The following is a 54,822-nucleotide window of genomic DNA, read 5'->3' as shown; positions in this document are numbered from 1 at the left end:
ACATCCGCCTGTGCGGCATAACGATTGATCGATTCGGTCAGATATTTCGACCACACATGCGGGTCGCGCACCAGGGCGCCACGCAGTGTGAGCAGATTGTGCAAGGTGTGCGTCGCGTTCTCCGCCATACACAGTGCGCGCCGGTCGGGAAAATAGAAATTCATCTCCGACGGCGCCTCGGTGCCCGGCGTCATCTGGAATTCGATGCGCACACCGTCGACGATCTCCGTCTGCCCGGTGTGGGTGATGTCGGTCGTGGGTGTGATGAGGGTCGGGGTTCCGGTCGAGGTCGTCGGCCCCAATCCGGCGCCGACCGCCCCCTTCGGCCCCCGCCCCAGGGCGGCGCCGTACATGTAGGCGGCGCGGCGGGCCATGGCGGTGCCGGCGTAGACGTTCTCCTCGACGGCATGTCCGACGAATCCCGCGGGCGCGAGAACCGGGCAGCGGCCCGCCGCGACATCCTCCGGCGTGGTCACGCCTTTGACGCCGCCGAAATGATCGATATGCGAATGCGAATAGATCACCCCGGTCACCGGCCGGTCACCGCGATGCGTGCGATACAGCGCGAGTCCCGCGGCGGCGGTTTCCCGGGAGATCAGCGGATCGATCACGATCACGCCGGTATCGCCCTCGACCACGGTCATATTCGACAGATCGAGCCCGCGAATCTGATAAATCCCCTCGGTCACCTCGAACAACCCTTGTATGGCACACAATTTCGACTGCCGCCACAGGCTGGGATGCACGGTGGGCGGGCATTCCGCGTCGAGGAAGGCGTAACCGTCGCTGTCCCACACCACATCGCCGGCCGCATTCTCGATCACACCGGGTTCCAGCGCCGCGATGAATCCGCGTCGCGCGTCCGCGAAATCCTGATCGTCCCCGAAGGGCAGGGCCCGGGTCGCCTCCTCGTTCTGTGTCCGCACACTCCCGGAAACGTCGCCCTGGCCGGTCATAGCACGCACCCCAATCTGCACGAAGGCTGGTTGTGTCGACTCGCCTGCGACATTCCCAGCTCGCTGGGGTGACGACCTCACCCGAGACGGGTGAAGTAGGAACGGCTCGTCCGGCGGATCATCGGCTCGACGGCATCCGGCGCTGCCGGTCGGCGATGCCCGTGTCATCGACGAGCCACAGGAGGAGACCATGGATCGGGCCGCAAAACCTTCCCTGCTGTCCCGCATCTCGCCGCGGCAGTGGGTGGCGATCGTGCTGGCGGTCCTGGCCGTCATCTTCGTCGCGCAGAATCATCATCGCGTCGACATCAACATCCTCACCGTGACCATCCGGTCGCCGCTGTGGCTGGTGCTGCTGATCATGTTCGTCGTCGGCTGGATCGTGGGCCTGTTCACCCGGCGCGGCCGCCGCTGACCCGGTCACAGTCCGCCGATTCCCTTTCCCAGGACGACGGCGCCCATCACCAGCAGCACGATCGCCATCACGACGTGGTTGTTCGCCTGTAACCACCGCCGGGCGCGATCGAGCGGTTCCCGCAGTCGTTCGGCGGCCACCAGATAGCCGATCACCACCACCAGCACACTGGCGGCCGCGATCACCGTGAACACCAGCACGGCGATCACCTGCGGGCCACCGCCGATCCCACTCGTGCCGATGGCCACCCCGGCCGAGACACAGAGCAGCAGATTCTTCGGATTCACCGCCGACAGCAGCGCGCCCAGGCCGACCGCGCCCACCGCGCTCAGCGTGTCGATCGCCCGCATCCATCCGGGTACGCCGGTGTCCGACCGCGACCGCCACTGCATCGCGGCCAGTCCCAGCAGCACGATGCCCAGCACGATCTTCACCCACGCGGTCACCGTCGAGGATTGCGTGTCCTGCGAATCCGACAGTGTTCCGGAGAGCACCACGAAAATCGCTGTGACGACCACGATTCCGAGCACCCAGCCGATCGCGAAGCCGGTTCCGGCGCGGGCGGCGTTCGCCGAGAGGATGATCAGAATGGCGGCGACGATCGGTATCGGTGAGATCGCGACACCGACCGCCAGGGGCAGCAGATCGCCGAGGACAGCACCCATGTCCGCATCACATCTGCGGGCGCCAGGTGGCGACGGCCCAGATCGAGATATCGGCGGCGAAACCCTGCCGCACGGGGTGGCTGTGGGCCGACGCCCGGCGCTGCCACGAGGTTGTCATCTCCGACTCCTTCCGAGCAGGGGTTCGGTGACGACTGTGCCGCGGGTGAGGCCCGCCCACCTCACCCGAATCGGATGAAGTGACGGCGGGCGGGATACCGGTCTCAGTGCCCGGTGGCGACGGCGCCGCCGCCCTTGTGCTTGTCGCGCCCGGCGAGATGGTCGATACCGAGCTTCTCGGCGAACAGATGGCGTTGCACGATCCAGCCCGCCGCCGACAGCGCGATCCAGGCCAGCGCCGAAAAGATCTGCTGCCACGTGGAATCCGGCGCCCGCAGGAACGACAGGTGATCGTTCATACGCCCGATGCCGCTCAGCATCATGCTCGCACCGCCGATCGAGGTCAGCCACAGCAGAGCGCGGGCCCGGTAGCGGTCGGCGAGGAAGCCACCGGCCACGGCGACCGCCAGGATCACGATCATGCTGAGCGCCCAGTTCTTGTCACCCGGTTGCAGCACCGACGCCAATTTGGCGCCGACCATAGCGCCGGTCAGCCCGCCGATGACAAAGGCCGCGAAGCGGAAGATCAGCGAGGTCACCACCCACGAGGAGAGCGCCCCGATCGCTCCGAACAGCAGCAGCCACAGGAACGACGACGTGAACAGATCCGCGATCAGCCAGCCGACGCCGAATCCGATCGCCAGGATCCCCAGGTGAACCGACCTGATTCCGTAGAAGCACAGCAGGGCTCCCACGAGCGCAACCACGATGCCGTTCATCACGACCCCTTCCGACCGTGAACCGCATGTGCGACGGTGCCGCGGTTTCACAGTAACCGCCCAGTTACCGCCGAGGGCGGGGAATGCGCGAGGCAGTTGCGGCATCCGCGAGCGGCGCCGATGCTATGCGGTTACACCAGGCGCTCCCGGCCGTAGGTCGCGAATTCGGCCTCCCATGCCTTCTTGTCCGCCGCCGTCATGGGTTCGTATTCGGGTTTGCCGCGGCCGATCCACCGATAGACGGTCTCGTCGGTGCGCCACGCCTGCTCCTGTAGCTGACGTTTGAGCACCTTGTTGGAGCCGGTGACCGGCAGATTCGCCGACACCCGAAGCAGTCGCGGCGTACCCTTCGTGCCGAGATCCCGTTGCGCGGTGAGGAATTCGGCGAATTCGCGCACATCGAACGACGCCGGGTCGGCGACCTCCACAGCGGCCATCACCTGGTCACCGGATCGCGGGTCCGGGACACCGAACGCGGCCGCGGCGATGACCGCGGGGTGGCGGCGCAGTACCTGTTCGACCATCAGGACGGAGGTGTTCTCCCCGTCGACGCGAATCCAATCGCCCTTGCGGCCTGCGAAATACAGGAAACCGTCGGTATCGATGTAGCCGAGATCTCCGGTCCAGTACCAGCCGTTGCGAATGCGTTCGGCATCGGCGGCGTCGTTCTTGTAGTAGCCCTCGAAGGCCAGCGCGCCGGCCTTGTCGATCATCTCGCCGATCGCCTCGTCGGGATTGCGGACCCGGCCGAATTCGTCGAGTTCGGCGCGCACACATTCGCGCAACGTATCCGGATTCACCACCGCGACACCGGCGTGTGCGGGACGGCCGAGGGCCGCGGGTGGGGCGTTCGGGTCCAGCGCCGCCAGGGTCGCACCCTCACTGGAACCGTAGCCCTCGAACAATTCGGCGCCGAAGCGGCGCCGGAATTCCCCCTGATCGGCCACCGACGCCTCGGTGCCGAAACCGCGTACCAGGTCGTTGTCACCGTCGTGTGGTGTTTCGGGTGTGGCGAGCAGATATCCCAGCGCCTTGCCGACATAGGTGAAGAAGGTCGCGCCGAAATAGCGGATATCCGGAAGGAATTGGGAGGCTGAGAATTTCGGTGTCAGGCATACCGTCGCGCCGACCGTCAGCGCCGGCGCCCACAACGCCATGATGGCATTGCCGTGGAACAGCGGCATACAGCAGTAGTCGACATCGTCGCGCACATGACCGTATTTGTCCCGCGCCGCGTACGCGACCATCGCCAGGCGGCGCTGACTGCATCTCACCGCCTTCGAGGTTCCGGTGGTGCCGGAGGTGAACAGCAACAGCATCAGCGCGTCCGGGCCGCCCGCGGCCGCCGGTTCGACCCGATGGGAATCGACGAGCGCGGCATAGCCGGGGTCGTCGACCAGCAGGTACCGGTCGTCGGGAAGGTCGAGATCCAGGTCGCGCAGGCGCGCCATCCCGGCCGCGTCGGTGACGATCAGCTGGCAGTCGACATATCGGATGTCCGCCGCCAGCTGAGCGTCACCGCGGGTGGGATTCAGGCCGGCGACCGTGGCCCCTGCCAGGGCCGCCGCCCCCAGCCAGAAGACGAAGTCGGGAACATTGTCCAGCAGGACCCCGATATGGAAGGGCCCGTCGCGGCGCAGCGAGTGCGCCAGATCCGCGCGGGCGGCCGATTCCCGGACCACCGCGTCCCAGGTCCAATCCCGGTCGCGGGTGCGCAGTCCGAGCCGCTCGTCACCGAGCCGGTCGAGCAGCAGGGTCGCGACATCCGCCCGGCGCACGTCCACGGTCGCAGGGGATGGTTCGGTCATTTCCGTATCGCCTTCCATCAGCCGAGTCTGGCCGTTCTCACGCCTTCGAGTGGACGAGTTCGACGTATTCACCGGGCAGTTCGTCGACACTCAATTTGCGGATCTCCACCGGTCCGGAGTGGTAGGAGTCCTCGCCGACGATCCGGCCCTCCGGGTCGACGGGCCACAACAGCAGCTGCCGGAAGACGACCAGATAGTCGGCCGCGGTGTCGTCGACGGGGAGGCCGATCTGTGCGGCATATGCGCCCGGATAGATCTGTTTCAGGAAGCCCTCGGTCACTACACAGCGATCGTCGACGACCAATCGGTCGAGGGCGTATTCGAGGATATTGCTGCGGCTCGCGACGAAATCCGAATAGTAGGTGTGCACGCCGTCCCATCCCTTCGGCCCGACATCCTGTCCGGCGTTCCAGAAGTGGTAGGCCGGTTCGGATACCAGCGTCCGCATGAGGCCGTCCAGATCCGGCTTCGCTTCGGCCTTCATATGTTCGATGACGATCTCGAGCACCTGCCGGTGCCGTGCGTTCGTGGTGGTGGCCAGCCGCTCTTCCAGCGGCGCCCAGGTGCGGTTCGGATCGATGACTGCCATGTCGAAACTCCTTCTGTCGCTGCGGATCATGACCGAGTCGAGTGATCCGGATCACCCGCCGCGTGTCGCCGGAAGGGCCGGATTCATCCGACACCCGTCGGATCGGCTCGCCCGGCCGCTCCCGGATCCGCGGCGAGTTCGGCCGAGGACAGCGCGATGCGACGCACCATCAGGGCGAGGGTGGCCATGAAGCGGTCGAGCGCCTCGTCGACGTCCCAGCCCATCACCGCCTCGACCTGCGCGATGCGCGCGGCCACGGTGCTGTGATGCAGATGCAGTTCCGCCGCGGTGCGCCGCAGCGATCCGAAGACGCAGAACGCCTCGAGCGTGTCGACGGCGAGCGCACCGGCCTCGGTGGCGGCGAATTCGTTGACTCGCAATACATCCGAGGTGCCCAGCAGTCGCTGCACGGGCAGCTCGCCGAGGAGGGCCAGGGATCCGAGGCGCTCGTAGGCGACCACCCGGCGCCCGTGCCAGGTCGAGGAGGCGAAACGCAACGCCCGCCGCGCCTGGTCCCACGACGTGGCGGCCGCGTAGGCCGGCAGCCGCTCCCCCATCCCCACCCACGGCCCGCCCGCACCTCGGCGCGATGCCGGAAATTCTTGCACCACAGCGGAATTCAGCACGTCCGACAGCTCCCGGCAGGTTTCCCGGTCCTGGATCAGCACCGCGGTGCTCGCGCCGATCACGGCCGAACGCACCAGCCGGCCCCGGGCCCCGATGATCCGGACCGCGTCCGCCGCACCGGGTCCCGACACCGCGATCACCCGCATCGGCTGCCCCGGATCGATCCCGAGCAGGCGCATGGCCCGCACCCGATCCTCGCGCCGTTGCTTCTCCGACAGCACCACCTCGAGCAGGGCGGGGTCGTCCAGACCCGTCGGCCCGGCCGCCGAACCGCGCACCGCCACCACCCGCAGACTGTGCCGCAGGCGATCCACCAGGACGGCATCGAGTGCGTGCGCGGCGCCGGCCCGCTCGAGCCACACCGCCGGTTCACCGCTCGCCTCCGGCGGCGGCATCATCGCCGGCAACGGGCGGCCGGCCGCGTCGTAGCGGATCGTCGTGCCGGACGGCCAGCTCGCGGCCGCCGGGCATTCGGCCAGCAAGGCCGCGGCCCGGACCACCGCATCCGCGTTGGTGTCGGATTCGTCGAAACCGTCGAAGTATCGGATCAGCCGCAACACGGCGTCCGGGTCCACACCGAGTTCGCGCAGTCGCGGCGCCTCGGCACCCGGCTCATCCATTCGCCCACCTCCGCTCCGGCGAGATATCCGCTCAGAATGGCAAGAGTGTGACCACTCTCCGGACGATTCCGGCGAATTCTCCCGCTGGGTGGGCGGTCAGGCGATGGCGCCGTTGGCGAAGATCACCTGTCCGTTGATCCAGCGACCCGGACCGGCCAGGAAGGCGACTGCTTCGGCGATGTCGTCGGGGGTGCCGAGCCGTTCCAGCGGGGACTGCGCGGCGAGGCGGTCGACGGCCTCCTGATCTTTGCCGTCGAGGAACAGGGGCGTGGCCGTGGGGCCCGGCGCGACCGCGTTCACGGTGATGTCGCGGCCCCGCAGTTCGCGGGCCAGGATCAGAGTCATCGCCTCGACCGCCCCCTTGCTCGCCGCATAGGCGGCGTAACCGGGAGGCGCCAAGCGGGTCACCGAGGTGGAGAACGTGATGACGGCGCCGCCCGAACGCACCCGCCGCGCGGCCTGCTGGGCGACGACGAAGGTACCGCGAATGTTGGTGCGGTGCATGCGATCCAGTGCGTCGAGATCGAAGTCGGCGATCGGTCCCAGCGTCATGATCCCGGCCGTGGCGACGACGACGTCGATCCCGCCGAAGGCGGCCTCCACCGCGTCGAACGCGGCAGCCATCGCGTGTTCGTCGGCCACGTCGCCGCCCACCGCCAGGGCTCGACCGCCGCGTCCTTCGAGTTCGGCCACGAGCTCGTCGGCCGCGGTCTTATTTGCGGCGTAGTGGACGCCGACGGCCATCCCGTCGGCCGCGAGACGCCGGGCGACGGCGCGACCGATGCCGCCCGACGCTCCCGTCACCAGTGCGACGCGCGTGTCTTCATCCATGATGCACTCCCTCGGATTTATGAACTGACAGTCCATATAATCAGATTGTGAACGCTGCGTCCATATGTCACGCTGTAGGAGTTCGGAAACGGAGGTCGAAATGCCCGAACAGGACGAGGCGGGGCGGAAGCGACGAGGCCGCGGCCGCCGTCCGGCTGCCGAAGTGCGCGCCGAAGCGCTCGACGCCGCCGGCGCGCTGCTCCTCGAATCGGGGATGGGCGCGTTCACCATCGAGGCGGTCGCCGAGAAGGCCGGCGTCAGCAAGACGACGCTGTACAAATGGTGGCCGTCGAAGGGCGCGCTCGCGCTCGACGGATACTTCCATGCCGTCGAATCCGCGCTCACCTTCCCGGATACCGGCGATATCGAAGCCGATCTGACCGCCCAGCTCCGCTCGTTCGTTCACGTCCTCACCCGCACGCGCGCCGGACGGGTGATCGCCGAACTCATCGGTCAGGCCCAAACCGATCCGGACCTGTCCGCCGCCCTGCTCGAACGCTATTCGGGACCGCGCCGCCGACTGGCCGTGGAGGCCATACGCCGCGCGCAGCAGCGCGGGCAACTGCGCGCCGATATCGATCCGGAGAGCGTCGTGGACCAACTGTGGGGCGCCTGCTACCACCGCCTGCTGCTACCGAATCTGCCGCTCGGCGAGCATTTCGCCACCACCCTGGTCACCAACGTGCTGTACGGCACGGCCGCACCGTCGGACGGCCGAAAACCCGTCCGGGAGGACTGAATACACTCACCACATCCGCGAGCCGATCGATCGATGGGAGTACCGTGCCGTTTCCCCCGCCCGAGCCGTGCGCGTACGGGATCCGCACAGTCGGCGACGAGCACGACAATCCCTGTCGGAGGACGGCCGAACGGCCTTGTCTCCCGGCGTCCTGCCTGCGGGATGCGACGACGGCGAACGAAGCCGCGCGGCGGGCGATCACCGGATCCAGGGTGCGGGGGTCGGGAGCGTGAAGGCGGCGTGGGGGCGGATCACGCTCGAATCGTTTGCGGTGGTCGCGACCCTGGTCGGCGCCGCCGGAGTGGCACTGCACTTCAATCGAACCGAGTCCCGCTGGCTGATTCTGGCGGCGTCGGGTGCGCCGTATCTGATGTGTGCCGCGCTGGTCGGGGTGGCACTGTTCGCTGCCGCGAAGCGGTGGGCCGGGGTCGCGGTGGCCATTGCCGTTGTGGGCGTGGCGATCTGGACGCAGGCTCCGCTGTATGTCGGCCGCTCCCCCGGCGATCACGGCACACCGGTGACGGTGATGCAGGCCAATCTGCTCTTCGACGGCGCGGATCCGCACGCGCTGATCGAGCAGGTGCGCGAACGCAAGGTCGGCATTCTGACCGTCGAGGAACTGACTCCGGCCGCGGTGCACGCCCTCGAGGGCGTGGGCCTGGACCGGTTGCTGCCGCATCGATATCTGTCACCCGGGCGCACCGCCACCGGTACCGGAATCTGGAGCGCCTATCCACTCTCGGACACTGTCGAATACGACGGATTCGTCCTGAACCAGCTCTCCGCGACCGCCACCGTCCCGGGGGTCGGACCGGTCAGCGTCTATGCCTTCCATCCGGTGCCCCCGATCTCCGGAATACACCTGTGGGCCGACGAATTGTCCCGGCTACGAGCCATTCTCGACCGTTCGCCCGCGGATCGGCCGGTGATCGTCGGCGGCGATTTCAACGCGACCTTCGACCATGCCCAATTCCGCGCGATGCTCTCCGACCGGTTCCACGACGCCGTCGAACAGGAGGGCGCCGGCCACCTCGTCACATATCCGACCGACAAGCGCTGGCCACCACTGGTCGGCATCGACCACATCCTGGTCGCCGACGGCCACGCGGACACCGTCGACACGATCCGCCTGCCCGGTGCCGATCACAAGGCGCTGATCGCGCAACTGCGCCTCACCCGCCCGCAGTAGCCCCCGAGTAGCCCGGCTCGATTGTCGGTACCCGCCGCTATCGTCGCCCCATGCACCCCGCCACCGCGGTCGTCGCGGACATCGTCGCAGCGATCACCCCGCTGGACCCCCTCGAGCAGGAGCACATCCGGGAGACACTGTCCTGGCTCGCCGCCACCGACGACATCTTCCGCCGGGAACCCCCGGCCACACCGCCACAACACCTGGTCTCATATGTGGTGGTCGTCGATCCGGATGCCCGCGCCGTACTGCTCGGCGCCCACCGCAAGTCCGGACTACGCCTGCCCATGGGCGGTCACGTGGATCCGGGGGAAGACCCTCTGCACGCCGCGCGACGAGAAGCCGCCGAAGAACTCGGAACGGACGCCGATTTCACCGTCGTCGGCGAACGTCCCCTGTTCCTCACCAGCACCCGAACAGTCGGCGCTCACCCCCACCGCGACGTCTCGCTCTGGTACGTGATCCGCGGCCACCGCGACCACCCCTTCACCCTCGACCCGCGCGAATTCGCAGGCGGCCGCTGGTGGGAGATCGATCGCGACACCATCCCCGAATCCGACCCGCACATAGGCCGATTCCTCACCAAACTGCGCACCGCGCTGTCCGCGTAGCGGCCGCAACACCTCTGGGCGCTGGGGTTTCCCCGGTCCGGCGACCAGGGAGCAGGGTTTGCACTCCTCGAGTGAGGGGTGCAACCGGGGCGAAGGTCACGCGGTGACGGATGTAGCCGCGCCCCGGCTGGGTGTCGGCCCGATCTGCGGCCGGATGCCCATTCAGCCCAGATATGGCTTGGTGCGGTGCTCCGCGTCGCGGCGACAGTTCTCTTCGATTGCGGTCTACATCCGTTCAGGGGCAGCGATTCCCAAAAGCCCGAGCCCGTGAGCGAGCGTCGCGGCAGTCAGCTGACACAACGCCAGGCGGTTGCCTCGCACAGGTTCGGGCACGCTCAGGACGGGGCAGTTGTCGTAGAAGGTGGTGAAGTCGCGCGCCAGCTCGTACAGATATCCGCACAACCGGTGTGGCTCGAGTAATTCGGCGACCTCACGGACGGTCGAGCTATAGGTATCGAGTTCCAAGGCGAGCGCACGTTCGGCCGGTTCAAGAACCAGGTCGATATCGACAACCGGTGCAGGCTCGCCCGCCTTGCGGAGGATCGAACGGATCCGCGTATGCGCGTATTGCAGATATACGGAGGTGTTTCCGTTGAATGCGATCATGCGGTCGAGGTCGAAGGTGTAGTCCTTGACCCGCGAAGTCGACAGATCGGCATACTTCACTGCACCGATCCCGGCCTGTTCGGCGATGTTGTCCAGCTCTGCCGGGTCCAGGTCGGGGTCTTTGTCAGCGACAACTTCACGGGCCTTCGTGAAAGCGTCGTCGAGTAGGTCCATCAATCGCACGGTTCCACCGGCGCGGGTCTTGAACGGCCTGCCGTCGGGGCCGAGGACCGTGCCGTAGGCGATGTGCTCCGCGTCGACTTTGTCGGTGAGCCAGCCTGCGCGCCTCGCGGTTTCGAAGGTCAGTTGGAAGTGCAGGGCTTGGCGGGAGTCGGTCACATACAGCAGCCGTTGCGCCCCCAACTCGTTGATCCGGTAGTGGATCGTAGCGAGATCGGTTGTGTCGTAACCGTATCCACCGTCGCTTTTGCGCACCATCAATGGCACGGGCCGGCCGTCCGGACCGTTCACTTCCTCGGAGAAAACGACCAGCGCGCCATCGCTCTCGACCGCGATCCCCTTGCCGACCAGCTCGTCGATGGTGTCCGCCAGCATCGAGTTGTAGAACGATTCCCCCACCGAATCCTCGGCAGTCAGCAGCACCCCGAGCCGACTGTAGATGTCGGCGAAAGCTTGTTCCGACTCGGAGACGATCTCACGCCACCGAGCCAGCGTCGCCGGGTCACCGGCCTGCAACGCCACCACCCGTGCCCGCGACCTGTCCGCGAACGCCGAGTCGGCGTCGAACTCCTTACGCGCAGCCTTGTACAACCCGTCCAACGCGGACACCGACGATCCGTCCCGCTCAGCGAGGTCCTCGTGCCGCCAGCGCGCATTCGGGTGTTCGTCCAAGTATTGGATCAGCATCCCGAACTGAGTTCCCCAGTCGCCCAAGTGATTCTGACGAACCACCTTCGCCCCCAGGAACTCCAGCACGCGGGCCAAGCTGTCGCCGATGATCGTCGTCCGCAGATGCCCGACGTGCATCTCCTTGGCGATGTTGGGCGCCGAGTAATCGATCACCGTCCGACGACCATCCTCCGACGCCGCCACCCCGAGGCGGTCATCGACCAGTCGTGCCGCGACCTGCCGCCACACCGCCCTATCGGAAACCCCGATATTCAGAAAACCAGGGCCGGACAGCTCCACCGAAACTACCGGCGCTCCAACGGATTCCAGGTTCTCGGCGAATTCAGTCGCCAGTTCGACCGGCTTGGTCTTCAATCGCTTGGCCAGAGAAAGAGCAACGTTGGATTGGAAATCGGCGTGTGCGGATCGTCGGACTACCGGGTCGGCGCCTGCCGCATCGGGTCGGACCACGCTGACCGCACGAGACACGGCATCAGCGACAAGGTCGATCAACGGCAGAACCCCGGTGTGGGCCACGGGAAGAATCCTCCTGAATAGTAGGGATGGGCCAGTATCCCAGGCCGGCAAGGGGCAGGCCTGTTGGCATCTCAGATCTCTTGCGGTCGATCCGTCGGTTTGCGGATGTGTGTGCCGTCGATGTCGCTGATGAATCCTTCGGCCATGAGTTCGCCCAACCCCCGTGCAAGTGTCGACCGCAGGTGCGCTCCATCGTCGTACCCGAGGAAGTCCTTACCAACCGCGCTCGCACAACTGACGACGGCGCGGCTGATGTCAGCCATGCTCACGACCGTGTCCGAGACCAATGCCAACGCGAGCCGCGCCAGCGCTGCCTCTGCTTCCTGCAGGTGAACGCGATATCGAGTGGTGTCGCCACCGAGAAAGATGTGTGGACTGGTGAGGGCGTTGAGCAGTAGGCGCGATCCAAACCGATGGGAGTTCAGAAACGCGGGCTCGGCCACTACTGGGACTGCCCGGATTATTCCGTCGTCGCGGTCGAAACACCGCAGCGCGACGGCGTTGTGGACGTCATCGAAAGTGGCAAACAGCTTCGTCTCGTAGGCGACTTCGGTATCCAAGTCGAGCCCGAATCGATGGTGAAGGGCGCAGATCTCGGCTATGAGCTGGCTCATTCGTGCTGCGGAAAGTTGCTCAGGACCGATCAGGACGAGGTCCAGGTCTGATGTCGGCGTGCCGGTCCCGGTGGCGTGCGAGCCGTAGACCAGTCCATAGCCCTGACGGCCGACGTAGTCGCCCCGTATACGGCAGGCCTGTTCCACTGCGGCGAGAATGCTCATGGCTGCCTCCGCGGGATGTGACAGACCGGGTGGCCGCTGCGCCGGAAATGGACTACGTGGGCCCCACTGGGCAGGGCGACCGAACCGTCTGGCAGCGCGTAACGGGCGATGAACTCCTCAATCTCCGCGTGGACTTGCGGGTCCCGAACAAGTGCTGGATAGCTCTTGAGGTGCACCACCAGGAACCATCGCAACGCCGCTTCCCGGTTGGGCGCCACGGCCGAACCACCACAGCGCGTGTGCGACAGAACGCCATACCCATGGTCCTCGTAGACACGTAGCCCGTCGAGCAGAAGGCTCAGCGTGTAGCTGCGCCCGCCCTCAGGAAATGGGCAGACTCGTTCCCACAGTCGGGTGACAAGCCGTTGCTCTGGCGTCTCAGCATCGAAGTGCACGGCGAGGAAGTGTCCTTGAGGTGCAAGTAGTTTCAGCATGTCCTCGACGAAATGCATGGCTCGCTCCCGAGCCAGGGCGACGTCCTCGAGAGGTGTAATCGCGTGAGCGGACATTTGCTCGAAGAACTCCCCTATCGGATAGCTCAACGACCAGAACGCCGCGACGATATCGAACCGACCGCCTTGACCCTCGCGCAATAACTTTGCTACCGCGTCACGAGTATCCGCCCGGACCGTTTCGACTGCCGCGACGTTGTCGACCACAGCATCGATCATGGCCGCACTGTAGTCACAAGCCACCAATCGAAAGGCATATGGCTCCAGCACCGAGGTCATTCGTCCTGTACCACAACCGAATTCAACAACGGACAACGTCTGGCCGGGCACACCGATCGTGCGCTCGAGCAGGTCCGCGACCATCGCCACGTCATCTCGGCCGTCGAAGTAGTGCGGCAACAACAGCTTGTCGTACACACCAGCGGCCTCGTACACGGCCCGGAACTGACCGAGCTCACTCATCGCACGCCTCCACCAGCCGGCAGAGCTCTGCCACGTAGTCCAGGGCCTGGGTCATGTGACTGTCGGTCAGCCGCGGATTGTTCGCCATGAACCGCAGCGCATGCACAATCTCTCCGCGGCGAAGCACACCGTTGTCATCGGGCAGAGTGAAGTGGTGAAGATACCAACGCCCGTCCTCGAGTATCCGCTCGTGGACACGGCGGTTCAGCACGTTGATTTCTTCCAGGTCCGCGGCGGTGAGACACCCATCGGCGGAAAGGTCGGACGGAAGACAAATGAATGCGACTGCCGCAAGCTCGGGTTCATGAAGGCGCCGCAACCCAGGCCGCTCATCCACCAAGTTCGAAAACCGACGTGCGAGGGTGATTCGCCGTTCGGCGATTTCCGCGAGCCCGGTTCGCCCGTTGGTCACCATCATCATCCATAGCTTCAACGACGACCAGTCTTTCGTGCCGATGAACGGCGTAGCCTGCCCGAAGGCAAAGTCCTCCTGCATGATCAGATCAGAATGACTCGCGACCATGCGCAGACTGTCCGGCCGCCGAACCAGTAACGCGCTCAACCCATATGGCACCGCCATAACCTTGTGCGGGTCGACCGTCACGCTGTCGAACAACTCGATGCCCGCTACCAGGTGACGCAACGCGTCGCTGAATGTGGCGACCAGACCCCAACATGCATCGGCATGCAGCCAGATCGCCGGATCGACAGCACGGACCACATCGTGCACTTCGCGCAAATGGTCGACAGTCTGCGTCCGGCTGTCGCCGGCATATGCGACTACAGCCATCACCCGGCCCCGGTGCTCTGCCAACAATCGCACCAAATCGTGCAGGTCATAGCGAAACCCGCGAGTCTTCGCCTCGATCACACGCGCTCCCACACCGATCCAGGCCAACGCACTCTTCACGCTGTAATGACCGATACCACGGGGCACGACAACACCGAACCTATCGACATCAGCCACACCGCGCTGCATCGTTCCCGGTGCTTTCGCCTCACGTGCCAACAACATCGCGACGGCATTGCTCGTCGTTCCGCCGTACGTAACCACGCCACCGACGTCCCACACCGACGACAGATCGGCGACGGCGAGATTGCGGTACCCGATCAACTCCCGCAACCACCGCAGTACCGCAATCTCTATAAAGGTAGCGCTCGGTGAATCGAAGCTCTGATTGATCATGTTCTGCTGCGTCAACATCGCAAGGACACCACCGACCAACGCTGCCGGATCATCGCCGGTATCGCCGAAGCCGAGGAACCGAGGACTCGCCTCGTTCTTACACAGCGGCAGAATCTCGGCAATAAAACGATCCAAGGCTGCTTCGACTGTCAGTCCCTCGGCCGGCAACTCGGTCACCAGACGATCCCGAATCTCATCGGCCGACATCCGCCTCTCGAAAACATGAGGCTGCCCTTTGAAGAGCATTCCGAGATCGAGGGCACGATGCAGCTCGGCGCCGGCTGTATCCGCGGTCGGGCCCTGCCGGATGAACTCGTTCAGCTTCCTCGGCATGACTATTTGTTCAATTCGATGATGGTCATACATTCTGGCCCCTTGCGTTTCGGTCCTATTGGAAGCGAAGTATCAGTGGAACTGGCTACGGGAGTGCCCACAGGCGCTCGCATGGGAGCCTCGGACACGTCCGATCCGGCGGTGCGAACGTGACGGTGTCGGGCCGGTGATAAGCGACCCAGTACTCGGCGAACCGGCGGGCCGCCGACTCGCACGCAACGAACCTCAGTTCTTGTCCGCTCAAGAGACTGATGCGAACACGAAGAACCACATCCGGCTCGTGAGGCAGAGGCGAAACACGCTGAGCTGCCGAAGAACTCGCGAAGCTCATGGCCGCCCGCCAGCACTTCCAGCCTCAGCGCTATCGGCTAGCGGGTCAGTGGCGGCCGAATCGTCCGCATCGCCTTCCAGCTCAGCGAGCCCGGCCAATACGTTCAGTAGGGTCGGCAGAGTCACGCCCTCGGGCATCGAGCCGTACACGTCGCGACTTAGGCGGAACGGCAATCCTCGCGCGGCAGCTCGTTCACGCGGACTATCGACCGGCGGGACAATTTTGCCCGCGCGGACCAGGAAGCTATAAGCGGCAGCCTTCCTCTGGCATCCGAAGGCACGGCAACTCGAGTGCTGCTGCATGATTCGATGAGCCGCCTCGGCCGTAAGCGACTGCTCCGGGTAGGCGTGCGACGAAGCGACATCGCCGGACACGACAACCGCCCAGGTCGCGGGCGGACTGACCGTCTCCAGATCCAACATCTCACACACCCGGCTCGGCGTATGACCGACCGTCTCCAGGTCGTAGACGAATAGTGCGTCCGCATCGAAACCGGCGGCCACACCCAGCGCATACCCAATCGGATCATCGTCGACAGGCGGGCATACCGTGTAAACGTAGAGGTACCCCAAACGGTGGGCATGTCGACGAATCATGCTGGCATGTCGTGTCATTTGGGTTCCAGAAACATCGGCGCGCACCAGACCGACTGCTGTCGGGTGCTCAACACTCCACTTCCCGGAGCTCATTGCGAAGTCCTCTCAGCTCGTGCCTGCAGGCACCCGGCGCCGCGATCTCGCGCCGATCGTGGAGTCACAATCAGGTGAGAGATGTCCCAAAGGGTTTGAGGTCGGACCGGCAGCGGAGGCCTGGATTTAGCGTCGCTCACCCTCAGGTGTGAACCCAGGCACGGAATTCCGACGGAGGTCGTACGCTTCTCATATCCAGCGCCGAAACCAGGGGGGCGGCAATGATCGTGAGCACATGGACCAAGGCCGAAGTTCGCGCACTGCGCCAGGTTGCCCTCCGGATGACCCAAGAAGAATTCGCCGAATTCGTCGGCTTTAAGGTCGAAACGGTCCAGAAGTGGGAGCAGAAGGCAACCAACGACCGTCCCGTCAGAGGGCGGTCAGCCGAAGCGCTCGACACCGTGTACCAGCGTCTCTCATCCGCTCAGGAACAACGGTTCTGGATACATCTGCATGGTGCGCGGCCGGCTACGAATTGGCATCCTGTTCTCAGCGGCGCGGCACCAGTCTTCGCGTCGAGTACCACCCCTGGCTCGACCGGGTCCGGGGCAGTCGAGCGGGAAGTCGATGAAGAGGTGAGACGGCGCGATTTCGGGAAGCTTGCCGCTACCGGAGCAGTAGCCTTCCTGTCCGGCGATCAGGCCCGAATCGGGATGAGCGACGCCCACCGCTTACTGACCGCGGTAGATGCCCTCGAACAACAAGACCAACACACCGGTGGCGCCGAACTGGTCGACTTCGCGCTCGGACAACTCGAGCGGGCCAAGCACACGCTGCACACCAGCACGTACGACAGCAAAACCGGAGTCACATTCACCAGCGCGACCGGGGAACTGGCGGTACTGGCCGGATGGCTGGCCTACGACGCAGACCGCCATCGCCTAGCGCAGCATTGCTTTGCCGACGCCATGGCGCTCGGCACCGAAGCCGACAACGACGACTTGATCGCAGACACCTGCCTGTGCGCGGCCAACCAATCCATCGCGCTCGCACGCGCCGGAAAAGCCAGTCCACACAAAGCCTTACAACTTGTCGGCCGCGCTCGCGACCTCATGCGCGGCCGACCTCCAGGCCGGATCCACGCCCTGATCGCTGTACGGGAAGCACAGGCCGAAGCCGCTCTGGGCGATCGCGTCGCCTTCGGCCGCGCCATTGCCACCGCATGGCGCGAGATGGACCATGCCGCTCAGTTCGAGGCGATCGAGGACTGCCCCCAATGGCTACGGTTCATGAACCACGCTGAAATCGGCGGCCACGAAGCGCGCGGATACGGCGATGTCGGCGATCTGCCGAGATCACTCGAGCTGTACACCATCGCCGCCGACCAACAGGCCGGCACACGCAACGCGATCAATCTCCGCGCATGGATCGCCACGACAAGGGCACAGATGGGCGATGTCGCAGGCGCACTCGAGACCGGCACACCAGTGATCACAGACCTCTCCACCGTGGCCTCAACACGAACCTTGCGCGTCCTGGAACCAGTTCGCCGCGCCGCCGACGACCTAGCGGCGGGCGACACCTTCCGCCACCAATTCGACGCTCTCACACAGAAAGCCATCACCGGATGACCCAGTTCCCCGACGACGTCGAGTTCGAGCACCTCGACGCAGGCCAGGCGCGAAAACTCAAAGACATCATCGAAGACATCTATCGCCGGTCCTATGCCGACGTCGTCGCATCAGGCGAGCTATTCGACACACCAGAACAGTTCATGGCCCGGTTCGACGCATATACCGATCCCGCACGATCAAACGGTTTCGAACTCGTGATCAGCCGCGTTCGAGGCAACGCCATCGGTCAAGCATGGGGATGGCCACTCACTCCCCAAACAGCCTGGTGGGACGGTCTCAACCTCGACAGCGGCGATACCGACGACTTCACCGCCGAAACGGGCACCCGCACCTTCGCACTCAGCGAGATCATGGTCTGCCAAGAACACACAGGCCACGGACTTGCCCATGCTCTGCACGACGAACTGCTCCGGAACCGTTCCGAAGAACGCGCCACACTGCTCGTCGAACCGGAGAACACCCGCGCGTACAACGCATACCTCAAATGGGGTTGGCAACGCGTCGGACATCTACGTCCGAACTGGCCCGATGCGCCCCTCTTCGACGTCCTGATCATGGAACTCGCAGCTCAACCCGAGCGACACCAGGCCTGACGCCCGCACGAGTCGTCGACCGGAGACGCTCAGGGTTTGTGTTCCTCGAGGTGGGTCCAGAAGCCGGGGGCGTAATACGTGTACTTCGTCGCGGTGTACACCGCCAGCACTCCCCCCTCGAGGAACTTGAAGTTGTCCTCCGGGTCGGGGAAAGACTGCTCATGGTCCGGCCCACTCGCTGTCGTGTATACGCGGAACGGCATGACATCCACGGTATCCCTCGTCGGCGAGGAGCGGGAAGCGCCCTGAGCGCCGTTTACACCAGCGACTTACCGAGCGCCTGTCGCCGCCGCATGTCCTCGATGTACCCGTCGAACGGGTAGCTGCGCCAGTGTTCGGGCAGGCGCTTCAGCACCGTTCCGATGGTTCGCATCACGATCTCGAAGGTGCGTTGCCGCCGCGGCCCCCATCCGAGTCCGAGTGCGTCGCGGAACTGCTGGGGAAGGAATCCGGTGGTGAAGAAGCGATTGACCCGCGCGAAGGCGATGCGCTGGGCGCGACTGTACGGGCCCAGGCCGATGACCTGGTCGAGCAGATAGCGGCGGACCTCGTCGTCGAACGAGATCTCGCCCAACTTGGCGTTCCAGTACTCGTCGAAGGCGGCCCGATCCGGCGGCCACAGCCGCTCCGGCATCTGCAACGTCGTGCCGAAACGCGCGGACTCTCGGTAGAACTCATCGGCTAAGTTATCGTCAATTCTTCCATAGAAGAATCTGGTTGAATCATCGACGCCGCGATAGATACAGGCGGCCACCCACAGCTGAAGTTGCGGATCGAAGGCGTTGTAGCGGACCGGGCTGCCGCGGCGCGAACGCACCTGCCGGTGCGAGGTGTCGACGGCGGCACGGTAGGCGACGCGGTCCTCCTCGGTCCCCAGCATCGCCACCGCCAGATAGGTCAGCGTCGTGCGGCCACGCTTGCGCGGATGCCGTGCGTATTGACCGCTTTCCACGGTACTTTCGACGACCCCGCGACCGACGGGCGGCAAACCGAGCTGCATCACGACATTCGCCGGACCACCCAGCAATGCCGCGGGACCGGCCATGTACTGCCGCCGGCGGGCTAGTCCGGCATCCGGCGCCGGGGCCGCGGAAACGGTTCGGGCGGCTCGATTCATGCGTATCACTCCGAGGGTCAATGAGGTGTCAGACGTCTCATCTTCTCACCATATGGTTGCCGGCAGCAATGCTCAACCGAACAGCACACCACCGAATATGTGAATGTGTATTCTGACAGTGATCCGGCGAAGCGATACGGAAGGGTTCGCCGGCCGAGGTGGATCGAGGTCTGTGTGGTGCTGTCGAGTTCTGCGGGCGAGCTGGTCCGGTCCGTCGGTCACGCGTTCGCCGCGGCATCGGTGTTGCGGCGGCGCGGCATGTTCGACCCGTGGCATCCGCTCGATATCGTCCGGACCGCGCGCGACGCGGGAACCTACGGCCCGTTCGTCACGGTGCTCGCCCACGCCGCGCGCCGCACTCCGACCGCGCCGGCGCTGGTCGACGAACGCGGCACCCTCACCTTCGACGAGCTCGACCGCGAATCCAACGCACTCACCCGCGGGCTCGCCGCCCACGGCTTCGGGCCGGGATCCGTCCTCGCCGTGCTGTGCCGCGATCACCGCGGCATGGTCCTGAGCCTGCTGGCCGCGGGCAAGCTGGGTGCCCGCGTGGTGCTGCTCAACACCGGATCCGCCGGCCCGCAGCTCGCCGAGGTCGTCGCCCGCGAGAAGGTCGACGCGCTGCTGCTGGACAGTGAATTCGCCGACCGCGCCCGAGCCGTCCCCGCCGACATCCCCCGGCTGCTCACCTGGGACGACGAGGGCACCTCCGATATCACCACCATCTACGCGCAGGCCGAGCCGCACTCCACCGACCCCGTCGCGGCGCCCCCGCGCCCCGGCGGGCTCGTGATTCTCACCAGCGGCACCACCGGAACTCCGAAAGGTGCTCCGCGCGAAAAGGTTTCCCCGCTGCAGTCGGCGCAGTTCCTCGACCGGATCCCGCTGCCGCGCGAGGCGACGATGGTGATGGCCGCCCCCATCTTCCACGGCACCGGACTTTCCCAGTGCACGCTGGGCTGGGCGCTGGGAAATCGAATCGTCTTCCGGCAGCGCAAATTCGATCCGGCCCGCACGCTCGCCGCGGTGGCCGAATACCGCGCCGCGACCCTCGTGCTGGTGCCGACGATGTTGCAGCGCATCGTCGATCTCGACGAATCGGTGTTGCGGCAGTACGACACGTCGTCGCTGGAGGTGATCTTCGCCGCCGGTTCGTCGGTGTCCCCGGATCTGAGCCGCCGCACCGCGGAGGTTTTCGGCGAGGTGCTCTACAACCTGTACGCCTCCACCGAGGTCGCGGTGGCGGCGGTGGCGACACCGCAGGATATGCGCGAGGCGCCGGGTACGGTCGGCCGTCCGCCGGTCGGATGCCGGGTCGCGATCTACGACTCCGACCGCAAACCGGTGACCACCCCCGGTGTGGTCGGCACGATCTTCGTCTCCAGTGGCCTCAGCTTCACCGGATACACCGACGGGCAGCACAAGGAGATCGTGGACGGGTTGTTGTGCAGCGGCGACGTCGGGCATTTCGACGCCGACGGCCGGCTGTTCGTCGACGGCCGCGACGACGACATGATCGTCTCCGGCGGTGAGAACGTCTACCCCTTGGAGGTCGAGAACCTCCTGGTGAACCGGGCCGACGTCGCGGAGGCCGCGGTGGTCGGGGTGGACGACCGCGATTTCGGAAAGCGGCTGCGCGCCTTCGTCGTTCGCACCGCCGGCGCCAGTGTCGACGCCGAGGAGATCCGCGACTACGTCAAGGCGAATCTCGCCCGCCACAAGGTTCCGCGCGATGTCGTCTTCGTCGACGAACTGCCGCGCAACGCGACCGGGAAATTGCTGCGGCGGCAGCTGGAGACCGAACGCGTCGCGCCCGCCGACTAGTTCGCTTCGCGGAACCGATCCGCCATCGGATACCAGCCGGGGGCCGCCGACGCGAGTTCCCCTGCGACACCGAGCAATTGCGCGGCCACCAGCTCGAGCCGCGTGTGCGGCCGGGCGAGGGTCGTGACCAGCCCCACCGGCACGGCGGCACTCAATTCGCGCAACCGGGTCAAGCCGTCGGGGTCCCGGTTCGCCGCGCAGTACAGCAGGGCGCTGCCCCATCGCTGACAGAATTCGGCACTGTCGTAGAGGTTTTCGGCCGAGCCGACATCGATGACCACGGTGGGCGGCCCGTCGATCACCCAGCCTCTGCGGGTCACCCGGCCGACCACCGCCACCGATTGCTGCTCGCAGACGCGGTCGATCACACTTCCGAGCGGCCCGTCCGCACCGACGATCGCCACCGCACCACGATCGGCCGTTTCCCGCATACCCACCTCACTTGCCTATCAGATCCACCAGTTGCCGGCGCAGCCAGGACAGGGCCGTCTCACCGCCCGGGCCGACGACATAGAACGGATAGCTCTGGTGGACGCCGGAATTCACGAACTCCGCGATCTGGGCCTTGCGCTCGTCCACGGCGCTCGCGTCGAGCTGACCGGCCAGCAATCCGAGGCCTCCCGCGGCCAGCGCCGAATCGAGAAGATCGGCCGCATCCCGGGAGTACCGGTCGAACAGTGCCGGATCGGGATTCGAGATCTCCACGAAGAATCCGGCGATGCGGCCCGCGAAATCCCCGTCGGGCATCGCGCAATACAGGTCTCCGGCGGCGCAGAACGTGTAGGTGCGCGCAGCGAGCAGGCCGAATCCGCCGGGGCGCGGTCCGCCCGCGCCGGCACCGCCCACAGGCGGGCCGATCAGCGTGTCGGTGGGTGCACGGCGGGGATCGGAGACCAAGCCCACCAACGCGATTCGGTCGGGCGCCACCACACCGTGGCCCGTGCCGATCTCGGCCGCGAGATCACCCGCGGCGTCGGCGCCCTGGCTGTAGCCGAGGATCGCGATGCGGGTCGTGGCGCACGCCTGTGCCACCGCGGCGACCGCGGCGCGGGCCTTGTCGACGGCTTCGTGCTTGGAGCGGCCGTACACCTCGCCCTCCCACGGGAACGCCGTCGCGGTGTAGGCGACGTAGCCGACACCGACGTCGCCCGGGAGTGCGTCCACACTCGCCGCGAGCATCCCTTTGCGCGGGTCGTCGTCGGAGGTTTCCCAGGTACCGGGAACGGCGAGCACATACAGGCCGGGACAGGCCGGCATCGCATGCGCGGGCGCGCCTCCGCCGAGCTGCGCCAGGCCGTACGTCACCGCCACCAGACCGGCGGCCACGAGGGATTTCCAGCGTGTATACGGAGACACGGGGACACCTCCGAAGCACTCGGCAGCTTTGCCGCGACATCCGCGCGTGCGGTGTCGTAATTGAGAGAATGATAGATAACTTATCACTCTAGGTGGCCGAATGTCGCCGGATTTGCACGAATGAGCCCGCATCGAGATCCACACGCTCGAAGTCTGGAAAGATCTCCACGGCAGCAGCATTGGAGGAGATGCGCCGCCGGCTGCATGTGACTGCCACCCCGGCCTCTGCGCAGTTCGTGGGCACACCCTGCACGACATGCGATAGCCGTCGAGAACTGTCAGTAACTTGACGGCCAGTCGACGCACGTTGCGGTTTCCGTCGGCACCGTTACCGAGCAGACCGGCTCATCGGCGCGGGCCGGCGATTCGACAGCCGCCGAACGGGTACGCGCACGGCATGAACCACCCCGACAACACCGACACGCACACGGATGCCGAACAGGACGACCAGGAAACCCAGGGCAAGCGCGCGGTCGACGCGCCGCCGGAGACCTCCGGCAAACTGGCCGGACCCGGGCCCGCCCGCGACCAGGAAGAAGACCCGGACACCTGACGGGCGCCGCCGCGAAACCCAGTGGTGGCCAGGCGTTTCGACGGTGCGCTGTCGCGGCGAGCGGTTGGCGCAGGACGGTTCTCCCCGCATTCCCGGTGATACGCGGAAAGCGATGTCCGGCCGGGAACGCGGGGCGCCGCGATCAGCTGTACTCGTAGAATCCGCGACCGGTCTTGCGGCCCAGGCGGCCGGCGTCGACCATGCGACGCAGCAGCGCCGGCGGCGCGTAGTGCGGCTCGGCGAATTCGCCGTACAGCGATTCCGCGGCGGCCAGAGCGATGTCCAGGCCGACGGTGTCGAGCAGGGTGAGCGGGCCCATCGGGTAGCCGCAGCCGCCCTTCATCGCGGCGTCGATGTCCTCGGCGCTGGCGTAGCCGGATTCCAGCATCCGCACCGCCTGGCACAGGTACGGGATCAGCAGCGCGTTGACGATGAATCCGGAGCGGTCACCGGCCTGCACGGTCGTCTTGTGCAGGGTGTTCTTCGCGTAGTCGGTCACGGCGGCGGCGGTCTCCGGCGAGGTGACCAGCGTCGAGATCACCTCCACCAGCGGCATCACCGGCACCGGGTTGAAGAAGTGCAGGCCGACGACCTGCTCGGGACGCTGCGTGGCACCGGCCACCTTGATCACCGGGATCGAGGAGGTGTTGGTGGCGAGGATGCCGGCCGGCTTCACGATCTTGTCCAGCTTGCCGAAGATCTCGTACTTCAGCGATTCGATCTCCGGCGCGGCCTCGATGACCAGGTCACGGTCGGCGAAGTCCTCGATGTCCAGGGTCACCCGCACCCGTGCGAGCACGGCGTCGGCCTCGTCCTGGGTGATCTTGCCCTTCGTCACACCCCGCGAGATCGACGATTCGATGCGCTTGTGCGCCGCCTCGGCGAACTCCGGCGTCGTCTCCAGTACGAGAACCTCGCTTCCGGCCTTCGCGCACACCTCGGCGATTCCCGCACCCATGGTTCCGCCACCGATCACACCGATCAGCTTCACAGTCGTCTCTCCCACCATCTCGGTTTCGAACACTTGCGCGCCCATTATCGCTGTTCGGGTAGTTGGAACAGGTTGCGGGCAAACTCCTGGACCCGGCAACCACTCCGTCACCTGCTACGCCGCGACGGGAAGCGATCGGCGATGTCGCTGCTCGATCGGCTCGTCCGGCGCCGACTTCGTTCCAGTACGACGACACCCAGCGCGGCAGCGGTGAAGGCGGCGCTGCACCACAACGCGGTGGCGGGGCGACCGGTGAGGTCGACCACCGGACCGGCGGCGACCGGGCCGAGCACGGCGCCGATATTCAACGCGGTGGTCGCCAGCGCGCCGGCGATGCTGGGAGCAACCGGTGTCGCGGTCCGCACGATCGTCGCTATCAGCGTCGAACCGACGCCGAACGCGACCGCACCCGCCACCACCGACATGACCACCACCCCGATCAGCACGTGCGCGGCCACCGCGGCGACGAGCCAGACTCCGACGAGCAGAGCCGTTCCGGCACGGACGATCCGCCGCTGATGGCGGTCACTGTAACGACCGGTGACCGTCACGCCGAGAAACGAACCGGCACCGAAGAGGGCCAGCACCACGGGAACCCACCCATTTCCAGCGACGGCGGTCGCGATGGCGCCCAGATAGGTGAATGCGGCGAAGGCCGCGGCGTTGACCAGGATTGCGGCCACGACGGCGATCAGGACCGGCCGCTGCTTCAGCACCGACCATTCGCGCCGCATCGACGGGGCGGGCCCACTCGGCACATCGCTGGCCCGTCCCTGCCGGCCGAGCATCGTCCACACCGGCACGAGCGCCACCGCGCTGAGGACAGCGACAGCCCAGAACGCCGAACGCCAGCCCCAGACCTGTCCCAGCACGGTGCCCGCGGGCACCCCGGCGATGCAGGCCACCGTCACCCCGGAGACCACGACGGCGGTCGCGCGTCCGATCATCGCCGGGCCGACCAGCCGCGGAAGTGCGGCCAGCACGACCGTGAGAAATCCGGCATCGGCGATCGCCGCGACACCCCGCGTCACCAGCAACGGCGCGAAACCCGTTGCGGTAGCACCGATCACGTGAGCGCCGCAGAACACCGCGAGAAACGCCGTCGCCGAATATCGGACCGGCACACGGCCCGCCGCCATCGCCATCGTCGGCGCTCCCACCACCATTCCGGCCGCGAACAGCGAGGTCAGCAGACCGGCGGCGCCGAGCGAGACGCCGAGATCGTCGGCGATCTGCCGCAGCAGTCCCGACACCATGAACTCCGATGTGCCCTGCGCGAAAACCGCGACAGCCAGCACGACAACCACAACGGGCATGAGCAAGTACTCCAGAAGACAGGGCGCCGCATACGGCACCCAGGGAATGAAACCGGCATCATCCGGCGCTGCGAGATACGCCAACCGCACCGGTCGCTCAGCGATCGGCGGGAACCCACTCACAACGCCGCCCGGCCCACAGGCCGAGCGGCTACCGTTCGGATGCCTCCGGAGAACTCACCCCACCACCCTAACAACGGGTATCGGCGGGGAAGACCGCGCCACCGAAAGGCGCAGTGGCCCGGGAACACTCCGCCTAGTCCAGCCGGGCCGCCCGGTCGCGCAACAACGCTCGTTCGGCAGCGTTGGCGGTGAGATCGGCGGCGCGCAGATAGGCGGCGCGAGCGTCGGCCGGGCGGTCCAACTGCGCGAGGAAATGCGCGCGAACGGCGTGGAGCAGGTGATAGGAGTCGAGCGCGCCGGTCGCGGCCACCGCGTCGACGAGGTCGAGACCCGCGGCGGGGCCGTGCACCATGGCCACCGCGACGGCGCGATTCACCTCGACGACCGGCGACGGAAACCGTTCGGTGAGAACGGCGTACAGACCGGCGATGCGTCGCCAATCGGTGTCGTCCGAGGTGGCGGCCATGGCGTGCGCGGCGGCGATGGCCCCTTGCAGGGCGTAGCGACCGGGTGGAACCCCGCGACGCACCGCCAGGTTGTGCGCCCTGCCGAGGGCGGCGAAGCCGCGGCGGATGGACAGCTGATCCCAACGGCTCCGGTCCTGATCGGGAAGCAGTACAAGCTGTTTCGTCGCGTCGCTGCGCGCACCGGTGCGTGAGGCCTGCAATTCCAGCAGAGCCGCGAGGCCGAATGCTTCCGGTTCCCGGGGCATCAGCCCGGTGAGGATCCGCGCCACACGCAGTGCGTCGTCGCAGAGTTCGGCGCGCACCCAGTTCTCGCCGGAGGTGGCCGCATACCCCTCGTTGAAGATCAGGTAGACGACCTCCAGCACGGACTCCAGCCGCTCGGTCAGCTGCGGGCCCGACGGAACCTCGTAGGGCACCTTCTTCTCGGCGATGGTCCGTTTGGCGCGCACGATCCGTTGGGCCACCGTGGTTTCCGGCACGAGATACGCGCGGGCGATCTCGTCGGTCGTGAGGCCGCCGACCATGCGCAACGTCAACGCCACCCGAGCGGGCTGCGACAACACCGGATGGCAGGCGGTGAACACCATGCGCAGCAGGTCGTCCTCGATATCGGCCGTACCCGGTTGCGCGCCGGTGTGTTCGGTGAGCAGGTCGTGCCCGAGCATCGGCAGTTTCCGGGCGAAGGTGGCGTCGCGGCGGATCCGGTCGATGGCACGGTGTTTCGCGGTGAGCATCAGCCAGCCGCCCGGATTCGGCGGAATCCCGTCGCGCGGCCACTGTTCCAGGGCGGCCAGGTGCGCGTCCTGTGCGAACTCTTCGGCGGTGGCGATATCACCGACCAGCCGGGTGAGTCCGGCCACCAGTTTCGGCCATTCGATGCGCCAGGCCGCCTCCACGGCCCGAGCCGCCGGTGAGTGGCCGTCGGCACCAGCGTGCGAACGGCCGCTCACCTCGGGTAACGGCATGGCGTCAAGCCTGGTCGTCGAGCTGGCGAATCTCCAGTTCGATATCCCATTCCGGCCCGTGCAGCCGTAGAAACCGCGAACCCCATTCCGTCGCTTCGTCCTGCGAGCGGGTCTGCAGCAGGCAGTACCCGCCGATGACCTCTTTGGACTCGCTGAACGGGCCGTCGAGCAGTGTCTGTTTGCCGCCGGTCTGGCGAACCCGGACGCCTTCTTCGATGGGTCGCAGTCCCGCCGTGTCGAGCAGCACGCCGGCCTTGGTCATCTCCTCGAGCAGTTTGCCCATATCCTCGGCCATGGCGGGGTCGGGCCCCTGCACCGGCGCGGCCGCGGGGTCGAGACGGATCAGCATCAGATAGCGCATATCCGCATCCTTCCTCATCGCACCTGGTAGCGGAGATACACCGCGCCCGAACCGAATGCCTTCGACTCCAGCAGGTCGAGATCCAGTTTCGACTGGTCGTGAAACACCGGGGTGCCCGAACCGAGCGTGACCGGATGGACGACGATGCGGAATTCGTCGACGAGACCCATATCGATGAACGAATGCACCAGCTTGGGACTGGCGTAGATCGCGATCACGCCGCCGTCCTCACGCTTGAGCGCGTCGATCTGCGCGGCGACGTCGCTGCTGATCAGCCGGGTGTTGTTCCACTCGGCCGACTCCAGCGTGGTGGAGCAGACGATCTTGTCCACGGCGTTGACCCATTCGGCGTGGCGGCGCTCGCCCGGGGAACTCTCGGCGTTCGGCTGCTGCGACCAGTACCCGAACATCCCCAGATAGGTTTCGCGGCCGTAGATCGCGGTGTCGAAATCGGCTTGGATGTGCTCGGCGTAGGCCTGTAGTTCGTCGTCGTAGGCGCGGAACGTGAACTCGAATCCCAGATCTTCGCCGGACGAGGCGTAACCGTCCAGGGTCATGTGCTCGAAAGCCACCAGTGTGCGCATGGTTCTGTCCTTCCAGGATGGGCTGCCTGTCAGCCCCTCACCTACCCCTCGAACGGGGCGCCCCTGGAATCGACATCACCGCGAAAGTTTTTTCGCGTTCGTCCGCGGGCCTGTGATCCGGCGCGAGTTGCGGACAAACCCTTCCTACGGCCCCGCGACCGGGCTGAGGCAGCTGGCCGGCGGGTCGACGAAGATGCACAGGGCCGGGGCGCGGGTGGGGCGGTAGCCGCCGGGGACGCCGCCGGCGGCGACGATCTGCGAGTAGGTGCCGACGGCGTCGGTGGGGCGGCGGGTGAGCGACGGATCGGTGCGGACGTCGACGGTGTAGAGGCCGAAACGTGGTGTGTAGCTGCCCCATTCGTAGTTGTCGGTGAGGCTCCAGTAGTTGTAGCCCATCACGTTCATACCGTCGGCCTTGGCGCGTTGCAGCCAGTAGACGGTGTCGCGGAGGTGGTCGCTGCGGGTGTAGCCGTCGCCGCGGGGCAGGCCGTTCTCGGTGGGCATGCCGTTCTCGACGATGTACAGCGGCTTACCGGGGAACCGGCGCGAATAGTGCTGCAGCGCATAATAGATGCCCTCGGTGCGCAGCGGCATGTCCCAGATGCGCGGGCCGGGCAGATTCGGCAGCGACGAACCGGTGGCCCGGCCGATCGCACTGTACAGCGACTGCGCCGGGTCGAATCCGAAGTAGTAGTCGACGCCCACGTAGTCGAGCCGGGCGCCGATCCGGTCCATCAACTCACCGTTGACCTGATCCTCCGCGCCCGCGACATATCCCACGTTGGCGGTGACCTGAGCTCCGGGCTGCCTCTGATGGATGTAGTCGTAGCTGGCATTGTGCACGTCGACGACCCCGGTCAGCATGGCATTGGCATCGGCGCCGGCCTCGCGAACCTCGTTCTGGATGTAGGCGACGGGTTCGTTCACGGTGACCCACAACGGGTTCCGCGAGGAATAGCGATCCACGACGGCACGCATGTTGGCCAGCCAATCGCCCACCATGCCCGGATTGCGCCAGCCGCCCCGGTCCGCCTCCCAGCCCGGATACACCCAGTGGTCGAGGGTGATCATCGGCCGCATCCCGGCGCGCACGATGCTGTCGACCACCGAATCGTAGAAGCGGAACGCGTTGTCGTCCCATTTCCCGGGCTCGGGTTGCAGCCGCGCCCATTCGATCCCGACCCGGAACACCCGCATTCCCATATCGGCGGCCAGCCGGATATCGGAGTCGTAGCGATCGGCGAAGTCGACCGAATTCTGCAGTGGTTCGTACCCCGGGTTGCGCGCGATGTAGCGCGTCCAATTGCTGTCGGGCGAACGGCCTTCGGACTGGAAGCCCGAACTCGCCACACCCCAGAGGAATCCGGAGTCCAGCGATGCGAGCGCTGCCGCCCGCATCGGTGGGCCGGCCAGGGCCGGAGTGCCACTCAGCAACACCGACGCAACCGCGACGAACACGGCCGAGACATTGCGCAGAAACCGGGATCGCATCAAGCCAGGGTAACGAATGGACCCCGTCCGCGCTGGTGATCGGTCACCACTACGTCACCGTCGCAATGGGATCCGCCGCGCCACCAGCGACCCGCGAGCATCGCAGCCCTTTCGCGTCGCATCACACCGGGCGGCGGACAGCCGCCCGGCTCTGCGCTGGTCAGCTTGTTTTCATCCGCAGTCGGTCCGCGACCCACGTGTCGATCTCGCGGAGAGCAGCGGCGGCCATGCCGTCGGGCGGGAGGTGAAGTGTGAGGACGACGTGGCGCAGCACAGTCCGGTTGTCCAGCACACTCCGGCCAACCCGCGGGCACTCCGCGCCGCCGACGACCACCACCGTGGGCAGTAGGGGCGCCCGGTCCGGCAGACTGGGCGGATGGCACATTCCGCCGCGTACCGCCCCACCCCGGCGGATCTGGCCGCCGCGAAGGACCGGACCATTCCCGATCTGGTGGCACCCGATCTGCGGGTGCTGTTCTGCGGCATCAATCCGGGCCTGTGGTCGGGTGCGACCGGCCACCATTTCGCACGGCCCGGGAACCGCTTCTGGCCCGCGCTGTTCCGGTCCGGCTTCACTCCCCGCGTGTTCCGTCCGGATGAGCAGAAGGAACTGCTCGCCCTCGGGCTCGGCATCACCAACGTCGCCGCGCGAACGACGGCGAAGGCCGACGAGCTGACCGCGGCGGAATTGCGCGACGGCGGCCGGGCGCTCGCCGAGCGAGTCCGGCACTACCGACCCCGCGTCCTGGCCGTCCTCGGTCTGGGCGCCTACCGCACCGCCTTCGGCCGGCCGCGAACCACCGTCGGACGCCAGGCCGAAACCCTCGGCGCCACCGAGATCTGGGTGCTGCCCAATCCGAGCGGCCTCAATGCCCACTACACCCTCGACGCCCTGGCCGCCGAATTCCGCGTCCTGCGGGAAGCGACGGAATCCGACTGACGGGCCGACGAGTACCGCTGTCATCCGATCGGAACGACTCGTGCCCATTCGGGCGGCCGAGCCGGAACGTCATCCGGATCGGCTTCGTTCCACGACCGCTGCCGGCCCAGCAATCCCACCACCGTCCGGCAGGCGGGCCGCGACGCCGGCCACGGCGTGTGACCGTCGGTCAGGACGACGATCACGTCCGGACGGGCTTGCGCGCGTAGCGCTTCGGCGAAGCCCGCGCGCAGATCGGTGCCTCCGCCGCCGACCAGCGCGATGTCTTCCGCGCGGCACAGCGGCTGCGCGATCCGCGCCGCGGCGTCGCACGACAGAACCTTGACGAGATCGCGGCGACCGCCCACGGCACGGACGATGGCGAACGTTTCCAGCAGTGCGCTGCCCAGTTCCGCGTCGCTCACCGACCCCGAGGTGTCGATGACCACGCTGACTCGCGGCGGGGTGTGCCGCAGGCTCGGTAGCACCACTCCGGGTACTCCGGCCGATCGCCGAGCCGGCCGGCCGTAGGTGTAGTCGTCGCCGGCGCCGGCCGCGGAGACCGCGGAGCGAATGGCGCCGCGCAGCAGGTCGCGCCACGGCTGCGGTGGATGCAATGCCTCCTCCGCCCAGCGCCGCCACCCTCGGGGCGCGTTGCCCGGACGACCGTCGATGCCCTGTGCCACGCGGAACCGGACCGCCTCGCATTCCTGATCGCTGAGGCCGTTCGCACCGTCGGGTCCCAGCTCCCAGTCGCGGTCGAGTCCGTCGGCTCCACTGCCGCACTCCAGCCAGGCCATGTCCTGGGTGTGCTGCCCCAAGCGGAATTGGCGCAGGTAGTCCTCCATGAGTTCACCGCTGTCCAGTCCCAGGCTCGCCGGTAGGACAGCTCCCTCGGGCTGGATCAGTCCGTCACCGAAAGCATCGTCGTTGATCTCGGCGTCCGCGGCGATATTCATGCGCAGGCGTTGCGCCGGGCCGGTCAGGTCGTGCTCGCGAGCGAACCGGTCACTGCGTCCATGATGGTCGCGCAGGAGATGCGAAACCTCGTGTACCAGAATCGAAGCCAGTTCCTCCACGGATGTGCGGGCGACGAACACCGGTGAGACGTAGCAGCGCCAGTACCGGTCCACGCCCATCGTCGGCACACCGCGTGACTCGACGAGGTGCAACGCGTACAGAGCGGTGGCCAGATACGGTCGGGCCCGCACTGCCAGCAGGCGGGCGGCGCAGAGCTTGTCGAAATCCACGGCTGCGGGCGCCGTCATCGTCCGGCCTGCGCGGCGACGCGATCCGCGGCGCGATCCGCTGTCCGCGTCACCGCCACCATTCCGGCGAGTCGCTCGATCGCGGCCGGGATCTCCCAGTGGTCGCGACGCAGTGCGGCGAGGGTGGTCGCGGGAACCACCACCAGATCCGGCGCTCCGGTCTCGACGGCCTTCGCCAGCAGCGCCCAGGCCGCATCCCAGCGCGACTTCTCCGGTTTGCGGCGGACCGCGGCCACCACCCCGTCGAGCACCGCCTGGCGCAGATCGCCACGCTCCGGCAGGACGGCGGTATCCGGATCGGCGAGCAGCTGCTCAGGGTCGGGCAGTTCCATCCGGTCGATGCTGGTGAGCAGTTCGAAGCCGGGACCGTCACCGACGGTCCCACGGACCAGCAGGGAAAGGACATCCCGGCCGGCACCGGCCGCGGTGGCGAAGGCGATGAGTCGCAGCGTCATCTCCCAGGTGCGCGGCGAGGGCCAGGCGCCGCCCCGGCGTGCTTCACCGCTGGGCATCCGATGCACCAGCGCGGGCCGGGCAGCGAGCAGTCCGCACACCGCGCGACGGGCGAAAGACACTGCCTCCCGGAAGGTCTCGGGATCGAGCGTGGGCAAACTCGCGCGGGGCCAGACTCCGCCGAGTCCGCGCACGACGACGTCGGGGTCGTGCGTCCAGGTGAGGTGGACGAATCGGTTGGCCAGTGGCGCGCTCAGCTCCCACCCGTCGGCCGCCGAGGAGCGCGGGTTGGCGGCGGCGACGATGCGGACACCGGCAGGTAGGCGCAACGCGCCGATCCGGCGTTCCAGGACGAGCCGCAACAGCGCCGCTTGCACCGCGGGCGGTGCGGTCGACAGTTCGTCCAGGAACAGCAGTCCGCGACCGGCGCGCACGAGCCGGACCGCCCAGTCGGGCGGGGCCAGCGGCACACCATGGGCCGCGGGATCGTCGCCGACGACGGGCAGGCCCGAGAAGTCGGACGGCTCGTGCACACTCGCGATCACCGTGGTCAGCGGAAGGTCCAGGGAGTCGGCGAGCTGGGTCAGCGCCGCGGTCTTCCCGATCCCGGGTTCGCCCCACAGGAGCACCGGAAGGTCCGCGGCCACCGCCACTGTCAGGGCCTCCAGTTGGATGTCGGAGGCCGGCTCGGTGGTGGACTCGTTCAGCAGGGTCAGCAGTTCGCCGGCGGCGTCGATTCGGGTGGTGCCCGTGGCCGAGGCAGATGTGGTCATCGATGAATCACCTTGGTGTCGGTAGAAGGCGGGTGGATGTGCGGTCAGCGCGCCATCGCGTGGCGCGGATGTGTGCGGTGGCGGGTGCGCCGTTTCCTCGGCAGAGCGGATTCCGGCAGCCCACTGCGGAATTGCCGGTAGGTGTGCTCGCGCTGTGCGGCCGCTTCCAGCTCGTCGCGCAACGCTCCCGAACGCAACCGCGCATCAGGTCCGAGCAGGTTCTCGACGATGTCCAGCGCACCGGCGATATCGCCGTGCCGCAACCGATCACCGACGCCGGCAAGGCAATCCGGTCGCCGGTGCGCCAGGTCGATCGCCTGCAGGCAGGGCAGCGGTGTGCCGGACAGGGCGACGAGCAGTTCCTCTCGCCGCAGCTCGGCTGGGGTGTGATCCAGCGCGGTCAGCGTGCCGTCCACCAGTCCGATGCGGTGCTGCTCTCCCCGGCACCGCACCAGGTGCGCACGGCTGTACTCGCTCACGACGGAAGAGGTTGGGGCCGAGAGGAACTCCGGCACGAGCGCCGAAGCGACCAGTGGATGCAGGCGATCGGCCGTGATCGCACCGGCGCGCATCAATGCCAGGTCGGGAAGCAGCCAGGTCGCCGCGTACGGCAGGACAGGAAGCGCGGACATCGCGCCGGGCGGGTATCGGTGCGCGATTCGGAGCGCGGGAGGGTCTCCCTCGTACTCGAGGACGACCCGGTGTCGCGCACCGAATCGCACCTGCAGCGGACCGTGCGGACAGCCGTCGGTGCGCAGCAGCAACTCCGCCTCGGCTGCCCACCGGTCGACGGCGCATCCCGGCGGGACCTGCTCCGCGATCGCGGCTTCCATCGCGTTGTCTTCAGCTACTCGGCCTGTGCCACAACGCATTCCGAGTTCGTCGGTTCGTCGTGCGTCCCAGAGGTGACGGTGCAGGTCGAGTCGGAAGCGGCGATTAGGCCGGGGATGGGGATGGGAGCCGATGCCGCCGTCCGGACGGGATTCGTCCCACAGCGCCAGGCTCATGCGCTGTCCGGAGTCCGCCCAGGCCGGCGCGGTGCGGACGACGAGGTGCACGAAACCCGGTCTACTGCAGTGCTTTCCGCGTTCTCCGGGATCGTACCGGGCCAGAGTCGTCGTCAGGCCGGGCCGTAACAAGCCGTCGCAGGCAACCCTGGGCATATGCCAGCGCAGCAGATCCGGCGCCAGATGTCGCAGATCGCCCGATATCCGGGCGGCGAGTTCGCTGCCGTGGGCACGTGCCAGTGCGCGTGGATCGACGTCGACGTCGACACCCGCCGCCGCACATGCTCCGGCCCAGTCCCCGGCACGACGCCGGGTCGTCGCGGTCTCGATCATGGTGGGCGGTACGGCGAACTCGCGTATCCGCAGCCACAAGGGAATTCGGGAATCGTTCCCGTTCGCGGTCACAGGGTGCATCAGCACTCACCGTGTGCGGACGAGACCCCCAATCCTGAATCGCAATGAGTCGTCATCGCGGTCGATGATACCGCCTCTCAGAAGACGAAGCCACGCAGAGCCAGGAACCGCAGACCGCCGACCGCGCCGGTGACGGCGAGGACGGCGCTCGCCTGAGTGAGATCGCCGAGTCCGGGCGCCCAGAAACGGAGGGCGGCCAGCGCGGCCGTGCTGATCACCACACCGAGGAGCGCGAGGCCGCCGCCTTCCCATTGCGCGGTGAACCAGCCGATGCGGCCGGCCGCCCGGAAGGTGAGCCGGCGGTGCAGTTCGTTCGCGATCGCCGTACTGACCAGCGAGCCCACGATATTCGCGACGAGCGGCCCAACCCCGCTCATGACCACGAACAGCAGTGCGTAGGCGATATTGCTTGCGCCACCGACCAGCGCGAAACGGATCAATTGGGCGAAGGCGTGGTCACTGCGCACATACCGCCGGCCGCGGTCGAGCCACTGTGAGCGCAGCATCGCCGGGAGTCCGATGCCGAGAGCCGAGTCGACACGACCGGCGAGCGTCGTATCCCACACGGCATTCCGGGCTCCGACTGTGGCGAGTGCTCCGCTGTTCATGGAAAGAACTGTCTTCCACGCCGCTGTCACCGGACTGACGCAGCGCTGACACGGTGCTTACACGGGATCGGGCGGGTGTAGCTCGGATTTCCGAACCACTGGAAGATCCTGTGCCGGAGCACTATTAGAGTCGCTCCATGGGGAGGAAACCGTGGATCGCGCGACTTCGTCAGGTGAGCGAATTGGCGGCGCCCGTCGTCCTTACCTCCGCGACGACGCTGGTGCTGGGCGTGACCGACACCGCGCTGCTGGGACACCAGTCGACAGCGGCGCTCGGCGTCGCCGCACTGGTCCTGCCGGTATGGATCTGCTGTACCGCGCTGGTGGTGCCCTGGGGGTCGGCCACCCAGATACTCGTCGCGCGCCGGCACGGCGGCGGGGACATCGAGGCGGTCCGGACCGTGGCTTCGACAGGGCTTTCGGGCGCCGCCGCGGTCGGTGTGACGGTCGCGGTGGCCGCGGCGGCGGCCGCGCCCGCGATCGTGGCGGTGACCGCGCCGGTGAGCACGGATCTGCGTGAAGCGACGGTCATGTTGTGGATTCTGTTGTGCGGGTTGCCGTTCACGGCCGTCACGGCTCATCTGCGTGGTGTACTCGCCGGCATCGGTGATACGAGATCCGGCGCCCGGGTCGCGGTGGCGGTGGCTGTGCTGAACCTGATGGTGTCGTGGCTCCTGATCTTCGGTGCGGGGTGGGGGCCGGCCGGGTCCGCGGCCGGTTCGACCACCGCCGTCGCGGCGGGCACGCTCGCACTGATTCCGCGTGTTCGCCGGGCCATCGGCCTCGCAACCGTCCGGAATCGCGTGAATCGCACGGTATTGCACGCGGTGACCGGGCTCGCCGTGCCGGATGTCGTCTTCGGAGTCGTCGGCTACGGAAGCGATGCGGTGGTCACGGCAGTGGTGGCGCGAGCGGGGACAGTGAGTCTGGCCGCGCACCGGGTGATGAGCCTGGCGGTATCGCTGGTGTGGATGCTCGTGTTCGGAATCGGTGTGGCGGTGGCGGTTCTGGCGGGTCAGTGCCTCGGCGCCGGCGACGACCGCGGCCGCCGCGCTGTCGTGCGGGCGGGCGCGGTGCTGATGGCCGGCGCCTCGGGCGCGGTCGCGCTGCTGCTCACCGCGCTGTCACCGGTGGTATTCCGGCTCGTCACCGGCGACGCCGCGGTGAGCGCGACCGGGCGCGAGGTGGTGTGGTCGTTGCCGATACTGGCGCCGGTCATGTCGATCGGCATGGTTTACGCCGCCCAGCTGCGCGCGGCCGGGAACACGAAAGCGGTCATGTCCGCGTCCGTGTTCTCGGTCGTCTGTGTCACCCTGCCCGCGGTGTGGATCGCGGCCGCAGTGCTGCACTGGGGGCTGCCGGGCGTCTATCTCGCGATCGTGGCGGGCTGGACCGCGCGCGCCGCGGCCACCCGCCGGCGATGGCGGGCATACACCGTCGTTACCCCAGCTTGAACACATTGGCCTTTCCGGAGACCACGGTGTCCTGAGGATCCACCAACGCCACCCGGACCTGCACGGTCTGGCCCTGCTGCAACTGTGCGGGCGACCCGTCGGGTCCGGTCAGCTCGACCACGGTGCTCTGCGTTTGACCATTGCAGATGACCTGCGGTTGCGTACCCATCGCGGACGGTGCGTCGGCGTTGGGATCGCCCACCATGACCTTGACCGCGGACGTGCCGGAATTGGCATCGCAGGTGTAGTCGACCCCGACATTGGCCGGCCCCACCCCTTTGATGTCGATGGTGTTGGCGGCGAGCGCTGGAGCGGCCGTCGACACGGCGGCCAGCCCCATCCCTGCCAGGGCGGTGACGACAAGAGCTGAGTTTCGGTAGTTCCGGCCGGTCATCATCGATCTCGTCCTCCTGGCTCGTAGTACGAACGGTGATACCGAATACGGTGGAACGCCGGGTGTCGTATCGCGGGTCGGTAGACGCGCCGACACCGTCATCGAGCAATGGTGTGGATACCCGGAAGCACACGTTCAAACTCGCGCCCCGATGGTTGCGGTGCGCGACGCCGCGGTCGGCAGAAGCGAGCTGGACCGTCTGAGGAGTCGGCGATCCGATCATCGCCGCTGCGGCTCACGCCCGGTCGCGGTGTCCGGGGTGTGGACCAGGCCCGGTTCGCCGAGCGGGGTCCTCTCCCGTCGACCTAGGCGAGTGCGGGTTTCCACCCCAGCTCCGGAGCGATCAGCTCCACCGTGTCGTGCAGGATCTGCTCGTAGTCCGCGCGATGGAATTCGTAGGGCAGCTCCAGACGCAGTTCGCCGGTCCGGGCGAGGACCGGATCGGCCCGCAGCTGTTCGAGAATCTGCTCGGCGGTGCCGACGACATCCGGGGCGAACAGCACCCGCCGCTCACCCTGCGGGCCGAGGGTGCGTTCGTGGCGGCCGGCGGCATAGGCGCGGTACCGCTCCCGGGTCGCGCGGTCGGCGCTGTCGAACGGGACGATCACCCGTCCGATCGCGACGCGCGCCGTTCGCGACGGATCGATGCGTTCGCGATAGTCGTCGATGAGCCCCAGTTGCGCGGTCACGAAATCGTCACTGCGGTCACCGAATACGATATTCCCGCTGAGCAGATTCAGTCCGTTCTCCGCCGCCCAGCGCACCGACCGGGTGCTTCCACCTCCGTACCAGACGCGGTCGGCCAGGCCGGGGCTGTGCGGCTGGAGCCGAGGGCGCTGGGTGTTGCCCGGCGAGTGGATGACGGTGTCGGCGTCGCCGAGGTAGCGGCCGCGCAGGTTGTCTATCAGGCGGGCCACCCGGCCGTAGGACAGGTCGAAGTTGCGCCAGTCGCCGTCGAACACGAGATCACCGATCAGGTCGGCATGCGGTGGCGTCCCCGCGCTGAAACCCGGCTGCAAACGCCCCCTGGACAGCACGTCGGCCAGTGACAAGTCCTCGGCCAGCCGGAACGGGCTCTCGTACCCGATCGGAATCACCGCCGCGCCCAATTCGACTCGGTTCGTCCGCTGGGCGGCCGCGGCCAGGAAGACCGCCGCCGAACCGACTCCGTGCTCGAGATGCCGCTGCCGGATCCATGCGCCGTCGAACCCGAGTCGCTCGCCGTATTCGAACAGTCGCAGCGTGTCCTCGAGGCCGGCGTACGGATCGTCGTCGAGATAGTTGCCCGGGGTCAGAAACGCCAGCGAAGCGATCCGCGGCGAGCTCATCCCTGACGCTCGTAGGGAATCTTCTCCCCCGCCTCGACCGCGATCGGCAGCCGGTTCTCCGCCGGTGGCAGCGGGCAGGTCGCCAGATCGGTGTACGCGCACGGCAGATTCACCGCACGGTTGAAGTCGAGCACCACCGTCCCGCCGGCATCCGGCGCCGGCACCTGCAGCACCCGATTCGCCGCGTAGGTGGTGACGCCGGACGTCGCGTCGGTGAACAACACCGACAGATCACCGGGGCTCTTTCCGGGAAAAGCCGTGAGGCGCAACGACTTACCGTCGACCTCGAATTCGATCTGCCCCGGCGCGTCGTAGACGTGCTCGAGTCCTTCCACCGCGGCGCCGACCGTCGTCGGCCGCGGCTCTTCGAAGGCCACATAGCGTCCGGTGACCGCCCACTTCGGGTCCGGCACGAACGCCGGAGTGCCGCGAAAAGCGGTGCGCAGCGGGGTGTTCGGATCGCGAGGGCGCACGATGTCATGGCCACCTCGCTTGGCGACCTCGATCACCGCATCTCCCCAGACCGCGTTCACGCCACCGCGCTCGGGGATGACGCCGAACCCGTAGCGGCCGCGCACCGGCTCGCCGTCGACGACCAGCTCTTCATGCTCGTTCAGCACGACCACCACGCCGTCGGCCCCGGTCGACCAAGCCCCGGGGGCATCGTTGAAGCGCTGCGGGTCCTCGGTGAGCCAGTGCAGACTCGTGATGGCGAGAAAGCCGTGCCGGTCGGACAGATGCGCTTCTTGCCGGCGATGCCATTCCTGCCACTCGGTGGTGAACGTGTCCGCGTCGGTGGGCGACGGTGCCGCTGTTGCCATGGTGTCGATGTAAGCGGATGCCTCGGTCCGCGCACAGGCTTCCGCTCAGCCCGAACACAATTCGAGTGTCGATCGGCGCGGTGATGATCATGTTGCGCAGCCGGTAGCCGGTTACGGGTGTGGGGCGCAGTCGGGGTCGGGTGAACTATTCGTGCAAACCTTCGCGGGATTGCGCGAAAACCGCAAATAACGGCGAGGCTTGCACGATTAGTACACCCTCCCGGCCGAACCACTCACCATTGGCGAAGACTCACGCCGATGGCCCCCTCTCGAGCACGGTGTCACCGACGCGGTGTCCCCAGCGGTGACATTCGCTTGGCGTCTGTCTCCGTCGGTTCGCCGACCGCCCTACAAGCCGGCGCCTTTCACTCCGGCGCCGACGTGATGTTCATCGTCGAGTTCCTGCACGCACGCGCCGCGATGCTCATCGCTTTCCCATCGAGGGCGCGCCCGACCGGTCCACCGTCGCCATACTCACCGGCGGCCGCTGACCCCTCCGATATGTCCGCACCCCTGCACCGGCAACTGCGGATACTGGCCCGCGACCACGGCACCTCCCAACGTCGGTATCGGGGGCTTACAGACCTGCGTGTCTCCTGCTGCACTGAAGGTTTCGGCCGCCATCCGTGTGCGGTCGCGGCAGGGAGCCGCGTACAGCCGCATGAACCGGTCCTAGTCAACCGGAACAGTGTGGTCGTGCCGTGCCTGCAGCTGCGCGGGCCGGTGCTTGCCGTCGGAGAACCAGTGGTGCGAGCCGGGTTTGCGGGCCTCGGTCGCCAGATGCTTGATCCCCGCTTCGCATGCGAATTCCTTGAGCTTCTTGCCCGCGAACCCGCCGAAGTACAGCCGCATGGCGGTCTCGTCCTTGTGACCGAGCTGATAGATCCCGGCGTCCCGGCCGAAGCTGAGGCACATGGCGGGGAAAGCGAGGTCGATCGCCGCGGGTTGCTCCCCCGCGATGCGGTGCAGGACGGTGTCGGCGGCGTGCGCGCCCAGGCAGTACGCCGTATAGGCGCTCATGCGGAACGGCAGATCCGAGGGTGCCGACGAATCACCCGCCGCGACGATGCGTTCGTCGTCGACGCTGGTCAGTGTCTCGTCGGTGAGCAGCCGCCCGGCGGCATCGACGCTCAGTCCGCTGCGAGCGGCCAGATCCGGTACGCCGAAGCCCGCCGCCCAGATCGTCACGGCACTGGCCAGGGTCCGGCCGTCGCCGAGGACCACCGCGTCTCGCCCGATCGCGGTGACGGTCGCGTCGGAACCTTCGACGACCTTCACACCAAGTTTCGCGAGGTACTTGTGCGCCGTGCGCCGCGCCTTGGGATGCAGATACGGACCGAGAACGCTGCCGCACACCAGGGTGACCGCGCGCCCTTGTCCGGCCAGCTCGGCCGCGGTCTCGATCCCGGTCGGGCCGCCTCCGATCACCGTCACCGCGGCCGACGAGGGCGTATCGAAGAGGGCCGAACGCAGCCGCTGCGCCGCCTCCAAAGTCGCTACCGGATAGGCGAATTCGGCCGCACCGGGCACCTGCGGCGCGGGGATGCCGCTACCCACCGCGTAGACCAGATAGTCGTAGCCGATGCTGTCACCGCCGGCCAGCTGCACCGTGCGCCCCGCCGCGTCGATCCGCGTCACGCTGTCGACGACCAGCCGCACCTTGTCGGACAGCACATGCGGGTAATCGACGACCGCATCGTGCGTCGCGCCCACCAACTGGTGCAACCGCAGCCGCGGAACGAAGACCTGGCGGGGATTGATCACGGTCACCCGCACATCGTCACGCTGCGTCAAGCGGTTGGCCGCCATCACACCGGCATATCCGCCACCGATCACGAGGACTTCGTTGTTCGTCATTGTCTTCCTCCATTTGCTGAGGGGGTCGGGCATAAGACGCCGCATCCCCCGCGCCTGTGACAGGCCGTGAGGTGGATCACGAAAACCCGGATCGGGTCGTGGTCGGCTGAACTAATCGTGCAAACCTCGGCGAAAAAGGCGGAAAAAAGACCGCACAAATGGGCGCGGTGTGCACGATTAGTGCGGCCTGGCTAGCCGCACGCCCACATCCTGCGTCGCATCCACCGCCCGTCTCGTCCTCGATATGCCGAGCCGAGGCGGCAGCAAGGTGTGCTGATGCCGGGCCGGCTGTCGCTACTCCGCCGGACCCATTTGTTGCCAGACCTCATTTGTTCACCACCAATCGGGGCCGACCGCTGCAACCGGCGCCGGCCGCCGACGGATGTCAGCGATCCTGGCTTGGACCCGAGGATCGGCTCGGAGGCGTCATTACTGCCCGTGCGGGTGGTGCGGAGGGTTTCTCGGCCGCGGGACCGTCACCGGGCGCGCTGCTCGAAGTGCTCGGCCCCGGTGCGGCATCCGGGCGCGGCGCCACTTCGCAGGCGTTCGGCGCCGGAACACCGGACAACCGTTCGCCCAGCCACTGCGTCGACCCGAGAAAGCCGTCGAGGTAGCCGAGGATATGTTCCCCGCCCACGATGCTCTTCATGGCCGGAACTCCCAGAGCGCACTGTTCGGCATAGAACGCCTCGGCCTTCGCGACCGGCATCCAGGGATCGTGCACGCCGTTGTAGACATAGATCGGCATGCCGGCCTTGCGGCCCTTCAGGCTCAATCGCCGGAACATCATGTCGGCGAATTCGGTGTGAAGCGGGTCGGCCATATTCGCCACGGCCGCATAGGGTACGAACACTCCGATGTCGGCCATGGTCGAACTGCACACATCCTTGAGCGGGGAAATGGCCGCCCACTGCGCCAGATGATTCATGCGGCTGAGGATTTCGGGATGTTCGCGGGCCAGCGCGAGCGTCACGGTCAGCATCAGTCCCGAGGCGTAGGTGCCGTCGAAGGTCTTCGCGAAGGATTCGTAGTCGACGGGCAGGCCGCCCATGGCGGCCCCGGCCAGGTGGGGAGTCAGTTCCGGAGCGTATTCGTGCGCGAGCATCGCGGCGGCGTAGCTGGCGATGGCCCCGCCGGAATAGCCGGTCATCGCGAAACGGCTCTCGCCGAACTCGTCCGGCTTCAGGTTGCGTACCGCGCGCACGGTGTCGAGCATGATGTGGCCGGCCACGGTCGGCTCGGCATAGGCCATCAAGGGCCCCTCGTGGTCCGGGATCACCACCGCATAGTTCTGGCTCGCCGCCCACATCGTCGCCGACGGGACGAAATCGTTGCCGGTACCGCCGGTCGTGATGTCGAAACCGTGGGAGAACACGTAACCGGGACTGCAGCGCCGGTTGAGCGCGTTGATCGGCGGCGCGTTCAACAGCACCGGCCGGCTCCCCGGCCCCGTCCACCGGCCGAAGGGCAACAGCAGCGTCGCGGTCCCGAAGGACGGCGCACCGGAGGAGTTCGTAGTCCGGAATTTCACCTGTATCGCCCGCTGAACCGGCGTGAGCACCGTCAGGAAGACCATCGGCACCCCCGGCCAGCTGACATCCCGCGATTCGATGACATCACCGGGTGCGTAATGCCCGAGATCCGCCGGTGCCTCGTCGAAGAACGGATCCCCCGTCGGACTGGATTGAATCGCCTTCCACAGCGCCTGCGGATCCGAAGACCCGCCCGGATCGGCGGCCGCAGACCCGATCCCGGGCAGCACCGACGTCGGCGCGGGAATGGTGTCGTCGAGCCATTTCTGAAACGCCGACGGACCCGGATCCTTCTGTGCGGCAGGGGGAATCGGTTCGGAGGACGCACCGTCCGGAGCACCGGCGGACGGCGCAGCAGGACTGGGTGCTGACGGCGCAGGTCGATCGGAGGTCGACGGCGCAGCGGGACCGGCTCCGGACGGAAGAGCAGGATCAGCGGCCGACCGCGAAGCAGGACCCGACCCGGACTGCACAGACCGATCGGCAGCTGGCGGCAAGGCCGGAACCGCCCCGGACGGCACAGCAGAATCAGCGGCCGACTGCGAAGCAGGACCCGACCCGGACTGCGCAGGCCGGTCGGCGGTTGATGGCGCAACCGGGCCGGACGCGGAAGGCGCGGCATGATCGGGGGCGGGTGGCTCGGCTGGACCGGGCATTGAGGGAACAGCCTGCTCGGGGATGGACGGTTCGCCGGGGACCGATGCCGACGGAGTCGTCGGGCCGGTAGTGGACGGCGCTTGGGTAGGCGACGGCGGGCCGGCGACCGCGGCGGCCTGCCCCAACCCCACTGCACACCCGATCGCCACCGTGACCGCGACGCTCCGCAGACATTTCACGACAACACACCCGCCCTGTCAGAGTTGTACTCGAACCGAAGGTCGTGCAGAAATGGAACAGTCCCGGCAAATCCGGCACACAAGGGCGCACGTCGGCAGCGGCCGACGCCGCACCGACTCCCGAAAGATACTCCCGGTCCAGGCGAAATCATCGGATCTGTTGCGGACACGCCCGGCACGTGTCCCTTCGACCCCGTCGCACGCAACACCGGTTGGCCTGCGCGGGGTCGAACAGATCGTGCACACCTCGGCGAAACTTCGCGATTTCCCGATGAGGCGACGCACTTTCCACGATTTGCTGCACCGCCGATCGCTGTCGCGGTCCTGACGCACGACTTCGGAAGGGGGAAGTCCGGCCGACGCCGCGTCCCTCCAGCGCCCATGCGGGCAGGAGCTCGCGTGCCGACAGCCACTCCTCGGGTATTCCGCGTATCGAACCTCGGGAGCCGACTCCCGTGTAGGCGGCCACGATTCCGCCGACGGTCGCGGCGGTGGTGTCCGCGTCGCCGCCCGATCACCGATCTCAGACAGGTTCGGCCACAATGGGCTCCACCACCGAGTGATCGGAGTCCGTCTGGTGACATGTGGCGCTGCCGAAACCGATCGGCTCTCACCCGACTTCTCTCGCCTGTGGCAGGCCTCGACCGTCAGTCAATTAGGCAGCGCCTTGGGCGCGGGCGCTCTCCCACTGGTCGCCATCCTCGTCGTGCACGCCTCGGCCCTGCAGGTCTCGCTGATGGCGGCGATCGCCGGATTTGCCAGTGCGGCAATCGCATTGCCGATGGGATCGTTCATCGAATTTCGTCGCAAACGCTCCATCATGATGCACGCCGACCTCGTCTCGTTCGCGGCCCTCGCCAGTGTTCCTCTGGCCGCATGCTTCGGTGCACTGACCTACGGGCAACTCTGCGTCGTACTCGCGCTGCAAACCCTGTGCGAAATGGTGTTCAACGCCGCCAGTGGGGCCTATGTCAAGGCCATCGTCGCCGAGCCGCAACGCGTGCGAGCCAACAGCCGGTTCGAATCGACCTTCTGGACCGCGTCCACCATCGGCGCTCCGATCGGCGGCGTTCTCATCACGACATTCGGCGCAACGATCACCGTGGCGCTCGACGCGGTCAGTTATCTGCTGTCCGCGTTCGGGATCCGGAGCATCGCAACCGTCGAACCGATACCAGCGCATGCCCCCACCGAGCACCAGTGGCGTCGTCAGATCCGCAGCGGATGGACTTATATCTTCGATCACCCCGTACTGCGCCGCCTGTTCTGGAACGGCATGCTCTTCGGCGGAGCGGTCACCCTCACCACCCCCTTGCTCGCCCTGCTCATGCTGCGCGAACTGCACTTCGCACCGTGGCAATACGGACTCGCTCTGGGACTGCCCTGCCTCGGCGGCCTGCTCGGATCCTTGTGCAGCCCAAGACTTGTGGCGCGATTCGATCAACGCGCGGTCCTCCTCGGCTCCGGTACGTTGCGTACCTGCTGGATGGGGCTACTCCTGATCGCAGGCCCCAGCGCACTGGGCCTCCTCGTCATCCTGACCGCCGAAACTCTCCTGCTCCTCTGCGCCGGAGTGTTCAACCCGGTCTTCGCCACGTACCGAATGAACTGCACCACCGACGATCACATGAGCCGCGTCCGCACGGCATGGTCGATCAGCGCGAAGAGCGTCCAGCCCGCGTTCATCGTCCTGGGAGGTCTCATCGCGGACGCGACCAGCCCACGGGTGGCGATCGGCTGCGCGACCGCAGCCCTGCTCGCCAGCTCGGCCCTCCTGCCCTGGCGGCAAACCGAGACAACGGCGCCACGCGACTCCGACGGAACCGCATCCGCACACTGCGCGGTGTAACAGCGGCACTGCGTCAAGGCACCTGCCGCACGACGCGTTTCGAGCCGGCAGCACGGTGTGCCGCCGGATACGAAGGCGGCCGACACGCACGCCACGAACCTCAGTGCTGCGCTCGCGGCAAGGCCAACGTCAGGGCACCCAATCCGAAGGACACCATGGCCAGAGCCACCATCATGGTGATCGCGCCGTCGAGGGTGTGGGAGCGGAAGAACAGGGTGGTCAGAACCGCCAAACCCAGTGCGTTGCCGATCTGTTCGATGGTCGGGACCACACCGGATGTCTCCGACATGCGGTCGGCGTTCAGGCCGGACAGCATGATCGGCTGGATTTGGACTGCGAAGATTCCTACTCCGAAACCGGCTGCGCAGACGGCGGGGGCGGCGATCAGGGGGTTGGCGATGCCGCTGGTCAGGTGGAGGTAGATGGCGCCGCCGCCCATGCAGCCGCCGTAGAGGGTGACGCCTGCGGCCAGGATCAGGATTCCCCACTGGCGCACCAGGAACAGGGAGGCGATCGCACCGGCTCCCGCGCCCAGCGCGAACAGCGTCATGACGATCGCGGTGTGCCAAGGCGTGTAGCCGAGGACGTCCTGCATGGTGATGGAGGCGGCGAAGACGAACGCGGTGAACAGGCCGAAGAAGAGGCAGACCAGCATGGAGCCGATGCGGAAGCCCTTGTCGGAGAACAGGTCCAGGCGCATCAGAGGGCTCGCTCCGCGGGACGAACGCCGGATCTGGTGGGCCACGAACAGGGCGCACACCACCACTCCGGCCAGGCCGAGGGCGATCGGCTGGGCTTGCCAGCCGTGTTGCTGGACCAGGGCCAGGGCGTAGACGACCAGGAGTAGGCCGACTCCGGACAGTGCCGCGCCGCCCAGGTCGAGGCGGTCGGGTGAACGCGGATGGCCTATACGCAGGTAACGCCAGGCGAGGGCGAAGGCGACCATGCCGATGGGTAGGTTGATCACAAAGACCGTGCGCCAGCCCCAGCCGCCGATGTCGAGGGTCAGCAGGGCGCCGCCCAGGATGGGTCCGAGCATGCCCGCGAAGCCGGCGACGCCACCGTACATAGCGAAGACCAGGGAGTGGCGTCCGCGAGGGAAGCTGGCGATCAGGATGGCGATGGTTTGGGCTGCCATGCCCGCCCCCGCCGCGCCTTGTACGACGCGGGCGACAACCAATTCGGTTGCCCCCGTGCACACTCCGCACCACACCGATGCGGCGGTGAACGCGACCACCGACGTGAGGAACATGGCGCGGCGACCGACGACGGCGCCGAGGCGGGCGGCGCTGAGCAGCGTGCAGGCGAAGGCGAGTGAATAGCCCGAGATCACCAGCAGTTCCGCCGAACGGGAGGCGCCGAGATCGGAGGTCATCCTCGGCAGGGCTGTGTTGACGATCGTCACGTCGATCATCTGCATGAACACCGCGATCAAACAGCCGGCGAAGGCCAGCCATGCCGCCGATTCGGAAGGCGACGAGTCAGCAAGCAGGACGCCATTTTCGGGCTCACCGAGCTTCCCCGGCTCGCCGATGCCATCAACTGTGCTGCCGACCACACGGTCTGCGACCACTGCTCGGTCGCCGCGCGCCGACCGTGTGCTGTCGGTCCCGCCCGTCATCGAGCCACCGCGCTCGCCCGGCGCATTGTGCCCAACGCCGGTCCGCTCCCGGTCATGCCCGTCATCCGACGAGCTCGATCACGCTGCGCGGCGCCGACAACGCCAGTTCGGTCGGAAAACTCGAGCGCACCAGACGATGGGGAGGTTCCACCTCGATATGCACCACGAACGGCGGCAGCAATCCGCCGATCATCTTGTCCAGCAACATGTTCACCTGCCCGAAGCTCGGCCGCAGGCGCACCTGGCGGCATTCGATCTCGCCCGCGCCGACTGCCACCACCGTGCGCTTGTCCACGCGGGCGACCAGGGGCCAATGAACCGAGAAGGCCAGCCACGTATCGATCGACTGCATCGCCCCCTCGGTGAGGTCGAGGCCGCGCAGCAGGGTCATGCCGCCGACGATCGGCATGATGTCGGCGGGGAACGGGGCTGGTGCGCCGCCGATCGGGAGGTGGACGGTGTCGATGAAATGCGCTTCCTCGCGGGAGACGACCACACCGTGAGCGCGGGTTTCGGCTCGGTAGTCCTCGGCGCGCAGGAATCCGCCGACCCGGCCGAAGCGCTGATCGATGGTCAGTTCCAGTTCGCCGTCGCCGCTCGACGCCTCGAGCAGCGTCCGGTAGCCGCCGTTCTCGTGGGTGACGACGCTGGTCAGCTCGAAACCCGAACTGCGGCCGTCGGTTCCGACCGTGTACCGGCATTTCTCACCGTCGGGTATGCCGGGGTCGCGAAAGAGCATGGGGCCTTCCGACACCACGAAACCTCCTGTAGTTCAATGCGTTTCCGCGCCGCGATCGATGATCGACGCGAAAACCGTGCGCATCGCCGCGATGTAGCGCTCGACCGATTCGTGGGCGACCGCGGTGTCGGGGTAGATGACGCTCAGTGTCGTCCCCGACGGCAGCCGGTTGACCCAGATCAGCGCCTCCTCCGAGGCGGCGCGGTTGGCGTAGACGCCGGCCGTCACCTCGTCGAAGAATTCGTGGCCGAGAAAGTCGCGGGCGTCGATGAACGAGATCATCGGTGTCACCCAGCCGGGTTCGGCCTTGATCTCGGAGTCGGCGGGCAGCAGTTCCAGCACCCGATGGAACGAGGTGGGCGCCAGGCGGAGCCCGTTCTCGTAGGCGCGCTGGGCCAGCTTCAGGGTGCGGGTGACGGGGGTGCCGGGGCCCAGCGGGAAGGCCACCGGCACCAGCGTCACGTACCAGCCGACCGAATTGCCCTCCGCCGCAGAGGTTCTGGTACTCACGGGAGTCATTCCGAAGTAGTAGTCGGAATCGGTGAGATCGCGTTCTGCTACAGCCGCGGCCGCGAAGACTCCGCCCACGAATTCCGCGTCGTTGGCCCGGCAGATCTCTTCGAAGGCCAGCGCCTGGTGTTCGTCGAGCAGGGTGACCGTGCGGTGGGCGCTGCGGTTGTAACCGTCCGAGCGCTTGCCGAGGTCGAGCGGAAACGACGGCAGCCGATTGTCGTTGCCGCGCAACAACTGTAACCACTTCTGCACGCCCGGCGAGGACAGCGTCAGCATATCGCTGTAGCCGCGCTCGGTGACGCAGTAGTCCAGATAGCTCGCCGCCGGTGGCAGCGGTTCGGCCTCGCCGCTCAGTTCGGACAGATACAGCTGTGCGAAATCGGACGCGGACAGGTACTGCCCGAGCCCGTCGGTGTGCAGGTGATCGACGGCGAGGTAGACCGTGGTCGCGTCACCGTGTTCGATGGCGCCGAAGGTGAAGCAATCCCACTGGAACGGATCGGGAGTCGTCTTCTCGACGTGCTGACGGATCGCGGCCGGATAGTCGATCCACCCGTAGTCGATCGGAATGAAGTCCACCACGTCCTCGGGCACCAGATGCCGCCGCACGGTGCCGTCGGCGCCGATGTCGAACCAGGTCCGGAAGGTGTCGTGACGCAACAGGAAGGTGTTGACGATCCGCGTCATCGCCTCCCGGTCCAGGCCACCGGTCGGGATCTGCGCGGTGGCCAGGCACAGTCCGGAGAAACGGAAGTCGGCGGCGGCGTGCCGATCCGCTTGGCGCAGATACTGTTCCTGTTGCAGCGACGGTGGCGCCGGATGCACCGGGGCGGTCCGGGCCCGCGCCACCGCTTCCGGTGACGCGCCCCAGGTGAGCATCCGCCCCGGCGGCGGTGACCATTCGTCGATGAGTCCGAAATCGACCACGGTTACACTACTCACTTCCACCGGCGGACAGCGAAACGGCGGGCCATCAGCTGACCCCCGCCATCTCCGCGACCGCACCGGCCGGCGCGTCGTGGCCGTTCGGCTCGGCCGCGGGCCGGGAGCCGTTCGGAGCGGCGCCGTCCACCGCCGCGGCCAGGGCCGCCGGATCCGGTTGGGCGCCACCGGGTTCGTGCGCCAGGATCAGTTCGGCCACCTTCGGCCCGGCCTGTTCCAGGCTGAACGAGCGGCCCATCTGCAGCGACATCAGGTCGATGCCGAGCGTCTTGGTGACCCGGGCGCCGAGTTCGACCGCCATCAGCGAATCCAGGCCGAGCTCCGGCACCGGAATCGTCATATCGATGGTGTCGACGTCCACGCCCATGACGACGGCCAGTTCACCGGCCATCAGCCGCGCGATATGCGGTCCGCGCTTGGATTCCTCCATCGCGGCCAGCTCCTCGCGCAGCCGGGCCAGCTCGGAGGTGTCCTTCGCCGAGGCCCGGGCCAGTGCGGCGGTGCGACCGGTGCGAGCCAGCTGCGGGAAGGTGCCGGTGAGTTTGGCCCAGTCGGTCGGGATGACCGCGACCCGGGTCGCGCCCAGGCGCAGGGTCTGCTCCAGGTAGGCGGTGGCGTCGCCCATATCGATCGGGCCGAATCCGACCAGGTCGAGATATTTCTCGGAGGTCTCGTTCGCCGCCATACCGCCGGCCCCGGAGAGGTGACCCCAGCCGACGCACAACGCCCGCTCGCCCGCGGCCGACCAGCGCAGCGCCAGCGATTCGACCGCGACATTGGCCGCGCAGTAACTGTATTGCCCGTAGATGCCGTACATCGATCCGCCCGAGGAGCACAGCACGAACATGTCGAGGTCGATGCCCGCCTCGGCGACGGCCCGGTGCACGATCCGCGCGCCCAGCACCTTCGGCAGATAGACCTGTTCGAGTTGGCCGCGTTCCATCTTGGCGAGGTTGTTGTCCGCGACCGCGCCCGCGGCGTGGAACACCCCGCGCAGCGGACGGTCCGCGGTGTGGATGCGCGCGACGGCATCGGCGACCGCGCCGGGGTCGGTCACGTCGAGCAGTTCCTCGACGATCTCGATCCCGATCGCGCGCCACGCCTCGAGCTGACGCCGCGCCTCCTCCGTGGTCGCGCCCCGCCGCCCGGCCAGCACCAGCCGACGCGCACCGCGCAAGGTCAGCCACCGGCCGATCGCCAGTCCGAAACCACCGAAGCCACCGGTGATCAGATACGTTGCGGTATCTTTGATTTCGACATCGGGCAGATACGGGCGCACCGGCGGTTCGGGTGCGTCCATGCGCAGCGCGATACGCGCCGGCCGCGAGGAGCGCAGCGTCTCCTCGAACGCCTTGCTCACGTCGGCGGTGTCGAACATGTGATACGGCAGGGGGCGGTAGGTGCCCTCGGTGACCTTCTCGAACACTCGTTGCAGCAGCGCCGCGAGCCGTTGTGGCTTCACCTTGACGAGGCGGTCCAGATCCATCGAGAAGTACGACAGATTCTTGTCGAAATTGGCCAGTTCCAGCAGCCCGCCGGTGTAGATGTCGGCCTTGCCGACCTCGACGATGCGGCCGAATTCGGCTGCGGCGTTGAAGTTCTGGCGCAGAATCTCACCGGGTGCGCTGCTGACGATCACATCCGCGCCCGCGCCACCGGTGATCGCGGCGACCTCGTCGACGAAGTTCAGCGAGCGTGAATTCACCGCGTAGTCCGCGCCCATCGCGAGCACGTGCGCGCGCCGCTCCGGGGTGCTGGCGGTGCCGATGATGGTGGCGCCGCGAGCCTTGGCCACCTGGATCGCGGCGGTGCCGACGCCACCGGCCGCGCCGTGCACGAGCACCGTCTCCCCCGGTTCCAGCCGGGCCAGATCCAGCAGGGCGTATTCGGCGGTGCCGAAGGCGATGATGCTGGTGCAGTGCCCGGGATCGGTGCCCTCGGGCAGGACGACCGCGAGCTGCCGGTCCACGACCGCGAAACGGCGCATCATGCCCTTGGCGGCCACACCGACCAGATCGCCCTCTTTCACGCCCTCGACGCCCGGGCCGATCCGCACCACGGTGCCGACACCCTCCATACCGGGCACGGTGCCGAAATACGTCGGTGCGAGCTCGCGTTCGCCGAGCAGCCCGATGACCTTCAGCGGATCCTTGTAGTTCAATCCGATGACCTGCATGCGGATCTCGATCTCGCCGGGGCCCGGCGCCACCCGCGGGCATTCCCGCCACGCCAGTGCCGACAGCAGCCGGGTACGCGGCATGTCGAGTTCGAAGTTGGCCTCCGGATCGGTCAGCGGCGCCGAGGTTTCCAAGGCTTCCAGGCGTTCGGGCAGCGGTTTGGCGATCACCGTCGCCCAGCGTTTACCGTCGCGCAGTAGCACCTCGTCGCTGTTGTCGAGGGAGAAGGCACCGGGCACCGCCAGCTCCGCCACGAGATCGGCGATCGGGGTGTCGGGTTCGGTGTCGACGAGCCGCCACCGCAGGGCGGTCTGCTCGTTGAGCAGCACGCGCCGGGCGCCGGCCAGCGCGGCCTGTCCGGTATCGGGCGGGACGGGACTGCCGGGCAGGGCGAGGGCCGATTCGGTGACCAGCGTGCAGTGCACCAGGCCGTCACCGAAAATCGTTTGCGGCGTGCCGTTTTCGCTGGGCGGTTCGACGAAGTCGGCGATCGCCACCGCGATGCGCTTGAGCGTCCACAAGTCGGCCACGTCGTCGGCGACCGCACCGGCCACCACACAGATGTGCAACCGCCGAGCCGGCTCGTCACGGGCCGCGCGCAACTGCTCGACGAGCTCGGACTCCAGTTCGGGGCCGGTCGAATCCACCACGTGCAGACGGGAATCCGCCAGCGCGGCCACCAACCGGTCGGCGCGGGCGGTCTCGCCCAGGCGGACCACCACGGTACGCACCGAGCCGGCCTCGGTCAGCGCGGCCGGATCGATCGGATCGCGTTCTTCGAAGGTCTCGGTGTAGTAGAAGTCGGCCATCCGGTGCAGCGGATCGTCGCCGGGCCGCAGCGCGCCGATCTGCAGGCCCGAGAGGCGGACGACCAATCGGTGGTCGGCGTCGAGCAGATCCACATCGGCACGCAGCCGAGCGTTCGGATCGCGCCGGGCGACCACCGTCACCGTCTCGGGCAAGGCCGCGAGCAACCGCACCGCGCCGACGCCGACCGGAACCATCACACCCTCGTCGATGCGTTCGTCGGCGAACAGCATGGCCGCACACTGCATGGCGGCGTCCACGACCGCCGGATGCGCCAGATGGCCGGAATCCGCGGCGATCGCGCCGTCGACGGTCGCCACCACCACATCCCGGCCGACGCGCACCGAGGTGACCCGCCGGAACGACGGCCCGTACTGCAGTCCGGCCGCGGCGAGGCCGGTGTAGAACATCGCGGGGTCGACGTCGATGCCGACCTCGATCTCCGGAACGGCGACCGTGGTCTGCTCGTGGCTGCCGGTGAGGGTGCGCCCGGAGGCGTGCACCGTCCACGCGGTGCCGGTGGCACTGCGCGAGCGGATGAGGAACCGGCCGCTGGCCTCCTCGATACTCAGCGCCACCAGCGGCACATCCGGGGCGCCCATGATCAGCGGCGCGACGAACCGAACGCCCTCCAGCGCGACCTGTTCCGAGCCGATCCGTGACTTGGTGGCACTCAGGGCCGCGTCCAGATACGCGGCGCCGGGCATGATCTTGATGCCATTGACCACGTGATCCGACAGCCACGGCAGCAATTCGGTGCCGACCTGCAGCAGCCATTCCGGCCGGCCTTCGACATCGGGATCGCCGAGCATGGCGTAGCCGCCGGGCGTGCCGAGGCGGGCCTGTTCGAACAGCGGCAGCGCGGAGTGCAGGCGGGTGCGCTGCCACGGATAGCGCGGCAGCGGCAGATGCGGGGTGGCCGGGCGGTCGGACGGGAACAGCAGATCGCGGTCGAGGACGCCCGCGGCGTGCAGGCCGATCAGGGTGCGGCGCAGACTGTCGGCGTCGGATTGTTCGCGGTCCAGCGTCGGCACCGTCGTTCCCTGCACATCGGCGCCGAGCAGGGCTTCGCGAATATTGCCCGAGAGCACCGGATGCGGGCCGACCTCGAGGAAGATCCGGTGACCCGCGCCGACCAGGGCGCCGACGGCATCGAAGAATCGGACCGGCTGCCGCACATTCGACCACCAGTAGGACGCGTCCCAATCGGCCTCGGAGACCCGCATACCGGTCACCGTCGAATACAGCGGCACGGTCGGCGTCTTCGGCGCGAGATCGGCCAGCACCGAACGCAATTCGGTCTCGATCGGTTCCATCAGGCGGCTGTGATAGGGCACCTCGACTCGCAGGCGACGCGCGAAAACTCCGTCCTCGGTGAGCTTTTCGGCCAGCAGGTCCAGCCGTTCGGCATCGCCGGAGAGGGTGACGGCGCTGGGACTGTTGACCGCCGCGATATCGATACCCGGCTCGTCGCCGATCAGTTCGAGGGCCTTGTCCTTCGGCAGCCCCACCGCGAGCATGCCGCCGGTACCTGCGGTGGTCGCCTGCAGGCGAGCGCGATGGTAGGCCACGCGCACGGCGTCGCGCAGCGACAGCATGCCGCTGACATACGCCGCCGACACCTCGCCCACACTGTGGCCCACGATGGCGGCCGGGGTGATGCCGTACTGCTCCAGCTCGCGCACGAGGCCGACCTGGACGAGGAAGTTGGCCGGTTGCGCGACTTCGGTACTGCTGACCCGCGATTCGTCCTCCGGCTTGCGCAGTTCGTCGACGATCGACCAGCCCGCGACGGCCTGGAACTCGGCATCGATCTCGGCCGCGGAGTCGGCGAACACGCCACCGGCCGCGAGCAGTTCCCGCCCCATGCGCCAGTGCTGGGGGCCCATTCCGGAGAACACGAACACCGGTTCGGGCGCACGCGAGACGATGGTGCGCGAGGCGTCGCGCCCCTCGCCCGCCGCGTAGCCGCGCAGCTCTCGCACCAGTTCCCCGGTGGAATCACCGATCAGCACGCCCGTGCGGAAGGCGTGGTGCGCCATCCGCGTCCATGCCGCCTCGGCGAGATGATCGGGGTCGGCGCCCGCGGTGATCAGATCGGCGAATCGTCCGGCCAGCGCTCGGGCCGCGGCCGTGCTGCGAGCCGAGATGGGCAGAATGCCGAGATGCCGATGCGGTCCGGCGGATTCCGGTGCGGGACCGACGTACTCCTGCAGAATCGCGTGCGCGTTGGTTCCGCCGTAGCCGAAACCGTTGACCGCCACCGACATCGGGCCGGCATCGGCGGGCAGTGGTTGCACCTCGGTCTGCACGTGCAGGCCCAGTTCCTCGAAGGGGATGTCGGGATTCTGCTTGTCCAGCCAGCCCTGCGGAGGCAGGGTGCGGTGCTTGATGGCGAGCGCGGCCTTGATCACGCCGGCGACTCCGGCGGCGGCCTCGGTGTGGCCGATCGTCGCCTTCACCGACCCCACGCCGACCGATTCGGCGCGTCCGGTGGGTGCGCCGAAAACCTTTCCGAGCGCGCGCAATTCGACCGGGTCGCCGACGAGGGTTCCGGTGCCGTGCGCCTCGAGGTAGGTGATCGACTGCGGCGCCAGGCCCGAACGTTCGCAGACGGTGCGGGCCAGCGCCTCCTGGGAGTCGACATTCGGCACCGTGATGGCGGTGGTGCGCCCGTCCTGATTCGAACCGGTGGCCTTGACCACCGCGTAGATGCGGTCGCCGTCGCGCACGGCGTCGTCGAGCTTCTTCAGCACCACCATGCCGGCGCCCTCGCCGCGGCCGTATCCGTCGGCGGAGGCGTCGAAGGATTTGCAGCGGCCGTCGGCGGCGAGGAAGCCGCCCTTGCACATCAGCACGAAGGTTTCCGGCTGCAGCATCACGTTCACGCCGCCCGCCAGGGCCACCCGGCAGTCGTCGTTGTCCAGGGCCTGGCAGGCCAGATGGAACGCGACCAGCGACGACGAGCAGGCGGTGTCGACGGTGAGCGCGGGCCCGACCAGATTGAGCGCGTAGGCGATTCGATTCGACAGCATCGTGTAGGACGCGCTCGCCGGGGTGTGCATATCGGTGTGGAACAGGGCCG

The 54,822-nt window shown here is 67.3% G+C and carries 46 protein-coding genes (1 of these 46 cut by a window edge); 11 read left to right on the top strand and 35 right to left on the bottom strand.

The genetic code is table 11. From position 1 onward, the window contains the following. The coding region (locus tag IRT45_RS17885; protein WP_194806982.1) for an alkyl/aryl-sulfatase at positions 1–956 on the bottom strand (956 nt) is incomplete at its 3' end. Positions 957–1,146: 190 nt separating this feature from the next. Between IRT45_RS17885 and IRT45_RS17880 the strand changes: the two genes are divergently transcribed. Continuing rightward, entirely contained in the window at positions 1,147–1,371 is a 225-nt protein-coding gene (locus tag IRT45_RS17880) for a lipopolysaccharide assembly protein LapA domain-containing protein (RefSeq protein ID WP_194806981.1), read from the top strand. A gap of 5 nt (positions 1,372–1,376) precedes the next feature. On the opposite strand, the gene IRT45_RS17875 is transcribed toward IRT45_RS17880, so the two are convergent. From IRT45_RS17875 to IRT45_RS17850, 6 genes are all read right to left on the bottom strand, one after another. Then, positions 1,377–2,036: a GAP family protein gene (locus IRT45_RS17875; RefSeq protein WP_194806980.1), complete on the bottom strand. Its 660-nt coding sequence runs from the start codon at positions 2,034–2,036 to the stop codon at positions 1,377–1,379. A gap of 221 nt (positions 2,037–2,257) precedes the next feature. Continuing rightward, positions 2,258–2,872, bottom strand: a complete 615-nt coding sequence (locus IRT45_RS17870; RefSeq protein WP_194806979.1) for a DUF4203 domain-containing protein — start codon at positions 2,870–2,872, stop codon at positions 2,258–2,260. A gap of 131 nt (positions 2,873–3,003) precedes the next feature. After that, complete coding sequence (locus tag IRT45_RS17865) at positions 3,004–4,680, bottom strand: AMP-binding protein (protein WP_194806978.1); 1,677 nt, start codon at positions 4,678–4,680, stop codon at positions 3,004–3,006. Between the two features lie 37 nt (positions 4,681–4,717). Then, a complete protein-coding gene (locus tag IRT45_RS17860; protein ID WP_194806977.1) occupies positions 4,718–5,269 on the bottom strand; it encodes a nuclear transport factor 2 family protein in 552 nt (183 codons plus the stop codon). A gap of 83 nt (positions 5,270–5,352) precedes the next feature. Continuing rightward, positions 5,353–6,516: a CdaR family transcriptional regulator gene (locus IRT45_RS17855; protein WP_194806976.1), complete on the bottom strand. Its 1,164-nt coding sequence runs from the start codon at positions 6,514–6,516 to the stop codon at positions 5,353–5,355. 96 nt (positions 6,517–6,612) lie between these two features. After that, the gene (locus tag IRT45_RS17850; RefSeq protein ID WP_194806975.1) at positions 6,613–7,347 is read right to left on the bottom strand and encodes an SDR family oxidoreductase; all 735 of its coding nucleotides are present in this window, start codon (positions 7,345–7,347) and stop codon (positions 6,613–6,615) included. Between the two features lie 163 nt (positions 7,348–7,510). Here IRT45_RS17850 and IRT45_RS17845 point away from each other — a divergent pair, with 163 nt between their 5' ends. The 3 genes from IRT45_RS17845 to IRT45_RS17835 all read left to right on the top strand — a co-directional run bounded on the left by IRT45_RS17845 (position 7,511) and on the right by IRT45_RS17835 (position 9,886). Further along, entirely contained in the window at positions 7,511–8,086 is a 576-nt protein-coding gene (locus IRT45_RS17845) for a TetR/AcrR family transcriptional regulator (protein WP_309241032.1), read from the top strand. 229 nt (positions 8,087–8,315) lie between these two features. Continuing rightward, positions 8,316–9,275: an endonuclease/exonuclease/phosphatase family protein gene (locus IRT45_RS17840; protein ID WP_194806973.1), complete on the top strand. Its 960-nt coding sequence runs from the start codon at positions 8,316–8,318 to the stop codon at positions 9,273–9,275. A 50-nt stretch (positions 9,276–9,325) separates the two neighbouring features. Further along, positions 9,326–9,886 (top strand): NUDIX hydrolase, encoded by a 561-nt coding sequence (locus tag IRT45_RS17835; protein WP_194806972.1) that lies wholly within the window; start codon positions 9,326–9,328, stop codon positions 9,884–9,886. 225 nt (positions 9,887–10,111) lie between these two features. Here IRT45_RS17835 and argS read toward each other — a convergent pair whose 3' ends face one another. The 5 genes from argS to IRT45_RS17810 form a co-directional block, all read right to left on the bottom strand. Next, positions 10,112–11,878 carry an arginine--tRNA ligase gene (gene argS / locus IRT45_RS17830; protein ID WP_194806971.1) on the bottom strand — a complete coding sequence of 589 codons (1,767 nt, stop codon included), beginning with the start codon at positions 11,876–11,878 and terminating at the stop codon, positions 10,112–10,114. 71 nt (positions 11,879–11,949) lie between these two features. Next, positions 11,950–12,657 (bottom strand): nucleotidyltransferase domain-containing protein, encoded by a 708-nt coding sequence (locus IRT45_RS17825; protein WP_194806970.1) that lies wholly within the window; start codon positions 12,655–12,657, stop codon positions 11,950–11,952. Then, a complete protein-coding gene (locus IRT45_RS17820) occupies positions 12,654–13,571 on the bottom strand; it encodes a methyltransferase domain-containing protein (RefSeq protein ID WP_194806969.1) in 918 nt (305 codons plus the stop codon). The genes IRT45_RS17825 and IRT45_RS17820 overlap by 4 nt, the downstream gene beginning before the upstream one ends. Then, the gene (locus tag IRT45_RS17815; RefSeq protein WP_228534521.1) at positions 13,564–15,123 is read right to left on the bottom strand and encodes a pyridoxal-dependent decarboxylase; all 1,560 of its coding nucleotides are present in this window, start codon (positions 15,121–15,123) and stop codon (positions 13,564–13,566) included. The genes IRT45_RS17820 and IRT45_RS17815 overlap by 8 nt, the downstream gene beginning before the upstream one ends. A gap of 294 nt (positions 15,124–15,417) precedes the next feature. Then, complete coding sequence (locus IRT45_RS17810; RefSeq protein ID WP_194806968.1) at positions 15,418–16,110, bottom strand: hypothetical protein; 693 nt, start codon at positions 16,108–16,110, stop codon at positions 15,418–15,420. Positions 16,111–16,331: 221 nt separating this feature from the next. Between IRT45_RS17810 and IRT45_RS17805 the strand changes: the two genes are divergently transcribed. Further along, positions 16,332–17,681 (top strand): DNA-binding transcriptional regulator, encoded by a 1,350-nt coding sequence (locus IRT45_RS17805; RefSeq protein ID WP_194806967.1) that lies wholly within the window; start codon positions 16,332–16,334, stop codon positions 17,679–17,681. Further along, entirely contained in the window at positions 17,678–18,277 is a 600-nt protein-coding gene (locus tag IRT45_RS17800; protein ID WP_194806966.1) for a GNAT family N-acetyltransferase, read from the top strand. Before IRT45_RS17805 ends, IRT45_RS17800 begins: the two co-directional genes overlap by 4 nt. Before the next feature lie 29 nt (positions 18,278–18,306). On the opposite strand, the gene IRT45_RS17795 is transcribed toward IRT45_RS17800, so the two are convergent. Both IRT45_RS17795 and IRT45_RS17790 read right to left on the bottom strand, forming a co-directional pair. After that, positions 18,307–18,480 (bottom strand): hypothetical protein, encoded by a 174-nt coding sequence (locus IRT45_RS17795; protein ID WP_157104199.1) that lies wholly within the window; start codon positions 18,478–18,480, stop codon positions 18,307–18,309. 53 nt (positions 18,481–18,533) lie between these two features. Then, complete coding sequence (locus IRT45_RS17790; RefSeq protein WP_194806965.1) at positions 18,534–19,394, bottom strand: oxygenase MpaB family protein; 861 nt, start codon at positions 19,392–19,394, stop codon at positions 18,534–18,536. 177 nt (positions 19,395–19,571) lie between these two features. Between IRT45_RS17790 and IRT45_RS17785 the strand changes: the two genes are divergently transcribed. Next, entirely contained in the window at positions 19,572–21,218 is a 1,647-nt protein-coding gene (locus tag IRT45_RS17785) for an acyl-CoA synthetase (protein ID WP_309241030.1), read from the top strand. Here IRT45_RS17785 and IRT45_RS17780 read toward each other — a convergent pair. Together IRT45_RS17780 and IRT45_RS17775 are read right to left on the bottom strand one after the other, a co-directional pair. After that, positions 21,215–21,649 (bottom strand): hypothetical protein, encoded by a 435-nt coding sequence (locus tag IRT45_RS17780; RefSeq protein ID WP_194806964.1) that lies wholly within the window; start codon positions 21,647–21,649, stop codon positions 21,215–21,217. The genes IRT45_RS17785 and IRT45_RS17780 overlap by 4 nt on opposite strands. 7 nt (positions 21,650–21,656) lie before the next feature. Continuing rightward, positions 21,657–22,574 carry a cutinase family protein gene (locus tag IRT45_RS17775; RefSeq protein ID WP_309241029.1) on the bottom strand — a complete coding sequence of 306 codons (918 nt, stop codon included), beginning with the start codon at positions 22,572–22,574 and terminating at the stop codon, positions 21,657–21,659. 397 nt (positions 22,575–22,971) lie between these two features. Here IRT45_RS17775 and IRT45_RS17770 point away from each other — a divergent pair, with 397 nt between their 5' ends. Next, complete coding sequence (locus tag IRT45_RS17770; protein ID WP_194806963.1) at positions 22,972–23,127, top strand: hypothetical protein; 156 nt, start codon at positions 22,972–22,974, stop codon at positions 23,125–23,127. 142 nt (positions 23,128–23,269) lie between these two features. On the opposite strand, the gene IRT45_RS17765 is transcribed toward IRT45_RS17770, so the two are convergent. From IRT45_RS17765 to IRT45_RS17740, 6 genes are all read right to left on the bottom strand, one after another. Then, complete coding sequence (locus IRT45_RS17765; protein WP_194806993.1) at positions 23,270–24,118, bottom strand: 3-hydroxybutyryl-CoA dehydrogenase; 849 nt, start codon at positions 24,116–24,118, stop codon at positions 23,270–23,272. Positions 24,119–24,225: 107 nt separating this feature from the next. After that, positions 24,226–25,434 (bottom strand): Cmx/CmrA family chloramphenicol efflux MFS transporter, encoded by a 1,209-nt coding sequence (locus tag IRT45_RS17760; protein ID WP_194806962.1) that lies wholly within the window; start codon positions 25,432–25,434, stop codon positions 24,226–24,228. Positions 25,435–25,690: 256 nt separating this feature from the next. Then, positions 25,691–26,989: an RNA polymerase sigma factor gene (locus IRT45_RS17755; protein ID WP_194806961.1), complete on the bottom strand. Its 1,299-nt coding sequence runs from the start codon at positions 26,987–26,989 to the stop codon at positions 25,691–25,693. 4 nt (positions 26,990–26,993) lie between these two features. Continuing rightward, positions 26,994–27,368, bottom strand: a complete 375-nt coding sequence (locus IRT45_RS17750; protein WP_228534520.1) for a YciI family protein — start codon at positions 27,366–27,368, stop codon at positions 26,994–26,996. Next, positions 27,365–27,934: a dihydrofolate reductase family protein gene (locus IRT45_RS17745; RefSeq protein ID WP_194806960.1), complete on the bottom strand. Its 570-nt coding sequence runs from the start codon at positions 27,932–27,934 to the stop codon at positions 27,365–27,367. The genes IRT45_RS17750 and IRT45_RS17745 overlap by 4 nt, the downstream gene beginning before the upstream one ends. Before the next feature lie 144 nt (positions 27,935–28,078). After that, positions 28,079–29,425: a family 1 glycosylhydrolase gene (locus IRT45_RS17740; RefSeq protein WP_194806959.1), complete on the bottom strand. Its 1,347-nt coding sequence runs from the start codon at positions 29,423–29,425 to the stop codon at positions 28,079–28,081. Positions 29,426–29,801: 376 nt separating this feature from the next. On the opposite strand from IRT45_RS17740, the gene mug reads away from it, so the two are divergent. Beyond that, the gene (mug, locus tag IRT45_RS17735; protein WP_194806958.1) at positions 29,802–30,365 is read left to right on the top strand and encodes a G/U mismatch-specific DNA glycosylase; all 564 of its coding nucleotides are present in this window, start codon (positions 29,802–29,804) and stop codon (positions 30,363–30,365) included. Positions 30,366–30,385: 20 nt separating this feature from the next. On the opposite strand, the gene IRT45_RS17730 is transcribed toward mug, so the two are convergent. From IRT45_RS17730 to IRT45_RS17715, 4 genes are all read right to left on the bottom strand, one after another. Continuing rightward, entirely contained in the window at positions 30,386–31,612 is a 1,227-nt protein-coding gene (locus IRT45_RS17730; RefSeq protein WP_194806957.1) for a VWA-like domain-containing protein, read from the bottom strand. Beyond that, the gene (locus tag IRT45_RS17725; RefSeq protein ID WP_194806956.1) at positions 31,609–32,838 is read right to left on the bottom strand and encodes a MoxR family ATPase; all 1,230 of its coding nucleotides are present in this window, start codon (positions 32,836–32,838) and stop codon (positions 31,609–31,611) included. The genes IRT45_RS17730 and IRT45_RS17725 overlap by 4 nt, the downstream gene beginning before the upstream one ends. A gap of 44 nt (positions 32,839–32,882) precedes the next feature. Continuing rightward, on the bottom strand, positions 32,883–34,259 hold the full coding sequence (locus tag IRT45_RS17720; RefSeq protein ID WP_194806955.1) for a hypothetical protein: 1,377 nt from the start codon (positions 34,257–34,259) through the stop codon (positions 32,883–32,885). Positions 34,260–34,336: 77 nt separating this feature from the next. Then, positions 34,337–34,765 carry a GtrA family protein gene (locus tag IRT45_RS17715; RefSeq protein ID WP_194806991.1) on the bottom strand — a complete coding sequence of 143 codons (429 nt, stop codon included), beginning with the start codon at positions 34,763–34,765 and terminating at the stop codon, positions 34,337–34,339. A gap of 239 nt (positions 34,766–35,004) precedes the next feature. On the opposite strand from IRT45_RS17715, the gene IRT45_RS17710 reads away from it, so the two are divergent. After that, on the top strand, positions 35,005–36,321 hold the full coding sequence (locus IRT45_RS17710; RefSeq protein ID WP_194806954.1) for an MATE family efflux transporter: 1,317 nt from the start codon (positions 35,005–35,007) through the stop codon (positions 36,319–36,321). Here the strand turns inward: IRT45_RS17710 and IRT45_RS17705 are convergent. From IRT45_RS17705 to IRT45_RS17685, 5 genes are all read right to left on the bottom strand, one after another. Continuing rightward, complete coding sequence (locus tag IRT45_RS17705) at positions 36,308–36,718, bottom strand: hypothetical protein (protein WP_194806953.1); 411 nt, start codon at positions 36,716–36,718, stop codon at positions 36,308–36,310. The genes IRT45_RS17710 and IRT45_RS17705 overlap by 14 nt on opposite strands. Positions 36,719–37,020: 302 nt before the next feature. Next, positions 37,021–38,043 carry an LLM class flavin-dependent oxidoreductase gene (locus IRT45_RS17700; RefSeq protein ID WP_194806952.1) on the bottom strand — a complete coding sequence of 341 codons (1,023 nt, stop codon included), beginning with the start codon at positions 38,041–38,043 and terminating at the stop codon, positions 37,021–37,023. Next, entirely contained in the window at positions 38,040–38,864 is an 825-nt protein-coding gene (locus tag IRT45_RS17695) for a DUF1684 domain-containing protein (protein ID WP_194806951.1), read from the bottom strand. The genes IRT45_RS17700 and IRT45_RS17695 overlap by 4 nt, the downstream gene beginning before the upstream one ends. Positions 38,865–39,536: 672 nt before the next feature. Beyond that, the gene (locus IRT45_RS17690) at positions 39,537–40,721 is read right to left on the bottom strand and encodes an NAD(P)/FAD-dependent oxidoreductase (protein ID WP_194806950.1); all 1,185 of its coding nucleotides are present in this window, start codon (positions 40,719–40,721) and stop codon (positions 39,537–39,539) included. Between the two features lie 385 nt (positions 40,722–41,106). Then, a complete protein-coding gene (locus IRT45_RS17685) occupies positions 41,107–42,483 on the bottom strand; it encodes a lipase family protein (protein WP_309241028.1) in 1,377 nt (458 codons plus the stop codon). A gap of 1,183 nt (positions 42,484–43,666) precedes the next feature. Here IRT45_RS17685 and IRT45_RS17680 point away from each other — a divergent pair. Continuing rightward, positions 43,667–44,938 (top strand): MFS transporter, encoded by a 1,272-nt coding sequence (locus IRT45_RS17680; protein WP_309241027.1) that lies wholly within the window; start codon positions 43,667–43,669, stop codon positions 44,936–44,938. Positions 44,939–45,038: 100 nt separating this feature from the next. Here IRT45_RS17680 and IRT45_RS17675 read toward each other — a convergent pair whose 3' ends face one another. From IRT45_RS17675 to IRT45_RS17660, 4 genes are all read right to left on the bottom strand, one after another. Then, positions 45,039–46,559, bottom strand: a complete 1,521-nt coding sequence (locus tag IRT45_RS17675) for an MFS transporter (RefSeq protein ID WP_194806947.1) — start codon at positions 46,557–46,559, stop codon at positions 45,039–45,041. A 61-nt stretch (positions 46,560–46,620) separates the two neighbouring features. Then, positions 46,621–47,298 (bottom strand): hypothetical protein, encoded by a 678-nt coding sequence (locus IRT45_RS17670; protein WP_194806946.1) that lies wholly within the window; start codon positions 47,296–47,298, stop codon positions 46,621–46,623. Between the two features lie 33 nt (positions 47,299–47,331). After that, on the bottom strand, positions 47,332–48,753 hold the full coding sequence (locus IRT45_RS17665) for a condensation domain-containing protein (protein ID WP_309241026.1): 1,422 nt from the start codon (positions 48,751–48,753) through the stop codon (positions 47,332–47,334). A gap of 31 nt (positions 48,754–48,784) precedes the next feature. Continuing rightward, positions 48,785–54,822, bottom strand: partial view of a type I polyketide synthase gene (locus IRT45_RS17660; protein WP_194806945.1) — the 3' portion only. The gene runs 406 nt beyond the window's last position; 6,038 of the gene's 6,444 nt are visible here — the last part of the coding sequence; its start codon lies beyond the right edge, outside the window; its stop codon occupies positions 48,785–48,787.

The organism is Nocardia sp. BSTN01 (genome assembly GCF_015354405.1).
Classification (GTDB): domain Bacteria; phylum Actinomycetota; class Actinomycetes; order Mycobacteriales; family Mycobacteriaceae; genus Nocardia.
Note: the sequence above shows the minus strand (reverse complement) of the source record. Positions and strands in the feature narration are given on the sequence as shown.

Coding starts and splice junctions, on each gene's coding strand:
- IRT45_RS17880 (WP_194806981.1), top strand. CDS start 1,147: ATGGATCGGGCCGCAAAACCTTCCCTGCTGTCCCGCATCTCGCCGCGG.
- IRT45_RS17875 (WP_194806980.1), bottom strand. CDS start 2,036: ATGGGTGCTGTCCTCGGCGATCTGCTGCCCCTGGCGGTCGGTGTCGCG.
- IRT45_RS17870 (WP_194806979.1), bottom strand. CDS start 2,872: ATGAACGGCATCGTGGTTGCGCTCGTGGGAGCCCTGCTGTGCTTCTAC.
- IRT45_RS17865 (WP_194806978.1), bottom strand. CDS start 4,680: ATGACCGAACCATCCCCTGCGACCGTGGACGTGCGCCGGGCGGATGTC.
- IRT45_RS17860 (WP_194806977.1), bottom strand. CDS start 5,269: ATGGCAGTCATCGATCCGAACCGCACCTGGGCGCCGCTGGAAGAGCGG.
- IRT45_RS17855 (WP_194806976.1), bottom strand. CDS start 6,516: ATGGATGAGCCGGGTGCCGAGGCGCCGCGACTGCGCGAACTCGGTGTG.
- IRT45_RS17850 (WP_194806975.1), bottom strand. CDS start 7,347: ATGGATGAAGACACGCGCGTCGCACTGGTGACGGGAGCGTCGGGCGGC.
- IRT45_RS17835 (WP_194806972.1), top strand. CDS start 9,326: ATGCACCCCGCCACCGCGGTCGTCGCGGACATCGTCGCAGCGATCACC.
- IRT45_RS17825 (WP_194806970.1), bottom strand. CDS start 12,657: ATGAGCATTCTCGCCGCAGTGGAACAGGCCTGCCGTATACGGGGCGAC.
- IRT45_RS17820 (WP_194806969.1), bottom strand. CDS start 13,571: ATGAGTGAGCTCGGTCAGTTCCGGGCCGTGTACGAGGCCGCTGGTGTG.
- IRT45_RS17815 (WP_228534521.1), bottom strand. CDS start 15,123: ATGTATGACCATCATCGAATTGAACAAATAGTCATGCCGAGGAAGCTG.
- IRT45_RS17810 (WP_194806968.1), bottom strand. CDS start 16,110: ATGAGCTCCGGGAAGTGGAGTGTTGAGCACCCGACAGCAGTCGGTCTG.
- IRT45_RS17805 (WP_194806967.1), top strand. CDS start 16,332: ATGATCGTGAGCACATGGACCAAGGCCGAAGTTCGCGCACTGCGCCAG.
- IRT45_RS17800 (WP_194806966.1), top strand. CDS start 17,678: ATGACCCAGTTCCCCGACGACGTCGAGTTCGAGCACCTCGACGCAGGC.
- IRT45_RS17795 (WP_157104199.1), bottom strand. CDS start 18,480: ATGCCGTTCCGCGTATACACGACAGCGAGTGGGCCGGACCATGAGCAG.
- IRT45_RS17790 (WP_194806965.1), bottom strand. CDS start 19,394: ATGAATCGAGCCGCCCGAACCGTTTCCGCGGCCCCGGCGCCGGATGCC.
- IRT45_RS17780 (WP_194806964.1), bottom strand. CDS start 21,649: ATGCGGGAAACGGCCGATCGTGGTGCGGTGGCGATCGTCGGTGCGGAC.
- IRT45_RS17770 (WP_194806963.1), top strand. CDS start 22,972: ATGAACCACCCCGACAACACCGACACGCACACGGATGCCGAACAGGAC.
- IRT45_RS17760 (WP_194806962.1), bottom strand. CDS start 25,434: ATGCCCGTTGTGGTTGTCGTGCTGGCTGTCGCGGTTTTCGCGCAGGGC.
- IRT45_RS17755 (WP_194806961.1), bottom strand. CDS start 26,989: ATGCCGTTACCCGAGGTGAGCGGCCGTTCGCACGCTGGTGCCGACGGC.
- IRT45_RS17750 (WP_228534520.1), bottom strand. CDS start 27,368: ATGAGGAAGGATGCGGATATGCGCTATCTGATGCTGATCCGTCTCGAC.
- IRT45_RS17745 (WP_194806960.1), bottom strand. CDS start 27,934: ATGCGCACACTGGTGGCTTTCGAGCACATGACCCTGGACGGTTACGCC.
- IRT45_RS17740 (WP_194806959.1), bottom strand. CDS start 29,425: ATGCGATCCCGGTTTCTGCGCAATGTCTCGGCCGTGTTCGTCGCGGTT.
- mug (WP_194806958.1), top strand. CDS start 29,802: ATGGCACATTCCGCCGCGTACCGCCCCACCCCGGCGGATCTGGCCGCC.
- IRT45_RS17730 (WP_194806957.1), bottom strand. CDS start 31,612: ATGACGGCGCCCGCAGCCGTGGATTTCGACAAGCTCTGCGCCGCCCGC.
- IRT45_RS17725 (WP_194806956.1), bottom strand. CDS start 32,838: ATGACCACATCTGCCTCGGCCACGGGCACCACCCGAATCGACGCCGCC.
- IRT45_RS17720 (WP_194806955.1), bottom strand. CDS start 34,259: ATGCACCCTGTGACCGCGAACGGGAACGATTCCCGAATTCCCTTGTGG.
- IRT45_RS17715 (WP_194806991.1), bottom strand. CDS start 34,765: ATGCTGCGCTCACAGTGGCTCGACCGCGGCCGGCGGTATGTGCGCAGT.
- IRT45_RS17710 (WP_194806954.1), top strand. CDS start 35,005: ATGGGGAGGAAACCGTGGATCGCGCGACTTCGTCAGGTGAGCGAATTG.
- IRT45_RS17705 (WP_194806953.1), bottom strand. CDS start 36,718: ATGATGACCGGCCGGAACTACCGAAACTCAGCTCTTGTCGTCACCGCC.
- IRT45_RS17700 (WP_194806952.1), bottom strand. CDS start 38,043: ATGAGCTCGCCGCGGATCGCTTCGCTGGCGTTTCTGACCCCGGGCAAC.
- IRT45_RS17695 (WP_194806951.1), bottom strand. CDS start 38,864: ATGGCAACAGCGGCACCGTCGCCCACCGACGCGGACACGTTCACCACC.
- IRT45_RS17690 (WP_194806950.1), bottom strand. CDS start 40,721: ATGACGAACAACGAAGTCCTCGTGATCGGTGGCGGATATGCCGGTGTG.
- IRT45_RS17675 (WP_194806947.1), bottom strand. CDS start 46,559: ATGACGGGCGGGACCGACAGCACACGGTCGGCGCGCGGCGACCGAGCA.
- IRT45_RS17670 (WP_194806946.1), bottom strand. CDS start 47,298: ATGCTCTTTCGCGACCCCGGCATACCCGACGGTGAGAAATGCCGGTAC.